We start from the raw sequence: 52,949 nt of genomic DNA, 5'->3' as shown, positions 1-52,949 counted from the left end.
TCGCGACCGTGGCCGAGAGGCGCTCGACCGTCTCGTTGATCGCGCCCTGCAGATCGGCGAAGCGGCCGCGATAGCCGCCCTCGACCTGCCGCGTCAGGTCGCCGCCGGCCACCGCCTGCAGAACCCCGGCGAACTCCGTCGTCGCTCCGTCGACCACGCTGTTGATCTCGTTGATGCCGGCGACCAGCCGCTGCATCTGCTCGTCGGCATCGTCGATCTGGAGCCGGGCCGAGAAATCGCCGGCCGCCGCCGCCGCGACCACCTCGCCGACATCCGACACCACAGCCTCCATCGACTGCGCCCGCGCCAGCCGCGCCGCCGCCGCGGCACGCTCTTGCTCCTGCAGCAGCGCGACCTGCTCGGTGCTCTGGCGCAGCACGGACACTGCGCGGGCCATGGCGCCGATCTCGTCGGGACGGCCCGTGTGAGGGACATCGACGCTGGTATCGCCGGCGGTGAGCGTCTCCATGACCTTGCTGAGGTCGAGAATCGGGCGGGTGATCGAGCGCTGGGCGAAGACCAGCGCGAAGCCGATGGAGACCACCAGCGTCGCCAGCAGCATCAGCGGCAAGAGCCATTGGATCTGGCGGGTGAAGGCCGTCGCCTCGTCGCCGACGACGATGCCGGCCTGTTCGACGCGCTGGCTGAAGCTGATCAGCAGATCGTTCAAGGCCTTGCGATTGGCGCGATTGGCTTCGTTGTTGCCCTGGGCATTGGCGGCCTCCGCCGAAACCTGGCGTCCGAGCCGGGCGGTTTCGGTGCGGAAGGCGATGAACTCCTCGACGGATTTGGCGATCTGCGCGACCGTGCCCCGCTCTTCGACAGGAGCGATCTTCTCCAGATCGGCGACGAATTTGCGCAGCGTCGGGATGCGGTCGTCGATCCCCTTGGCGTAGGTATCGGCCTCCTGCGGCGTCTTCGACATGTAGACGCCGCGCGATTCCATCACCACGGCGGTGACGACGCCGTTGATCCGCTGCGTCAGCAGCGCGACATTGCCCTGGATTTCGGCACGCGTATTGAGGTCATCCGCCTTGTGCAGACCGTAGAGACTGATGATCGCAGAAAAAATGGCCCCGCCGACAACGATAGCGAGCATGGCGAGAATTTTCAGGCGGATTGATTTCATGATGATGGCCCCGGGGCAGCTTCCCGAACGAGGAAACCGCTTCAACAAGCCGACCATCCGTCGCCAACGATAAAAAACTGATTAAGAGATAGATGCACTGCTGACCTAGAATACTGACACGATTATCCCTGAATGCCGAAGAGTCATCCTGCTGGGAATAGGAAATTCGCACAGAGATCGGCAGGTTTACACTTGAACTATTCGACAGGCCGCGACCTTCGGGGAATCGCGGACCCTTCGGTCTCGACGCTCGCCGCCTGACCTCGTTGGCGCACGGGCTCTGCGCCCTGCCGAAAAGCGCCCCCTCTTGATAGTGTGGCTCTGCCTGAACATGTTGCGTCTTCCGCAGCCCCATCTCCGGTCACAGTTCCTCATGTCCGAATCCAGCAATGCTCCCGTCATGCACGCCACCACCATCCTGATGGTGCGCAAGGGCGGCCGCGTCGTCATCGGCGGCGATGGCCAGGTCTCGCTCGGCCAGACCATCATGAAGGGCAATGCGAAGAAAGTTCGCCGCCTCGCCAAGGGCCAGGTGATCGCCGGCTTCGCCGGCGCCACCGCCGATGCCTTCACCCTGTTCGAGCGGCTGGAGAGCAAGCTCGAGCAATATCCGACGCAATTGCTGCGCGCCTGCGTCGAGCTCGCCAAGGATTGGCGTACCGACCGCTATCTGCGCCGGCTCGAGGCGATGCTGCTCGTCGCCGACAAGGAGGTCTCGCTGCTGATCTCCGGCACGGGCGACGTGCTCGAGCCCGAGGCGAGCGAGCACGGTGCGGTGATGGCGATCGGCTCCGGCGGCAACTATGCGCTCTCGGCCGCGCGCGCCCTGATCGATATCGAGCCCGATGCCGAGACGATCGTGCGCAAGGCGATGAAGATCGCCGGCGATATCTGCGTCTACACCAACCATTCCCTCGTCATCGAGACGCTCGAAGCAGCCTGATATGCGCCGATAACGCGCATCTCGGGTCAATTCATCCGGATACAACACCGCAATGACCAGCTTTTCCCCCCGTGAGATCGTCTCGGAGCTCGACCGCTTCATCGTCGGCCAGAAGGATGCCAAGCGCGCCGTCGCGATTGCGCTGCGCAACCGCTGGCGCCGCCAGCAGCTCGAAGGGCCGCTGCGCGAGGAGGTCTCGCCGAAGAACATCCTGATGATCGGGCCGACCGGCTGCGGCAAGACCGAGATCGCCCGCCGCCTCGCCAAGCTCGCCAATGCGCCCTTCCTCAAGGTCGAGGCAACCAAGTTCACCGAGGTCGGCTATGTCGGCCGCGACGTCGAATCGATCGTGCGCGACCTGCTCGAGATCGCGATCGCGCTGGTGCGCGAGAGCCGGCGCAAGGATGTCCAGGCCAAGGCCCATGTCGCGGCGGAGGAACGCGTGCTCGACGCGCTCGTCGGGGCGACCTCCAGCCAGGCGACGCGCGATTCCTTCCGCCGCAAGCTGCGCGACAACGAGCTCGACGACAAGGAGATCGAGGTCGAGGTTGCGGCGGGCGCCGGTTCCGCCACGCCGATGTTCGAATTGCCAGGCATGCCCGGCGCCTCGATCGGCGCGATCAATCTCTCCGACATGTTCGGCAAGGCTTTCGGCCAGAAGGGCAAGCCAAGGCGCATGCTGGTCAAGGACGCCTATGGCCCGCTGCTGGCCGAGGAGAGCGACAAGCTGATCGACCAGGAGGCCATCGTCCAGGCGGCGATCCGCGAGGTCGAGAACAACGGCATCGTCTTCCTCGACGAGATCGACAAGATCTGCGCCCGCGAGGGCAAGGGCGGCGCCGATGTCTCGCGCGAGGGCGTGCAGCGCGACCTGCTGCCGCTGATCGAGGGCACGACTGTCGCGACCAAGCACGGCGCGGTGAAGAGCGACCACATCCTCTTCATCGCCTCCGGCGCCTTCCATGTCTCGCGCCCCTCCGATCTGCTGCCGGAGCTGCAAGGCCGCCTGCCGATTCGCGTCGAGCTCAACCCGCTCGACGTCGAGGACTTCAAGCGCATCCTGACCGAGACCGAGGCGAGCCTGATCAAGCAATCGGTGGCGCTGATGGCGACCGAGGAGGTCGCGATCGAGTTCACGCCGGATGCGATCGACGCCATCGCCCGCATCGCCGTCGATGTGAATTCCACGGTCGAGAACATCGGCGCCCGCCGGCTCCAGACCGTGATCGAGCGCATCCTCGACGAGATCTCCTTCACCGCCCCGGACCGCTCGGGCGAGGCGGTGACGATCGACGCGGCCTATGTCGAGGCGCGCATCGGGGATCTCGCGAAGAATGCCGATCTGAGCCGGTTCATTCTCTGATGGCGGATCCGGGGGCGCCGGCGTCGAAACCGCCCTCCCGCCTCGCCCGCGATTCGGCCGTCGTCGGCGCGGCGACCGTCGCATCGCGCCTGCTCGGCTTCGCCCGCGACGTGCTGATCGCGCGCCTGCTCGGCGGCGGACCGGTGGCGGATGCCTATCTGGCGGCGCTGCGCCTGCCCAATCTGGTCCGCCGCGTGCTCGGCGAAGGCGGGCTCAACGCACCCTTCGTGCCGCTTTATCTCGGTATCGCGCGCGAGCGCGGCCCGCAGGAGGCGCGCCGCTTCGCGTCCGAAGCCACCGGCAATCTCGCTTTCCTGCTCCTGGTTCTGGTCGCGGTGGGAGAACTCTTCGCGCCCTGGCTGGTGCTCGGTCTCGCCGGCGGCTTTGCCGAGGAGCCGGCGACGCTGGCCTTTGCCGCCCATTACACCCGGCTGATGCTGCCCTTTCTGCTGCTGACCACGTTGGCGGCGCTGCTGGCGGCGCTGCTCAACGCCGAAAAGCGTTTCACCGTCGCGGCACTGGCACCGGCGCTGATGAACGCGATTCTGCTTGGGTTGCTGCTGGTGCTGCATGTCTACGGCACGGCGCCGGAGCGCGCGGCGCAGTGGCTCGCCATCGGCGTCAGCCTCACCGGTCTGGCGCATCTGGCCATGATCCTGCTCGCGTCGCGCGGGCTTGGCTTGCCGCGCCCGGCGCTGCGCTGGTCCTCGGATATGACGCGCCTGCTGCGCACCGGCGGCGCGACCCTGCTCGCGGCCTCGGCGGCACAGCTCGTGCTGCTGGTCGCGACGCAGATCGCCTCGATCGAGCCCGGCGCCGTCGCAGCGCTCTACTATGCCGATCGCGTTTTCCAGTTGCCGCTGGGCTTCGTCGGCGTGGCGATGGGGACGGTTGTCCTCTCCGATATGGCGGATGCCGCCGGGCGGGACGGGCCGGATGCGATGCTGGGACAGTCCCTGGCGCTGGGCCTGGCGCTGGCGCTGCCCGCTGGCGCCGCGCTGGTCGCGCTGGCCGATCCGATCGTCTCGGTGCTGTTCGAGCATGGCCGCTTCGAGGCCGCCGACCGCGCGCGGACGGCCGGCGCGCTCGCTGCCTTCGGCTACGGCCTGCCCTTCGCCATCGCGGCGAAGGTCTTCGGCCAGGTCTATTTCGCCCGTCGCCGGCCGCGTCTGCCGCTGCTGTCGGGCTGCCTTGCGGTGCTGGTGGCGGCGCTCGTCGGCCTCGGACTGGCCGATGGCGACAACGCGGCCCGGATGGCGGCTTTCGCCGCGACGCTCGCCTTCGCCGTGCAGGCCGTGATGCTGGGAGCCACGCTGATCCGGGACGGCATCTGGCGGCCGAGCGCGAGCAATCTGCGGCCCATCGCCGCCAGCCTCGCCGCGAGCGCGATCATGCTGGGAGCCCTGCCGCTGCTGCTGAAGGCGCTCGCGGCGCCGCTCGCCCTCGACCAGCCCATCCTGTACCGCGCCGGGGCGCTGGTGCTGCTCTGCCTCGGCGGGGTCGTCGTCTATGGCGCGGTCGGCGGGCTGCTGGGTGCCTTCGGCGCTCTCCCCTTGCGCAAGCGGCGGGCTTGAGCCAGAAGCGCCGCTTCCTCCCTCCATCGTGACGACGGAGTGCCCCATGTCGGGTTTTCACCAGCGCGTATTCTCAGGCATGCAGCCGACCTCGACGCTGCATCTCGGCAATTATTTGGGCGCGCTGACCAACTGGGTGGCGATGCAGGAGACGCATGAGTGCATCTATTGCGTCGTCGACATGCACGCGATCACCCAGGGGCTCGACGTCTGGGGTGGCCCTAAGGTACTGACCGGCGCGATTCGCGAGGTGGCCGCCGCCTATATCGCCGCCGGCGTCGACCCGAAGAAGAGCATCATCTTCAACCAGAGCCAGGTCTCGGGCCATGCCGAGCTCGCCTGGGTGTTCAATACAGTGGCTCGCCTCGGCTGGCTCAACCGCATGACCCAGTTCAAGGAGAAGGCCGGCAAGGACCGCGAGAACGCCTCCGTCGGACTCTATGACTACCCGGTGCTGATGGCGGCCGACATCCTGCTCTACAAGGCGACGCATGTGCCCGTCGGCGAGGATCAGAAGCAGCATCTGGAGCTCACCCGCGACATCGCGCAGAAGTTCAACAACGACTTCGCCGAGCGCATCGCGGAACTGGGGCTCGGTACCGGCGATCAAGGCTATTTTCCGATGCCGGAGCCGATCATCATGGGCCCCGCCCAGCGGGTGATGAGCCTGCGCGACGGCACCAAGAAGATGTCGAAATCGGACGCTTCCGACTATTCGCGCATCAACCTGACCGATGATGCCGACGCCATCGCCCAGAAGATCCGCAAGGCGAAGACTGACCCCGAGCCGCTTCCCTCCGAGGAGAAGGGGCTGGAGGGTCGCGCGGAAGCCGAGAACCTCGTCGGCATCTATGCCGGCCTCTCGGGCGTGGCGAAGGGCGAGGTGCTGAGGGAGTTCGGCGGCAGCCAGTTCTCCGGCTTCAAGGCGGCGCTGGTCGACCTCGCGGTCGAGAAGCTCAGCCCGATCGCCGGCGAGATGCGCCGCCTGCTCGCGGATCCCAGGCATATCGACGCCATCCTCGGCGAGGGCGCCAAGCGGGCCGACGCCATCGCGGCGCCGATCCTGCGCGAGGTCAAGGACATCATCGGCTTCGTCCGGAGCTGAGCGCCGTCCGGAAAGCCCGGTTCCGGGTGAGGGGCTTGCGCCGGGCTGCCGGCGCGGGCCACCATGCCGCCTCCTGAGGCGGCGACAGGGATATCCATGGTCAAGAGACGCCGGTCCTACGAGACGGGCCATCGCCCGAAATTCCTCGCCGTGGTCGACGACACCGAGGAGTGCGCCAAGGCGCTGCGTTTCGCGGCGCGCCGCTGCGCCCGCGTCGGCGCGTCCATCGTCCTGCTCGGCGTCGCCACGCCGCCCGAGCACGAGACCTGGCTTGGTGTCGGCGAGGCGATGCAGGCGGAGGCCGAGGCCGAGGCCGAGAAGCGTCTCGATACGGCTGCAGCCGCCGTGCGCGCGCTCGCCGGCCTGGAGCCCGAGAAGGTCGTGCGCACCGGCGACAAGGCCGATGAGCTCGTCAAGCTGATCGAGGAGGATGAGGACATTTCCCTTCTCGTGCTGGCTGCCGGCACCGGCCGCGAGGGGCCCGGACCGCTCGTCAGCGCGCTCGCCGGCAAGTCCTCTGCGAGCTTCCCGATCCCCGTCGCCATCGTCCCCGGCCATCTGGAGGACGAGGAGATCGACGCGTTGGCGTGAACCGACGTCGGCATTGACCGACCGGCTGGAATGATTCCATCCATCGGCCTATATCGGAGCCAGGAACGGCGACCTTGAATCGCCGGTACCGGAGGTATCCATGTTCATCCAGACCGAAGCGACGCCGAATCCGGCGACCCTTAAATTCCTGCCCGGCCGCATCGTCATGGGCGCCGGCACGCTCGATATGCGCGAACCGGCCGAGGCCGAGCGCTCGCCGCTGGCACAGCGCCTGTTCGGCGTGTCCGGCGTGTCGGGCGTGTTCCTCGGCTCCGATTTCATCACCGTCACCAAATCGGACGGCGAGTGGCCGCATCTGAAGCCCGCGATTCTCGGCGCCATCATGGAGCATTTCATGTCGGGCGCCCCGGTGCTGTCGGAGGGCTCGGCCGCCGATGTGATCGAGGAGGGCGAGTTTTTCGCCGAAGAAGACGCGCAGACGGTCGAGACGATCAAGGACCTGCTTGAGACGCGCATCCGCCCGGCGGTGGCCGGCGATGGCGGCGACATCACCTTCCGCGGCTATCGCGACGGCACGGTCTATCTCGTCATGAAGGGCGCCTGCTCGGGCTGCCCCTCATCGACCGCGACGCTGAAGCACGGCATCCAGAACCTGCTGCACCACTTCCTGCCGGAAGTGCGCGGGGTCGAGGCGGTTTGATATCGGAGCGCAACGCGTGGTCGTGCGAAGCCTGGTCGTGAACGAAGAAGCGCGGGATCGCCTCCCCGGATCGAGGCCCTGATGCGCATCCTCGCGATCGACACGGCGCTCGGCGCCTGCTCGGCTTGCGTGCTCGACGCCGGTGAGGCGCAGCCGCTGGCCAGCGAGCAGCTCGCCATGGATCGTGGCCATGCCGAGGCGCTGATGCCGCTGGTCGAGCGGGTGATGAACGCGGTGGAGGGGGGCTTCTCCTCGCTCGACCGTGTCGCCGTCACCGTTGGCCCCGGCAGCTATACCGGCCTGCGGGTCGGCGTCAGCGCCGCGCGTGCCATCGCCTTCGCGGCCGGCATCCCGTCAGTGGGCGTCACCACCGTCGCGGCCTGCGCGGCGCCATTGATCGGCCGCGAGCCCGGCCGCGTCATCGCCGCCGCGCTCGATGCCAGGCACGGGCAGGTCTGGTTTCAGGCGCTGAGCGCGGAAGGCAAGCCGCTGGTCTCGCTGCGGCAGGTCAGCTATCGCGATGCGGCGCGCGCCATCGGCGCCGGCCCGGTCAGCCTGGTCGGTTCCTCGGCGCTGGCGGTGGCGAACGAGGCCTGGGCGATCGGCCTCGACGCCGTCGTGGTCGACAGCGCCAGGGCGCCCGATATCGCCTGGGTGGCGCGGCTCGGCCTGATCGCCGATCCCGAGACGGCTCCGCCGCGCCCGCTCTATCTTAAGGCGCCGGAAACGACCCCGCAGGACAAGGCGCGGCTGCCGCGCCGGTGAGGCCATTCGCCAGATCGGGGTTGACCTTGGGGCAGGCTGTGCGAACAAGCGGCATGGATTGGTTGCGCAGGCTCCTTCATCCCGGTTCGGCTCCCGCGCGGACGGGGCGCCTCGATGTCGCCCATGCGCGGCAGGTCGCGTCGCTGCATCATCTGGGCGGCTTCGCCCGCGGCTGGGAGCCTTCCGAATGCGCCGCGCTGATTGCCGATTCGGGTGTCGTGGCCGATGGCGTCTTCAGCGGCGGCGGCCATAGCCCGGATGGTTTCGTGATGTCGCGCAAGGCGGCGGACGAGGCCGAGATCCTCAGCATCGTCGTTTCTCCGGCACGGCGACGGGACGGGCTCGGCCGCACCCTGCTCGCCGTCCATCTCGCCCATCTGGCGAGCGAGGGCATCACGCAGGTTTTCCTCGAGGTCGAGGAGGGCAACGAGCCGGCGGAGCGGCTCTATCGCCATTTCGGCTTCCGCGAGGTCGGCCGCCGCAAGGGCTACTACCCCAAGCCCGACGGCTCGCGCGCCACCGCGATCGCGATGCGGCTCGATCTCGCGTGACATCCGCCCGCAATCGGGCGATGAGGAGCCCTTGCATCCCATCAGGACCGACCCGACGCCGATGACCGGAACCGCTCGCGCATGAACGGACTATCCGCAGGCGCCCTGCTTCGCCTTGCGCTGCTCGGGCTCGGCACGCTCGCCTTGGTGCCATTGCAGCTCGTGGTCCTCCGCGCATGGCCGGCGCAGGCTGGCGTCCTGCCGCTGCGCTTCCATCGGCTCGTCTGCTTCTGCCTCGGCGTGCGCCGCCGGGTCAGGGGCACGCCGCCATCGCCCGGAGCGGGCGCGCTGATCGTCGCCAACCATGTTTCCTGGCTCGATATCTGCGTGCTCGGGGCCGAGCAGAAGCTCGCCTTCGTCGCCAAGAGCGAGGTCGCGAGCTGGCCCGTCATCGGCTTCCTGGCGAAGCTCCAGCATACGGTCTTCATCGACCGCCAGCGCCGCAGCGCCACGGCCGGCGTCGCCGCGGCGATGGGCGCGCGCATCGCGGCGGGGGAGGACATCGTCCTCTTCGCCGAGGGCACGACCGGGGATGGAACACGCATCCTGCCCTTCCGCTCCTCGCTGCTCGGCGCCGCCCATCAGGCGATGGGTGACACGGAAAGCGACGTGACGGTCTATCCGCTGGCCGTCACCTATACCGGCTGGCAGGGCCTGCCCGGCGGGCGCATCGAGCGCGGCGCGCTCGCCTGGTATGGCGATACCGAGCTCGTGCCGCATCTCAGGCATGTGCTCGCCTGCGGAAAGGTCGATGTTGAACTGGTCTGGGGCGCGCCGATCGTGATGGGCCGGGCGACCTCGCGCAAGGAGGCGACGCGGCTGGCGGAGGCGACGGTGCGCGCCGCCCGCCGCGAAGCCGTGACCGGCCGTCCCGCCGGGTAAGGAAGCGCTGGCCCGCTGCTTGCTTTCCGTCCGTTGCGGCATGGCGGTGATTTTCAAGCCGCGCGAACCGGAGTAAGGAGACGGTTTGGAGATCCCGACCGCGACGATGAAGAAAGTCCACATCAAGTCCTTCGGCTGCCAGATGAACGTCTATGACGGGCAGCGCATGGCCGATATCCTGGGCGAGCAGGGCTATGAGGAGACGGCGACGCCGGAAGGCGCGGATCTGATCCTGCTCAACACCTGCCATATCCGCGACCGTGCCGTGCAGAAGGTCTATACCGAGCTCGGCAAGCTGCGCGATATCAAGACTGCCCAGAAGGCAGAGGGCCAGGAGACGAAGATCGTCGTCGCCGGCTGCGTCGCCCAGGCCGAGGGCGGCGAGATCCAGCGCCGCCAGCCGGCGGTCGACCTCGTCGTCGGCCCGCAGGCCTATCACCGCCTGCCCGAGCTTCTGGCCGAGGCGGCGGGCAAGCGCGTCGTCGATACCGATCTCCCCATCGAGGACAAGTTCGGCTTCCTGCCGGCGCCCAAGCCTCAGGTCATTCGCGCGCGCGGAGTGTCCGCTTTCGTCACGGTGCAGGAAGGCTGCGACAAGTTCTGCGCTTTCTGCGTCGTGCCCTATACGCGCGGCGCCGAGTTCTCGCGGCCGGTGGCACAGGTGGTGGCAGAGGTCGAGCGGCTGGCGGAAGCCGGCGTGCGCGACGTCACTTTGATCGGCCAGAACGTCAACGCCTATCACGGCGAAGGCCCGGACGGCGCCGTCTGGGGCCTCGCGCGATTGATGCATCGCGTCGCCGAGGTGCCGGGCATCGCCCGCATCCGCTATACCACCAGCCACCCCCGGGACATGGACGACGATCTCATCGCCGCCCATCGCGACCTGCCCCAGGTGATGCCTTTCCTGCACCTGCCGGTGCAGGCGGGCTCGGACCGCATCCTCGCGGCGATGAACCGCAAGCACACCGGCGACGAGTATCGCCGCCTGATCGAGCGCATCCGCACGGCACGCCCGGACATCGCGCTCTCCTCCGACTTCATCGTCGGCTTTCCCGGTGAGACCGATGCCGATTTCGAGGACACGATCCGCCTCGTCGACGAGATCGGCTTCGCCTCGAGCTATTCCTTCAAATATTCGTCGCGCCCCGGCACGCCTGCCGCCGATCTCGACGGGCAGATTCCGCGCGCCGTCATGGACGAGCGGCTCTATCGATTGCAGGAACGCATCGAGCATCATCGCCAGGCCTTCAACGCCGCGATGGTCGGACGGGCTGTGGATGTGTTGCTGGAACGCGCCGGGCGCCACCCGGGACAGCTTGCCGGCAAGTCGCCCTATCTGCAGGCTGTGCAGATCGACAGCGAGACGAATCAGATCGGGGATATCGTGCGGGTGGTGATCGAGCGCACCAGCACCAATTCGCTCTTCGGCCACAAATTTGAGGCCGGGGCAGGTTCGCGAAAGGAAATGGCCGCTTGAGCGCGCGCCCTCTCGCCCCCATCTGCGGGTTGAGCACACCCTGTCATCAGGCTGAAATTGTTGCGTTCGGATATGCTGTGAGACGACCGGGCCGGTCGTTCCTGTCCGGCCGGAATAACCGTCAGGGAGATGACGCATTTGGCACAGGCTGATTCGATGACGCCGAAACCCGACCGGACCCCGCGGCGCGAGATCGCGCCGGCGCGCGGGGAGAGCCTCGCCCGCGAGGGCCTGCCGGCGACCGAGGTGACGTTGAGTTTCGAAGACAATCGCCTCGCCAGCCTGGTCTTCGGCCAGTACGACCAGAACCTCGCTCATCTCGAGCGGCGGCTCGGCGTCGTCGTCAATCCCAATGGCAACCATGTCACGGCGAAGGGACCGCGTGAGACGGCCGAGCAGGCTGTCCGCGTGCTGAAGACGCTCTATGCCCGCGCCAAGGCCGGCGCGGCGGTGACGCTCGGCGATGTCGACGGTGCGATCGAGGAGAGCAACGTCCAGCGCTCGCTCTTCCCGACGGCGGACACCGGCAAGGCCTCCTTCGACGCGATCGTTACCAGGAAGCGGGGCCCTGTAAGAGCCCGCAACGCGGCGCAGGACGCCTATCTGCGCCAGCTCAAGCGCCATGAGCTCGTTCTCGCCGAAGGTCCGGCCGGCACCGGCAAGACTTGGCTCGCGGTCGGGCATGCCGTCTCGCTGATCGAGCAGGGCGTGGTCGAGCGGATGATCCTGTCGCGCCCGGCCGTCGAGGCGGGCGAGCGCCTCGGCTTCCTGCCCGGCGACATGCGCGAGAAGGTCGATCCCTATCTGCGGCCGATCTACGACGCGCTCAACGACTTCATGGAGGCGCGCCATGTCGAGCGCGGCCTGCAGACCGGCATGATCGAGATCGCGCCGCTCGCCTTCATGCGCGGCCGGACCCTGACCAACGCCGTCGTGCTGCTCGACGAGGCGCAGAACGCCACCTCGATGCAGATGAAGATGTTCCTCACCCGCCTGGGCGAGGGCTCGCGCATGATCATCACCGGCGATCCCTCGCAGATCGATTTGCCGCCCGGCCAACGCTCCGGCCTCGTCGAGGCGGCGAAGCTGCTCAAGGACGTCGAGGGCATCGGCTATGCCCGCTTCGAGGAGGGCGATGTCGTCCGCCACGATCTGGTGCGCCGCATCGTGATGGCCTATGAGGCGTCGGCGAGGCGCGAACGCGAGGAGCGCGAGGAGGCGATGCGCAATTCCGCAGCGGCTCCCGAGGCGCATCGCGAGGGCGACAGTGAGGGATTGAAGCGGATGTTGGCGCGGGAGCGGCCGCGATGAAGGATCGACCTCGCGCGCGGCGTTCGGCGCCGCCCGCGGAGAGCCTTCCGGCTCTGGTTCTCGATATCCGTGCCGAGTCGCGCCGCTGGCGTGAGCTGGGCAATCTCGCAGCCTTGCGCGCCATCGCCGGTGAGGCGCTTCGTGCGGGGCTGGCCGTTGCGCCGCGCCGGCCCGTGGACGGTGCCGAGCTCAGCCTGCTCCTGACCGATGACCGGCGCATCCGCCTCGTCAACCGCGACTGGCGCGGCTTTGACAAGGCGACCAACGTGCTCTCCTTCCCGGCCGCGCCGCCGGAGCGCATCGCGACCAGCCCGCTGCTCGGCGACATCGTCGTCGCCTACGAGACCGTGGCGCGCGAGGCCGAAGCCGAGGGCAAGAGCTTTCCCGACCATTTCCGCCATCTCGTCATCCACGGGCTGCTGCACCTGCTCGGCGAGGATCACGAGACCGAGGCCGAGGCGCGCCGCATGGAAGCGCTCGAGGTCGAGGCGCTCGCGCGTCTCGGCATTGCCGACCCTTACGCCGATGCCGAGCTCGTGACCGAGCCGGCCCCGTCTTTCTCAGAACATTCACGGCCATGAGCGACGACAGTCGACAATCCCAGAACGAAACCGCCGGCCGGGGCCTCGGCCACTGGCTCGGCCAGTTCCTCGACCGGCTCGGTCTACGCGGCGGCGGCACGGCGCGGGAGGAGATCGTCGAGGCGCTGGCTGAGGCGAATGGCGAATTGGCCGACCTCTCGGCGCAGGAGCGCGCCATGCTCACCAATGTGCTGGGCCTGCGCGAGCGCCGCGTCAGCGATGTCATGATACCCCGGGCCGACATCGTCGCGGTGCCGGCGGATGTCACGCTCGACCAGCTCCTCGCCCATTTCCGCACGGCCGGCCATTCGCGCCTGCCGGTCTTCGACGATTCGCTCGATGATCCCCGCGGCATGGTCCATATCCGCGATTTCCTCGAATACATCGCCGAGAAGGCCCATCCCGCGGGCATGGCCGGCAGCGATACCGAGGAGGCGCAGACGGCTCCGCATGATCTGGCGGCGGTCGATCTGTCCACCCCGCTCGCGGCGACGAAGCTGCTGCGCCCCGTCCTCTACGTTCCGCCGTCGATGCCGGCGGTGGACCTGCTCGTCCGCATGCAGGCGACCCGCACCCATATCGCCCTCGTGATCGACGAATATGGCGGCACGGACGGGCTCGTCTCGATCGAGGACCTGATCGAGATCGTCGTCGGCGATATCGAGGACGAGCACGACATGGAGGAGGCGCCGATCACGCCGGCCGGCGACGACTGCTTCACGGCCGATGCACGCGCCACCCTCGACGAACTCAAGCAGGCGACCGGGGTCGATCTCTCCGGCAACGAGGTCGCCGACGACATCGACACGCTGGGCGGGCTGATCGTCACGCTCGCCGGCCGCGTTCCGGCGCAGGGCGAGATCGTCGACGGACCCGAGGGCCTGTCCTTCGAGGTCCTCGATTCCGATCAGCGCCGCGTGAAGCGCCTGACAATCCGTCGCCGCGACCGGACGGCGCCTGAAGAAGCGGCGATGGAGCCCGGCTGATGCCGATCACTGGGGTCGCGGAGGCCGTCATCCTGGCCTGGGGATGGCGCAGGCGGCTCATCGCCTTTGCCGCTGGCGCCAGCGGCGCGCTCGCCTTGCCGCCGCTGGATCTGTGGCCGCTCGTCGTCCTGCCGATGACCTTTGCCATCTGGCTGATGGACGGCGCGGTCGGGACGACGCGCTGGCAACGCTTCCGCTCCGCCTTCGTGGCCGGCTGGTGGTGGGGTTTCGGCTTCTTCGTCGCCGGGTTGTGGTGGCTCGGCGCCGCCTTTCTGGTCGAGGCCGACAAGTTTGCCTGGGCGATGCCGCTCGGCGTCGTCGCGCTGCCGGCTTTCCTCGCGGTATTTCCGGCTTTCGCCTTCGGCGCGGCGCGGCTGTTCTGGCCGAAGGGCGCGGGCCGCATCCTTGTCCTCGCCGCGATGCTGGGGATCAGCGAGTGGCTGCGCGGCCATGTGCTGACCGGTTTCCCCTGGAACGTCTACGGCATGATGCTGGCCGGCGAGATTCATCTCGCGCAGGTCGCTTCGCTCTTCGGGCTCTATGGGCTCACGCTCTTCGCCGTGGCAATCGGCGCGGCACCCGCGACGCTGGGCACCGCGGCGGGCCCGTCCGGGCGCTGGGCGCCGTCGCTATTGGCGTTGGCCGCTCTCGCGGCCTTCTTCGCCTATGGCGTCTGGCGCGTGCCGTCCGGCCCCTCGCCGCTGGTCGCCGGCGTCAAATTGCGGCTGATGCAGCCGAACCTCCCGCAGGACGCCAAGTTCAACGGCAATAACGGCGCGGCGATCCTCGACCACTATCTCGAGCTCAGCGACCGGGCGACGAGTCCGCAGACGCCGGGCCTCCAGAACGTCACCCATGTGATCTGGCCCGAATCCGCCTTCCCCTTCCTGCTCGGGCGCACCCCGCAAGCGCTCGCGCGCATCGCGGCCGCCCTGCCGCCGGACGTGACGCTGATCACCGGCGCCGCAAGGGCCGGCGAGATTCTGCCGGGCGAGGGCCGGCCGCCGATCTACAACTCCATTCAGGTCGTGAACGACGAGGGCGCCATCGTCGCGAGCTACGACAAGGTCCATCTCGTGCCCTTCGGCGAATATCTGCCGCCGATCCTCGGCACGCTGATCCGCGCCGTCGGCCTGTCGCAGTTCGTCTCGGTTCCCGGAGGATTTTCGGCGGGAAGCACGCATTTGCCTCTGGCGATCAAGGGGCTGCCGACCGCGGCGCCATTGATCTGCTACGAGGCCGTCTTTCCCGGCGCGGTTGTGCCGCGGGGGCCGCGCCCGGCCTTTTTCCTGAACCTCACCAATGATGGCTGGTTCGGCCAGACCAGCGGTCCCTATCAGCACTTCGCCCAGGCGCGGCTGCGCAGCATCGAGGAAGGCCTGCCGCTCGTCCGCGTCGCCAACACCGGCATTTCCGGGGTCGTCGACGCCTATGGCCGCGTCGTCGCCAGCCTGCCGCTCGGCAGCGAAGGCGTTCTGGATGCTGGCCTGCCGCGCTCAGGCGCCCCGCCATTCTATGCGCGATGGGGCGATCTGGTCTTCGCCGGACTCTTGGCCCTTTTCCTCGCTCTGGCCCGGATTTTGCGGGTCTGAGGGCCTAACATTAACTTTTTCGAGACCAGTGGACCGGATCGCTGGCTTGTAATACATCACGACCTCCGCGCCGACCAGGATTGCGGCTCCTGGCCAAGACAATGATGCTAGGACAGGTTGAATGATGATCAAGAAGGTACCCAATCCGATCGACCGCCATGTGGGCAGCCGAGTTCGGATGCGACGCATGCTTGCCGGGATCAGCCAGGAGAGGCTGGGCGAGGCCTTGGGGCTGACGTTCCAGCAGGTCCAGAAATACGAGAAGGGCTCGAATCGCATCAGCGCGAGCCGCCTGCAGCAGATCGCCAAGATGCTCGATGTGCCGGTAGCCTTCTTCTTCGACGGAGCGCCGAGCGGCGATATGCCGGCCGGCGGTTTTTCCGATTCCGCGGCGACGACCTATATTTCGGATTTCCTGTCGACCAGCGAAGGCGTGCAGCTCACCAAGGCCTTCACCCGCATCAAGAATAGTCGGGTCCGCCGCCGTGTCATCGATCTGGTCGAGGCCCTGGCCGAGGAAGACAGCGAAAAGGTCTAGTTTTCGCGTCGTTTTGTTCGACCTGTCGAACGATCTTCCCGATAAACGAATTATAGCGCTTGACGGCGAACGCGTCCGGCTGCATTGACGGGGCGTTTTCCATGCTGGCGTATGCCGCGCCAGGCGCTTTCATCGTGCCCAGATTCAAGGGAAGCCGCGACCGTGTCACGCCAGAATTACCTGTTCACCAGCGAATCGGTCTCGGAAGGCCACCCCGACAAGGTCTGCGACCGCATCTCGGACGAGATCGTCGATCTGTTCTTCAAGGAGGCGGTGAAGGCCGGCTATGAGCCGTCCAAGGTCCGCGTCGCGGCCGAGACGCTGGCGACGACGAACCGTGTCGTCATCGCCGGCGAGGTCCGCACCCATCTCGACGAGAAGCAGATCAAGTCGAAGGTGAAGTCGGCGGCCCGCAAGGCGATCCGCAACATCGGCTACGAGCAGGCCGGCTTCCACTGGAAGACCTGCAAGATCGACGTGCTGCTGCACCCGCAATCGGCCGACATCGCCCAGGGCGTGGACGAGTCCGGCAATAAGGATGTCGGCGCCGGCGACCAGGGCATCATGTTCGGCTATGCCAGCCGCGAGACGCCCGAACTGCTGCCCGCGCCGATCTACTACGCCCACAAGATCCTGGAGACGCTGACGCTCGCCCGCAAGAAGGGCGAGGGCGACGCCGCCAAGCTCGGCCCCGACGCCAAGAGCCAGGTCACCGTCAAGTACGAGAACGGCAAGCCGGTCGGCGTCACCCAGATCGTGCTCTCGACCCAGCATCTCGATGAAAGCCTGTCCTCAGCCGATGTCCGCAAGATCGTCGAGCCCTATATCCGTCAGGCGCTGCCGGATGGCTGGATCTCGAAGGACACGGTCTGGCACATCAACCCGACCGGCAAGTTCGTCATCGGCGGCCCGGACGGCGACGCCGGCCTGACCGGCCGCAAGATCATCGTCGACACCTATGGCGGCGCGGCTCCCCATGGCGGCGGCGCCTTCTCGGGCAAGGACCCGACCAAGGTCGACCGCTCGGCGGCCTATGCGGCGCGCTATCTCGCCAAGAACGTCGTCGCGGCCAAGCTGGCCGACCGCGCCACGATCCAGCTCTCCTACGCCATCGGCGTCGCCAAGCCGCTGTCGATCTATGTCGACCTGCACGGCACCGGCAAGGTCGACGAAGCCAAGCTCGAGGACGTGCTCGGCAAGCTGGTCGACCTGTCGCCGAACGGCATCCGCAACCATCTCGGCCTCAACAAGCCAATCTATGCCAAGACCTCGGCCTATGGCCATTTCGGCCGCAAGGCCGGCCGCGACGGCAGCTTCTCCTGGGAGAAGACCGATCTCGTCGACGCACTGAAGAAGGCCGTCGCCTGAGATTGACCCCCGGGTCAGGAATGGAAAGGCCGGGGTTCACCCGGCCTTTTTTCTTTGACTTGACGGATAAGGTCGCTGAAACACCCCCGTCATCCCGGGCCCGACCCGGGCTCCATCGTAAGGCTCCGCAGCTCTGTGATGGATTCCGGATCTCCGCTTCGCTGCGTCCGGAATGACGACTCCATCGGACAAAGCGATACGAAGACGATCATGACCTACGACTCCGATCATGACGAACGCGCCTTCTACGGCCGCCGCAAGGGCAAGGCCTTGCGCGACGGCCAGAGCTTGCTGATCGAAGAGACGTTGCCGCGTCTGCGCCTGCCGGAGGGTGAGATCGCCGACCTCAAGGCGCTGTTCCCGCAGCCCGTCGAGGCGGTGCGGCTCGAGATCGGCTTCGGCGGGGGCGAGCATCTGCTGATGCGGATGCGCGAGAGCCCGCAGATCGGCTTCATCGGCGTCGAGCCCTTCATCAACGGCATGGCCAAGTTCCTGGCGGTCGCCGAGCGCGAGGGCCTGACCAATATCCGCGTCTGGGACGACGATGCCGCGTTGCTGCTGCCGCGCTTCCCGGCCGGTAGCCTCGACGCCATAGACCTGCTCTATCCCGATCCCTGGCCGAAGCGCCGCCAGCGCAAGCGCCGCTTCGTCTCGGAGCACACGCTTGGCTTGTTCGCTCGCGCACTTAAGGCCGGCGGTCGTTTCCGCTTCGCCAGCGATATCGACGACTATGTCGGCTGGACGCTGACGCGCCTGCTCGCCTCGCCGGATTTCGACTGGACGGACGAGCGCGCCGAGGATTGGCGCCGGCCTTATCCCGGCTGGATCCGCACGCGCTACGAGGCGAAGGCGGTCAGGGAAGGCCGCGTTTCCAGCTATCTCACGGCCTTGCGTCGCGCATCCTGAGGAAGCCGAGCACGCGCTGGGCCGTGCTCTGGGCGAGGTTGCGGAAGCTGTCGCGGGCCCGCTCGATGGCGGCTTCCGACTTGCCGAGATCCTTGCGCAGCGAGATCAGCGCCGCCGTCGTCTCCCAGGACCAGCCGAGCCCACGTGCGACGAGCAGCACGGCCTCGCGGTCGGAGCCGAGGATGATCTGCTCGGCCGCCGGCAGACTGAGCTGCGCCAGGACGGCGAGCGCGCAGGTCGCATGCTCGGTCGCCCCGCTCTGGGCCAGGGCGCGCACCTTGGCCTCGTCGAGCTGGCCGGCCTCGTTCAGCTCCTTGATCTCCGTCAGGGCGGCGCTGATCGGGCCGAGCTCGCTAGGCATCTGACCGTCGGCGACGAGCGCTTCGGCGCCCCGCTCCACGGCGTCGTCGATCTCGTCGACCAGCGCCAGGGCGAGGCTCTCGTTGAGGCGCTTGCGGGCGGAGTTCTTGGCCGCCCGGATCAGTTGCTCGGACAATTCGGCGGGGATGTCGCGGCGCATGCCCAGCGTCGCCTGCAAGGCGTCGTCCTGCACCGCCCGCATCACCAGCACGCCCATGCCGTGCCGCGAGAAGCGCGCTGTCTGGTTGGAGGCGACGGCATGCGTTACCACGCGGCCGCCGCGCAGGATCAGGAAATCGGTGACGGGCTCGCCGAGATTGGGCCGTTCGGTGATGGCGAGCATATGGTCCCGGCCCTTCGCCGCCGAGATCGCGACCAGATCCTGGTCGCTGAGCCGCGGCGATTGAATGAGGACCGGGCGCGCGACGGCGATTTCGTCGAGGGCGAGCTGGTGGATGACGCCGTTCGGCGCGTTCGGGATCGATGCCAGCCGCTCCGCCAGCTCGATGCGGGCATGGAGCTCGATGACGCGCGACAACCGCCCGATCACCACGTCGAAGACGCCGACCTGCTCTTCGTCCATGTGGATGGCGGTGGCGAGGAACAGATCCGTCAACCGGGCGAGGATCTCGGCACGCTCGTGGCCGGAGCCACGCTGTATCGTCGATTCCAGGTCTCGCAGCATCGTGCCGACCGCACTCATCCCGTGTCCTCGCGCAGGGTTTCACCGTGAAGGTGACACGCAAGGATGACCAACGGGTTAGCGGGAAAGGGCAAATCTCGGCCCTTCTGGCGCGGCGGTGGCCACGCTTGCATCTTGCCGCAAGGCGGACTACATAGCGGCCAACAGCTCTGGTATCGGTTAACGCCGGTGATCAAGAGCGGGCCGGCCGGCCCGCTCTTTTTTATTGGCCGCGACCCGCCAGGCAGACGGGACGGCCCGGGGCATGAACGAACCGACAAGCGAACCGACAGCATCATCCGCTCAGGAGCCGCGCCTCGTCGTCGAGAGCGGCGTGGCGGCGCGCGTTGCCATGATCATCGAGCCGGCGATCGTCGATCTCGGTTACCGGCTGGTGCGTGTGCGCGTGACCGCGCAGAATGGCTGCACCGTCCAGATCATGGCCGAGCGGCCGGATGGCTCGATGACGGTCGAGGGCTGCGAGGAAATCAGCCAGGCCGTCTCGCCGGTGCTGGATGTCGACGATCCCATCCAGGCGGCGTATTATCTCGAGGTCTCCTCGCCGGGGATCGACCGCCCGCTGGTGCGCGCGAGCGATTTCGAGCGCTGGGCCGGGCACCTCGCCAAGATCGACACGAGCGAGTTGGTCGCCAACCGCAAGCGTTTCCGCGGCATCCTGCGCGGGGTTTCCGGCACGGATGCGCTGCTGGCCCGCGACGATGCCAGGAGTGACGAGGAGCGCGACGTCGCCATCCCGATGCGATTGATCGCGGATGCGCGCCTCGTGCTGACCGACGCTTTGGTCACCGAGTCGCTGCGTCGCGGCAAATCGGGCCTGCCGCCCGAGATGCCGGCACCCGACGAAGTCGCCGGCCCGAAGAAGGGCCATGGAAAATCGCTCGGCCCGCGTCCGGGCAAGAAGCGCGGACCGGCTCCGCACGAAACAGATACGGAAGAGGAGTGAGCGCCATGGTGGTCGCCGCCAACAGGCTCGAATGGCTGCAGATCGCGGATGCGGTCGCCCGCGAGAAATCGATCGACCGGCAGATCGTGCTCGACGCGATGGAGGACGCGATCGCCCGTGCGGCCCGCTCGCGCTACGGCGCCGAGACCGACGTCCATGCCGAGATCAACACCAAGACCGGCGAACTGCGCCTCGCCCGCCATCTCCAGGTCGTCGAGACCGTCGAGAACCCGGCGATCGAGATCACCGTCGACGAGGCCAAGCGCCACAACCCGGCCGCCCAGGTCGGCGACGTCATCGCCGATCCGCTGCCGCCCTTCGATTTCGGCCGCATCGCCGCCCAGTCGGCCAAGCAGGTCATCGTCCAGAAGGTCCGCGAGGCCGAGCGCGACCGCCAGTACGACGAGTACAAGGATCGCATCGGCGAGATCGTCAACGGCGCGGTCAAGCGCGTCGAATACGGCAACGTCTTCGTCGATCTCGGCCGCGGCGAGGCGATCATCCGCCGTGACGAGATGATCCCGCGCGAGACCTTCAAGGTCGGCGACCGTGCCCGCGCCTATGTCTACGACGTGCGCCGCGAGCCGCGTGGCCCGCAGATCTTCCTGTCGCGCACCCATCCGCAGTTCATGGCCAAGCTCTTCGGCCAGGAAGTGCCGGAGATCTATGACGGCATCGTCGAGGTCAAGGCCGTCGCCCGCGATCCGGGCTCGCGCGCCAAGATCGCCGTGATCAGCCGCGATTCCTCGATCGACCCGGTCGGCGCCTGCGTCGGTATGCGCGGCTCGCGCGTCCAGGCCGTCGTCGGCGAACTCCAGGGCGAGAAGATCGACATCATCCCGTGGTCGCCGGATGTCGCGACCTTCGTCGTCAACGCGCTGCAGCCGGCGGAAGTCGCCAAGGTCGTGCTCGACGAGGAAGCCGACAAGATCGAGGTGGTGGTGCCCGACGAGCAGCTCTCGCTCGCCATCGGCCGCCGCGGCCAGAACGTCCGCCTCGCCTCGCAGCTCACCGGCTGGGACATCGACATCCTCACTGAAGCCGAGGAGTCGGAGCGTCGCCAGAAGGAATTCGTGCAGCGCACCGAGATCTTCATGAACGCGCTGAACGTCGACGAGACGGTCGGCCAGCTCCTGGCGTCCGAAGGCTTCCGCAATGTCGAGGAGCTCGCCTATGTCGAGCTCTCCGAGCTCGCCTCGATCGAGGGCTTCGACGAGGACACCGCCTCCGAGATTCAGAACCGGGCCTTGGAGCACCTCGCCGCCGTCGAGGCTGAATTCGACGAGAAGCGCCGTGCGCTTGGCGTCGAGGACGCCTTGCGCGAGGTCGAGGGCATCACCACCTCCATGATGGTGGCGCTCGGCGAGAACGACGTGAAGACCGTCGAGGATCTCGCGGGCTGCGCCACGGACGATCTCACCGGCTGGACCGAGCGCAAGGACGGTGAATCGACCCGTCATGCCGGCTATCTCGACGGCTTCGATCTCTCCCGGCAGGATGCGGAGGCCATCATCATGGCCGCACGCGTTCATGCGGGTTGGGTCGAGGCTCCGGCGGAGGAGCCCGAGGCGGAAGCCGACGAGGCTGCCGAGGCCTGAGCGGAGCGCCCGCGATGAAGGCGGCGACGCTGAAGGAAGGATCGGAGCGCAGTTGCGTCCTCACCCGTGCGGTGAAGGCGCCCGACGATCTGATCCGCTTCGTCGCCGGCCCTGACGGGACGTTGGTGCCGGATTTGCGGCGCAAGCTGCCCGGGCGCGGTGTCTGGGCGAGCCTCAGTCGCAAGGCCGTGACCGAGGCGATCCGGCGCAAGGCGTTCGAGCGCTCGTTGAAGACGAAGGTCGCGGTTCCCGCAGACCTTCCGGAGATGATCGACGCGCTGATGCTGCGAGACGTGCAGCAGGCGTTGTCGATGGCGAACAAGGCGGGCCTCGTGGTCGCCGGCTTCGGCAAGGTCGAGGCGCTGATCGAAACCGGGCGCTGCCTCGCCGTCATCGCGGCGAGCGATGGCGCCGAGGATGGCAAGCGCAAGATCGGCCAGGCCATCCGGCGGGCCGAGGCGGCCCGCGAGAGCGAGGGCCTCAAGGTCCGCAGATTGCCCGTCGTCACGATTTTCGCGGCGGCGGATTTGGAATTGGCGTTGGGGCGGGCACATGTGATACATGCCGCGCTTGCTCCGGGTCCGGCGGCGGAGGGTGTCCTCTCCCGCTGGCGTCGGCTCGTCCGGTACCGGACGGACGATACCGCCGCATCCGACCAGAATGAACCCGAAGACACGACCGAACCGGCAGGACCGAACGCGGAATGACCGATAGCAAGACCCCGGGCGACAAGACTCTCAGCGTCAACCCGCCCAAGACCCTGTCGTTGAAGCGACCTGTCGAGCAGAGCACTGTTCGGCAGAGCTTCTCGCATGGGCGCACGAAGCAGGTGGTCGTGGAGGTCAAGCGCCGCGTCCCGGGGCACGAGGTCAAGGAGCCCGTCCCGCCGCGTCCGCCGCAGCCGGCGCCGGCCCAGTCCGCTCCGCGCCCCGCCCCTCAGGCGCCCGCGCCGCAGCGTCCGGCCGGCAGCATGCTGCTGCGCACCCTCTCCGACGAGGAGAAGGATGCCCGCCAGCGCGCTCTGGCCGAGGCCCGCAGCTCTGAAGCGGAAGCTCGTCGCGCCGCCGAAGAGGAAGCCCGCCAGCGCGCCCAGGCCGCCGAGCGCGAACGCCAGGAACGCGAGGCTGCCCAGGCCCGTCAGCGCCAGGAAGAGGAGCGCCGCCGTCACGAGGACGAGCAGAAGCGCCGCGCCGAGACCGTCGTGCGCCAGCGCGACGAGCAGGTCGCCCGCCCGGCTTCGCCGCCCCCCGCGCAGCAGCCGCGTGAGTCCGCCCCGTCGCCGGACCAGGCTCCGGCCCCCCAGCCGACCCAGTATTTTGGCCGCCCGGCCCCGTCCGGTCCGCGCGAGTTCACGCCGCGTCCGCCGATGCGCGACACCGGCGCGCGCCCGCCGCGGCTGGATTCGCGTCCGCCGCGTTCCGATGCGCCCCGTGCGCCGCGCATGGATGCTTCGGCTCCGGCCGAGCCCGCGGTCGCCCGCCCCGTGCGCCAGGCTCCCTCGGCCAACACCACGCGCAATCGTTCGGACGACGTCGACGTCAAGGCCGCGTTCCGCCGTCCCGGCCTGGGTGCCGGGCCTGGCCGCGGTCCCGCTCCGGCGGCGCCCAAGACGCCCAAGGTCAGCAATGAGCGGCCGCGCGGCCGCCTGACGCTGTCGACCGCGACCGGGAGCGAGGACGAGCGGACACGCTCGGTCGCCTCGTTCCGTCGCCGCGTGCAGCGCATGACCGGCCACCGCGCCTCCGACGCTCAGAAAGAGCGCGTGATGCGCGAGGTGATCATCCCCGAGACGATCACCATCCAGGAACTCGCGAACCGCATGACGGAACGCGGCGTCGACGTCATCCGCCTGCTGATGAAGCAGGGCGCGATGCACAAGATCACCGACGTGATCGACGCTGACACCGCTCAGCTCATCGCCGAGGAGATGGGCCACACGGTCAAGCGCGTCGCCGAATCCGACGTCGAGGAAGGCCTGTTCGATACGCCGGACACCGACGAGGCCCTGGAGGCCCGCCCGGCTGTCGTGACGATCATGGGCCATGTCGACCACGGCAAGACCTCGCTGCTCGACGCGATCCGCAAGACCAAGGTCGTCACCGGCGAGGCCGGCGGCATTACCCAGCATATCGGCGCCTATCAGGTGACGACGCCGCTGGGCAGCCAGGTCACCTTCATCGACACCCCCGGCCACGCCGCCTTCACGGCGATGCGCGCCCGCGGCGCCAAGGTGACGGATATCGTCGTGCTGGTCGTCGCGGCCGATGACGGCGTCATGCCGCAGACGGCCGAGGCCATCCATCACGCCAAGGCGGCCGGCGTGCCGCTGATCGTGGCGATCAACAAGGTCGACAAGGCCGACGCCAACCCCGATCGTGTCCGGGCCGAATTGCTGCAATACGAGATCCAGGTCGAGACGCTCGGCGGCGAGACGCTTGAGGTCGAGGTTTCCGCCAAGACCGGCCACAACCTCGACAAGCTGCTCGAGGCGATCGCGCTGCAGGCCGAGGTGCTCGATCTCAAGGCCAATCCCGACCGCGCTGCAGAAGGCACGGTCATCGAGGCCAAGCTCGACCGCGGCCGCGGCCCGGTCGCGACCGTCCTCGTTCAGCGCGGCACGCTGCGCACCGGCGACATCATCGTGGCGGGTGCCGAATGGGGCCGCGTTCGCGCCCTGATCGCCGACACCGGCGCGCAGGTGAAGGAGGCTCCGCCCTCCATGCCGGTCGAGGTGCTCGGCTTCAACGGCACGCCCGAGGCCGGCGACCGCGTCGCGGTGGTCGAGTCGGAAGCGCGTGCCCGCGAAGTCACCGAGTACCGCGAGCGTCAGCGCCGCGATCGTCTCGCCGCCCGTGGCGCCGCCTCCGGTGCCGGCCGTTCGCTCGCCGACATGATGCGCGATCTGAAGGAAGGCGCCGGCCGCAAGGAGTTCCCGCTCGTCGTCAAGGGCGACGTGCAGGGCTCGGTCGAGGCCATCGTCGGAGCGCTCGAGAAGGTCGGCAACGACGAGGTGCGGGCTCGCGTCCTGTCCTCGGGCGTCGGCGCCATCACCGAGTCGGACGTCACGCTCGCCCAGGCTTCGGGCGCGGTCGTGGTCGGCTTCAACGTCCGTGCGCATAAGGAAGCGCGCGAGGCGGCGGAGCGGGCCGGCGTCGAAATCCGCTACTACAACATCATCTATAATCTCATGGATGATGTGAAGGATGCGATGTCGGGCCTGCTGGCGCCGACCCTGCGCGAGACCATGCTCGGCAATGCGACGATCCTCGAGATCTTCAACGTCTCGAAGGTCGGCAAGATCGCCGGCTGCCGCGTCACCGACGGCACGATCGAGCGCGGCGCCAATGTCCGCCTGATCCGCGACAACGTCGTGGTCCACGAGGGCAAGCTCGCCCAGCTCAAGCGCTTCAAGGACGACGCCAAGGAAGTCGTGGCCGGCCAGGAATGCGGCATGTCCTTCGAGAACTACCAGGACATGCGCCCTGGCGACGTGATCGAGTGCTACCGCGTCGAGGAAATCAAGCGCACCCTCTGAGGCGGCGCTTCCTGAAACAGCGCGTCATGGCCGGGCTTGGTCCGGCCATCTCGTGACGAGAAGAGCGCGTCCAGCGCCTCATCTTTGAAGAGACGGTCGGGTGAGACCCGGCTGTGACGTTTGATCCGGTCCGATCCCGGAGAACGAGAACCATGGCCAAACCTGCAAAACCCTCCGGTCCGTCGCAGCGGCAACTGCGCGTCGGCGAACTTATTCGCCATGCGCTGGCTGAGATGCTCGCGCGTGGCGACATCCATGACGATGTACTGGCGAAACACGTCATCACCGTTCCCGAAGTCCGTCTCTCGCCGGATCTCAAGCTCGCCACGGCCTACATCATGCCGCTCGGCGGGCAGGACGTTAAGCCGGTGCTCAAGGCGCTCGAAGCCAATAAGCGCTATATGCGCGGCGAGATCGCCCATCGCGTGAACCTGAAATACGCGCCGGATATCCGCTTCCGCGCCGATGAGAGCTTCGCCGAGGCCGAGCGCATCGACGCGCTGCTCGATACCGAGCAGGTGCGCCGCGACACGCTGGTGGAGCGCCTGAAGATCGACCAGGACCACGAAGACCAAGCCCCCGAAAACGACCGCCGTGACGATGACCGCTGAGAACCCATCCGAGATCGCCCCGGGCCAGGACGCCGCCCCGGCACCGCGCCCGAAGAAGCGCGACGTCCATGGCTGGGTGGTGCTCGACAAGCCGGTCGGCATGACCTCGACCCATGCGGTCAGCGTCGTGAAGCGCGCCTTTTCGGCGAAGAAGGCCGGCCATGCCGGCACGCTCGATCCGCTCGCCTCGGGTCTGCTGCCGATCGCGCTGGGCGAGGCGACCAAGACGGTCCCCTTCGTGATGGATGGCCGCAAGGCCTATCAGTTCACCGTCGCCTGGGGCACGCAGACCAATACCGACGATACCGAGGGCAGCGTCATCGCCACCTCGGACAAGCGGCCGGACGAAGCCGCCATCGCGGCCCTGCTGCCGCGCTTCACCGGCACGATCATGCAGACGCCGCCGAAATTCTCGGCGATCAAGATCGCCGGCGAGCGCGCCTACGACCTCGCCCGCGATGGCGAGGATGTCGAGCTGCAGGCCCGCCCGGTCGAGATCGACGCACTCTCCATCGTCAGCCATGACGGCGCGACCACCACCTTCGAGGCCGAATGCGGCAAGGGCACCTATGTCCGCGCCATCGCTCGCGATCTCGGGCTCGCGCTGGGTTGCCTCGGCCATGTCGCGCATCTGCGCCGCACCCGCGTCGGCCCCTTCGCCGTGGCGGATGCAGCCGCTGTCGAGACCCTGCGCGAGAGCCCGGAGAGCGCAGCCGCGGCGCTGAAGCCGGTCAAGGCCGCGCTGACGCTCATTCCCGAGGTCGTGATCCATCGCGACGCCGCGACCCGCCTCAAGCGCGGCCAGAGCGCCCTGCTGCGTGGCGCCGGAGCGCCGATCGCGGCCGAGGCGGCCTATGCGACCTGCGCCGGCACGCTGATCGCGACCGGCTCGATCGACAACGGCGAGTTCGTCCCCCACCGCGTCTTCAATCTCTGAAGGCGGATGGGCGAAAGCCGCAGGAAGCAACGGTTCGGGGGCCTTGCCCAGGATGGCAGGCTCCTGTTCTGGCGCATCGGCTGCGTTTTCGGGGTCGTTGCCGTCATTCTCGCGACGGCCTGCTATTTCACCTACAGCCATAACCAGAAGCTGCTGGCGCGTGCCGAGCGCGCCTCAGGAACCGTAGTCGAACTCCGGCACGGCGGTGGGAACTCGACCTACCGCCCGGTCGTGAGCTTTCAGACGGCGCAGGGACAGGCCGTCACCTTCGTGACCTCATGGGGCACGAGCCCACCGGCCTATCGCAGGGGCGATCAGGTGATCGTGCTCTACGACGCAGCAACGCCGGACAAGGCCGAGATCGAGGGTTTTCTGTCCCTGTGGCTGGGAACCCTGATCCTTGCTGGCCTCGCCACGGTCTTCGGGTTGCTCTCGGCGACCCTGATGATCGTGGCCAAGCGCGGCTGACCGGCCTCAGGCCGCGCGCTTCAGCCCATCCCGCGCCCAGATCGCACCGAGCGCCGCCACCAGCGCATCGATATCGGCGTCGGAATGGAAGGGCGAGGGCGTGATCCTGAGCCGCTCCGTGCCGCGCGGCACGGTCGGATAGTTGATCGGCTGGACATAGATGTCGAAGCGCGCCAGCAATTCGTCGCTGATCGCCTTGCAGGCCTTCGCCTCGCCGACCATCACCGGGACGATATGGCTGGGGTTCTCCAGATGCGGGATGCCGGCTGCGTCGAGCTTGCGCCGCAGTGCCTGCACCCGGTCCTGCTGGCGCTCGCGCTCGGCCGGGCTCTCCTTGAGATGCGCGATCGCGGCGATCGCGCCGGCCGCCACCGCCGGCGGCAGCGAACTCGAGAAGATGAAGCCGGAGGCGAAGCTGCGGATGAAGTCGCACAGCGCCGCGGAGCCGGCGACATAGCCGCCGATCACGCCATAGGCTTTCGCCAGCGTGCCCTGGATCAGGGTGAGCCGGTCGGTCAGCCCCTCGCGCTCCGAGACGCCGCCGCCGCGCGGCCCGTAGAGCCCGACAGCATGGACCTCGTCGCAATAGGTCATGGCGCCGAACTCCTCGGCGATGTCGCAGAATTCCGCGATCGGCGCGATGTCGCCATCCATCGAATAGACCGACTCGAAGGCGATCAGCTTCGGCCTGCTCGGATCGAGCGCGGCGAGCTTGCGGCGCAGATCGGCCGGGTCGTTATGGGCGAAGATGTGCTTCTCGACGCGCGAATGCCGGATGCCCTCGATCATCGAGGCATGGTTCAGCGCGTCGGTCAGGACGATGCAGCCGGGGATGCGCGCGGCCAGCGTCGAGAGCGCGGCCCAGTTCGCCATGTAGCCGGAATTGAAGATCAGCGCCGCTTCCTTGCCGTGGAGATCGGCGAGCTCGCGCTCCAGCAGGACATGGTAGTGGTTGGTGCCGCCGATATTGCGCGTGCCGCCGGCGCCGGCGCCCGAGCCGTCGAGCGCCTGGTGCATCGCGGCGAGCACCTTCGGATGCTGGCCCATGCCGAGATAGTCGTTCGAGCACCAGACGGTGACGTCGCGCGGGCCGCTCTCGCCGTGATAGGTCGCGGTCGGAAAACGTCCGACCTGACGCTCCAGATCGGCGAAGACCCGGTAGCGGCCCTCGCGTCGCAGCCCGTCGAGCTCGCTGCGGAAGAAACTCTCGAAATCCATGGCCAGCCTCCTGCGGCGCGCCTCTCCTAGGCCTTTTGGGGGCGCGGCGGAATGGCGCGCGGTGTCGCGGCTGGAATCCTTCTATTTCGAACGTTCGGCCAGTTCCAGCAGCGTTTCGAGCAGGACCTTGATGGCGGTGCCGGCATCGGCCTCGGTCATGTTCTCGCGCGGCGAGTGGCTGATGCCCTTCTCATTGCGCACGAACAGCATGGCGACCGGAGCGATCGCCGCCATCGCCATCGCGTCATGTCCCGCGCCGGAGGGCAGTCGCCGGGCGGAGAGGTTGCTGCCGGCCCGCGCCATGCCGGCGGCGAAAGCGTCCTGCAGCTGCGGGTCCATCGGGACGGCCTCGGCTTTCGCATAGGGCACGATCTCCAGCCCGACGCCGCGCCGCGCCGCGATGGCGCCGAAGCGGTTGCGGATCGCCGCCTCCATCGCGGCCAGCGTCTCGTTCCGGGGCGCACGGTAGTCGATGGTGAATTCGGCGGCGCCGGGCACGACATTGGTCGCGCCGGGCTCGGGGCTGAGCACGCCGACCGTGCCGACGGCGAGCTCATGCGCCGCGGCGATCTCTTCCAGCGCCAGCGCCATCTCGGCGGCGGCGGTCAGCGCGTCCTTGCGCAGGGCCATCGGCACGGTGCCGGCATGCCCTGCCTCGCCGGTGACGCGCACGCGCGCCCGGCTCTGGGCGTTGATGGCGGTGACGATGCCGACGGGCTCGTTCTCGGCCTCCAGCACCGGCCCCTGCTCGATATGCACTTCGAGATAGGCCCGGATCGAGCCGGGCTTGCGGGTTAGCGAAGCGATGCCGGCCGGGTTGCCGCCGAAGGCGACGAGCGCGTCGGAGAGCCTTACGCCCTCGCTGTCGCGCGCCTCGAGCCAGGCCGGATCGTAATGGCCGGCCAGCGCCTCCGAGGTGGAGAGATGCGTCGGAAAGCGGACATTCTCCTCATCGCCGAAGGCGACGACCTCGATCGGGAAGGGCAGGCCGATCCCGGCATCGCGCAGCGCCTGCGCCGCGAGGATGCCGGCGACGACGCCGAGATTGCCGTCGAAGCGCCCGCCATCCTTCACCGTATCGATATGGGAGCCGATCAGCACGGCGGGCGCGCCCGGCACAGTGCCCTCGCGCCGGCCCTGCACCGAGCCGGCCGCGTCGATGAAGGCGGAAAGCCCCGCCACCTCCATCGCACCCTTGACCCATTCGGCCGCCTGCCTGTGCGCCGGCGAGAGATAGAGCCGCGTCAGCTTGCCCGGCTCGTCGGAGAAGCGGTTCAGGCCGGAAAGCGCGGCGAAGGCACGGGCGCCGAGGACGGCGGCGGAGGGAAGCGTCTGCGTCATGGGCGCCAGGTCATAAGTCCGTCGATCGTGAGCCCAGACCCTAGAGCAGGAGGCCGGGAAGCGGGAACCGCTTTTTGGCAAAGCTGCTTCTCCGATCCGGCGTCTCGGTGCTGGGCTGCGTCATCAAGCTGGGTCGTGCGGTCTTGAGACGAAAACTACGCCGTCATTCCGGGCTTGATGATGGATTCCGGATCGGCGCCGCTAACGCGGCTTGTCCGAAATGACGGCGTTTTTCGATGGGGAATCGTGAATCCTAATACGTCGCCCGTCCGCCGGAGAGGTCGAAGACGCCGGCCGTGGTGAAGCTGTTCTCGGCCGAGGCGAGGAAGGCGACCATGGAGGCGACCTCCTCCGGCAGCAGGAAGCGTCCGCGCGGAATCTTCGCGAGCATGTAGCCGATATGCTCGTCGCTCATCTGGTCGAAGATGCGGGTGCGCGCCGCCGCAGGCGTGATGCAGTTCACGGCGATGTCCTTGTCGGCGAGTTCCTTGCCGAGCGACTTGGTCAGCGCGATCACCGCCGCCTTCGATGCCGAATAGGCCGAGGCGTTGGGGTTGCCTTCCTTGCCTGCGATCGAAGCGACGAGGACGATGCGCCCGTAATTGCGCTTGATCATGCCCGGGATCACGGAACGGCAGCAATGCAGCGTGCCGTCGAGGTTGAGCCGCATCACCCGCGCCCAGTCCTCGAGCGGATAATCCCAGGTCTTGTGGTTCGGCCCGGCGATCCCGGCGCTGGTGACGAGGATGTCGACGCTGCCATGTCTGGCTTCGAGCGCATCGCTTGCGGCCTGGACGGCGTCGGCGTCGGTGACATCGACCGCGCTGCCCGTCGCGCCATGGCCGATTTCGGCAGCGGTCTTCGCGGCGAGGCCGCCATCGACATCCCAGATTGCCACAGTCGCACCGCTTGCCGCGAAGCGTTCGGCCACGGCGCGGCCGATCCCCTGCGCGCCTCCCGTCACGATGGCGACGCGCTTCCTTAAATCGATTTGGTTCATTCGCTCAGCCTCCCCGGATTCGTTGCCAGCCAGCCTAGCGAGCGAGGGAGCGGCGAGCCAGAGCCAAGCTGCAGGCTTGCAGCCGTCGCGTGGCCGCTATGCAATCTGTTAATCACTCACCTCGTTTTGCCGCAGTTGAAACCGCCCGTCCGACGTTCCGAAACGGTACGACAGGGGTCTGTTCGTCCCACCCTGCAACAGATGCGGCCGGCGCCGACGCAACGGAAGCGACGGTCTTGTAGGCTTTCGTTTCGGTTCGGAACAAGTCATTGGTTTTGCTGCGGGATCGCCGTTGGTTCTTTCTCCTGGATTGCGTGAAGGCGGCGTTCACCTTTCGCTTGACTTCGCCTTGACCTGAGTGCTGGTTCCGCCTTCACATCCCGTCATCATGAGCCTGCCTCAGTTCTCAGGATCGAAAACGACCGTGCCTGCAGCGCTTTCTATGCCCCTCGCGAACGAGGCCGAGCCCCGCCGGCGCCAAGGCTATGGCAAGCGCGATATCGGCGGCATCGGCATCGCCGTGGTGACCCGCGATACCGCGATCGCCGAGCTGCGCGAGGCCATCGTCGAAGGCGGCCATGTCAAGCTCGCCTTCTGCAACGCCAATCTCGTCAATGTCGCAGCCGGCGACCTGGCTCTGCAGCGTAGCCTTTCGACCTTTCTCGTCCTCGCGGACGGCATCGGCGTCGATCTCGGGAGCTCGCTGCTCTACGGCAAGCCTTTCCCGGCCAATCTGAACGGCACGGATTTCCTCCCGGCCTTCTTCGGTGCGCAGTTGCGGCCGCTTCGCGTGTCCTTGCTCGGCGGCCGCCCCGGCGTGGCCGACCGCGCGGTCGAGAATCTGGCCCGGCGCTATCCGCAGCATCGCTTCAAGGTGGTCTCGCATGGCTACTACGCCCCGGAGGAGGAAGCGCGGCTGCTCGACGGGCTCAAGGCCGAGCGGCCCGATCTGCTGCTGGTCGCGATGGGCAACCCGATGCAGGAGCGTTTCATCGCCGAGAAGCTGAGCACCCAGCATTGCGCGGTCGCCGCCGGCGTGGGGGCTCTGTTCGATTTCTTCGCCGGCGAGGTGCAGCGTGCCCCGGAGGCGATCCGCAAGGCGCGCCTCGAATGGATCTATCGGCTCTGGCTCGAGCCGAGCCGGCTCTGGCGCCGCTATGTGCTCGGCAATCCGGCCTTCCTGATGCGGGTGGCGCGGCAATATCTCGCTAGCGGCCGGCAGGCCGGCTGACGCCCGTGACCTTCAGCTATGCCCTGGCGACGCCGAGCTACAGGGGCGACGTCGATCGTTGCCGCCTGCTCTGCGCCAGCATCGATCGCTTCGTCACCGGCCATGGCGTGCACTACCTCCTGGTCGAGGATCGCGACGTTCCGCTGTTTCGCGACCTCGAAGGGCCGAAACGGCGCATCCTCCCTGAATCGCAGCTCCTGCCGTCCTGGCTGAAGCCCAGGCCGGATCCGTTGAGCCTCGGCCGGCGTCGGGTCTGGACCGGCATGCGCGCGTTGGCGCGGGGCCTCCCGCCGCTGCGCGGCTGGCACGCCCAGCAACTGCGCAAATTCGCGGTCGCCACGGTCGCCGGGGAGGACGTCATCCTCTTCGCCGATTCCGACATGCTGTTCCTGCGGCCCTTCGATCTCGCGGATCTGGAGCGGGACGGCGCCGTCAGGCTCTATCGCAAGCCGGAGGCGATCGCGGCCGACATGGCGCGCCATCGGCCGTGGTGCGAGAACGCCTCGTCCCTGCTCGGGCTCGGCGCGCCGTCCTATCCGGGGCCGGACTACATCAACAACATGGTGAGCTGGCGCCGCGACCACGTGCTCGGGCTGCTCGCGCATATCGAGACGGTGAGCGGCCGCGACTGGGTCTCCGCCATCGCGCGGGACCGGCAATTCTCCGAATACATGATCTACGGCTACTACGTCGAACGCGTCCTCGGGCTCGAGGCCGCGCGGCACTGGCCCGATCCACGCGAGCTCTGCAAGGTCTACTGGTTCCCCGAGGATGTCGCCGGTCTCGACCTGCTGAAGACCTTCGAGGAGGTGCTGGAGCCCTGGCAGGTCGCGGTCGGCGTGCAGTCCTTCATCGGCCAGCCGCTCGACAAAGTCCGGGCGCTGTTCGAGAGACAGGCCTCGGCCTGACCCTCAGCGCTGTTTGTAGCCGCCGCGCGCCAGCAGCCGGTAGGTGAAGCTCGCGGAGACCAGATAGACCAGCCCGAAGACGAGGTTCATCCAGCTCGCCCAGGCCTCGCCTGCGGCGAAGCGGGTCATCACCAGCGAGATCAGCCCTGCCTTCAGCGCCGTCAGCAGGCACAGCAGCACGATCCGCGAACCGGTGCGCTCGCGCGCATAGAGCAGTTCGGCATGGTATTCGACGAGGTTGCGGAAGGCCGGCACCAGCAGCATCGGCGCGAAGAGATAGGCGGCTTCCGAGACATTGCGGCCGAGCAGCCCCGGAAAAGGCTTCAGCGCGATGATGACGGCGACGAGGCCGGCGGTCGAGACCAGCGCGATGCCGATCTCGAAGGCGGCGAGGCGCCGCCCCCCGCCGAGCCCGCGATCCTGCATGATCTTCTGCACCAGCATCTGGTTGAAGCTGCGCACCGGCATGGCGGTGAGGTCGATCACCCTGAGCGCGATGGCATAGAGGCCTGCGGTCCGCTCGCCCGCCAGGCCGAGCACCAGCAGCTTGTCCAGCTCCGACTGGACGTAAAAGACGATATCGGCCGCACCGGCGAAGACGGCATCCGCCATGCGCCGCGGATAGAGCGCCCGCACGAAGCGCCAGCGCGCCGGCGGCAGGAAGGCGGCGAGCGCGACGACGAGGCTCAGGAAGGTTGCGGCGAGATAGGCGCCGGCCCAGATCTCGAGGCTGCGATGGCCGAAGGCGATGAAGAGCAGCGCGGCCAGCGTCCGCAGCGACGAGCCGATGATCACGAGCAGCGCCGCCTGCCGGAAGCGCCTGAGCCCGTTATTGACGATGGCGACGACCTCGACCGGCCGCCAGCACAGCACCTCCGCCACGATGATCAGGGCGAAGGGCAGCGCTGCCAGCCGCTCGGCGAAGAGCAGCCAGTAGGCGCCGGCCGAGATGGCGGCGATCAGCGGCAGCGAGGCGAGGCTCAAGCCCGCGAAGCCCGCCAGATAGGCGCCGAGCAGGCGCGGCTTGACGGTCGCCACCCGATAGAGCGGCGAGACGAAACCGAAGGCGAGCAGGCGCGAGAGGATGAGCCCGGTCGAGGAGGCCGTGGCGAAAAGGCCGAACTCGCCCAAGGTCAACGTATTCGCAACGATAAGGAAGTAGACAAGGGAGATGACGAGCCGGCCGGCTGAGCCGCTCAGGATGGTGAGATAGGAGAGGGTGGTGGCACGGCTCGGTAACATGGACGGTACTCGGGGACGCTGGCCCGGCCCATGCCTGCCATCGCGCGGATGATGGAATTCACTTAGCCGAGAGGCGTTGAGCGACCCTAAACGAAACGGAAGCGCACCAACTTCATGCAGGAAGCCGAACCGGACCGGGACGACCTCGCGCTCACGCGCCGCGCTGCGCTGCGTGCGGGAGCCGTTTCCGCGGCCGTCGCCATGCTCGGCTCCGCCCCGGGGCAGGCGGCCGCGCGCCCGATTGCCATGGGTTCGGCCGCGGAGATCGGCGCTTTCCGGAGCGATCCGCGCTATCGCGAGGCGCTGAAGCGCTATTGCGACGTCGTCGTGCCCATGAACGACCTGAAATGGGAGGCGCTGCGCCATGACCGCGCGCGCTTCGATTTTTCCGGTGCCGACGAGCTCGTCGCCTTCGCCGAGGCCAACCGCAAGGCGCTGCGCGGCCACACGCTGCTCTGGGGCGAGGCCCTGCCCCCCTGGGTAAAGGAGATGAAGACCCGCGCCGAGGCCGAGCGCGAGCTCGTCAACCACATCGAGGTGGTCGTCGATCGCTACAAGGGCCGCATCGCCACCTGGGACGTGGTGAACGAGGTCATCAAATACGACCCCACCTCCGGTGGCCCTTGGCGCGACACGATCTGGCAGCGCCTGCTCGGGCCGGAGCATGTCGAGATCGCCTTCCGCACGGCCGCCCGCACCGATCCGAAGGCGCGCCTCGTGCTCAACGATTTCCATTTCGAGGAGCCGGACCCCGTCGCCGCCGCCCGCCGCAAGGTCGCGCTCGACATCTGCCGGCGCCTCAGGGACAAGGGCATCCCGATCCATGGCGTCGGCATGCAGGCGCATCTCTATGCCGAGAAGCAGGTCGATACCGACGGGTTGCAGCGCTTCATGCGCGATCTCGACGAGCTCGGCCTCGATGTCGAGATCACCGAACTCGACGTGATCGATTGGAAGATGCCGGCCGATGCCGCGCTCCGCGACAAGCATTCCGCCGCGCTGGTCTCGACCTTCCTGAATGCCGTCGTTTCCGCGAAGCGGCCGAAGGCGATCGTCACCTGGGGTTTGACCGACCGCTATTCCTGGGTGGGCGAGACCTTCCCGCGCAAGGACGACGCCAAGGCGAGGCCCCTGCCGCTCGATGCGGATTACCGGCCGAAACCGATGATGGCAGTGCTCGAGCGCTATCGGCGCGGCACGGGGTGAGTTCGGAAAGTGAAGCGTAGCGTCATGTTCACCACCGAAACGGCCGACAAGGATCGACTGGAAGGGGCCGATCGAGGCGCTCCGCCGGAAACGGCGCGCCCGGTCGAGATCGGCCGCCTCGCCGATCCGCTCTGGATCGTGGCGACGCTCTGGCGCCGCAAGGGGCTGATCCTGCTCTGCGCGCTCGTCGGCTTCGGCCTCGCCGTTCTGGCGAGCCTGCTGATCGCGCCGAAATACACCTCGACCGCGCAGCTCTTCATCGACCCGCGCGATCTGCGCGTGCTCCAGAACGACGTCTCCCCGAACACTGTCGGCAGCGACCCGACCTCGATTCTCAGCTATCTCGAAAGCCAGGCACGCGTCATCGCGTCGGACAGCATCAAGTCGCGGGTGATCGAGAAGCTCGGGCTCGACAAGGATCCCGATTATGGCGGCCCGGCCCGTGGTGGCCTCCTCTCCGGCCTGTTCGGCCCCGACAAGGCGACGACCGATCGCAACGCCATGCTCTATGCCCTGGCCGCGCTCGACAAGAGCGTCGCCGTGCGTCGCGGCGAGCGCACCTTCGTCATCGACATCTCCGCCACGGCCGGCGACCCGGACAAGGCCGCGCAGATCGCCAACGCCCTCGCGGAAGCCTATCTGGAGGACCAGGCGCAGGTCCGCGTCGATGCAGCCCGGCGCGCCACGTCTGCCCTGACCGCGCGGCTCGAGGAATTGCGCGGCCGCCTGCGCATCGCCGAGGACAAGGCCGAGGCCTACAAGGAAGCCCACAACATCGTCGGGCTCGGCAGCAACAAGTCGCTCAGCGAGGAACAGCTCTCGCTCAACGCCACCCAGCTCGTCGCCGCCCGCCAGCGCACCACCGAGGCCAAGGCGAAATACGACCAGATCGCCGCGACCCGCGCGTCCAGCGTCGAGGCCGGCGCGATCCCGGAGGCCGTCGCCTCCAACACGATGACGGCGCTGCGCGCCCAGCTCGGCGCGGCACTCAGCAAGGAGGCCGATCTCGTCGCCTCGCTCGGCGCGCGCCATCCGGCCCTGACGGCCGCCCGCGCCCAGGTGACCGATTCCCGCCGCCAGATCGCCGACGAGCTCAGCCGCATCGCCCGCGCTGCCAAGGCGGAATATGACCGCGCCGCCGAGGCCGAGCGCCAGCTCTCGCGCCGCGTCGACCAGCTCACCACGGCGCAATACGCCGCCGGCCGCGCCTCGGTCGAATTGCGCGAGCTCGAACGCGAGGTCGAATCCTCCCGCGCGATCTACGACGCCTTCCTGAAGCGAGCCCGCGAAACCGGGGAGCTTGGCGGCATCGACACGACCAATGCCCGCGTCATCAGCCCGGCCATGCCGCCGCTGGAGAAGAGCGGCGTCAGCCGCCGCAGCATTGCGCTACTCGGCGCTTTCGGCGGCGGCGGCGCGGGAGCGTTGCTGGCGCTGGCTCTCGCATTGTTCGCGGTGCCCCGCCCGGTGCCGGAGGAGAAGGCCCCGTCGGCCCGCAGATCCCTCTGGCGGCGCAAGCCGCGCCCGGTCGAGCCTGAAGCCGAGGAGCCGGCACCGCCTGCCACGGCCCAACCGGCATCGCCGCCCGAAACCGTAATTCTGACGCCGCCACCTCCTCCGCCACCACAGCCGCAGCCGGTCGCGCCACCCGTGCCCGAGCAGCCCGAACCCGTTCCGCCGCCGGTGAGCCCCGCCGCTGTCCAGACGCCTCCTCCGGCCGGCGACAAGGCGGGCTGGCGCCGCCTCATCGCGATTCCGGGCGGTCAGCTGGACAGGAAGCCGGAAAAGCCGTCGCCGCCGCTGGTCCTGACGCCGCTCGGCAAGATTCCGTCGGTGCGTAACCGGCGCTGGCGCCGCGAGCTCGAGGCCGCGCGCTCGGTCTTCCAGGCCAAGGCGCATCTCGTCGATGTCATCGACAAGCCGCAGGCGAGCTTCGCTATGGCCGTCGCGGCTGTCAGGGCCGAGCTGGTTCATGGCGCCGGCGACAATCCGCGCCGGCGCATCCTGGTGCTCGGCCTGCAGCCGCAGGTGGGGGCGACGACGCTCGCCCTCAATCTCGCGCTCGATGCCGCCCTGGCCGGCCAGCCGGCGCTGCTCGTCGATGCCGCCGACGGCGCTCTCGCCCTGACGCGGATCTTCGCGCCCGATGCGTCGGCCGGTCTGGAAGAGGTGATCGGCGGCAGCCGCACGCTTGCCCGCGCGATCCTGAAGGATGAAGGCAGCGATCTCGCCTTCCTGCCGCGCTCGAACCGGCCGGGCCTGCCCGCGACGGGCTCGCTGGAAAACGGCCTGTTCGGCGCAGCGCAGCGGTTCGGACCGGTCATCGTCGATGCCACGGCCGGCAGCGCGCTGGCGCGGCGCTTTGCCGAGGTGGTGGACGACATCCTCGTGGTCTCACGCCAGGCCAAGCTGTCGGATGCCGATATCGAGCGCCTGAAGGCGCAGCTTGGCGTCAACGCCAACAAGCTGCGCGGCCTCGTCGTGAACGAGAGCTGAGGCGGCACCTGCTGGCGGCCCGGAGCCGGTCCGGACTCCCCAAGCCCTCATCCTAAGAGCGTGCTGATTTTGTACGGAACCACGCGGTCGTCCCGGGCCTGACCCGGGATCCATGCCGGAACGTACCCGACAAGGTTCAGGCATGGATCCCGGCTCTCCGCTTCGCTGCGGTCGGGATGACCCGCATTTCCTTGAAAGCGCGGCTGACTCCAGAAACGCGCCTTCGGTATTCCTCAGGATGAGGGCTTGACCCCGCTCGACCGGCCTCAGTTCTTCTCCGGCTTGCGATACTGCTCGTTGGCGACGCCGAATTCTGACATCAGCCGGCCGAGCGCGACCTGGGTGTGGTAGAGCCCGATCGTTCCCGAGCGGCTCTTCAAGCCGAGTGCGATGCCGCGTGGTACGGAAGCGGCGAGCAGCGCGAGCGATTTCGCCAGCACCTTGAGCCGGCCCGCGGCGCCCGGATTCTGCCGCCGCGCGATCGTGGCCGAGATCGCGCCGTTGCGCAGGCCGCGCGCGGCGATCCAGCCGAATTCGGTGCGGCGCTGCGGCATCGTCTCGCGCTGCGCCGCCTCCTGCACCCACCAGAAGCGGAATCCGGCGGCCCTGGCGCGGGTGAAGAAATCCGTGTCGCCGCCGCCGGTGAAGTCGAAGCTCTCGTCGAGGAAGGGGAAACCCAGCCGTTCCAGCACCTCCCGCCGGATCAGGTAGTTCGCGCTCGAATAGAGCATCGGCACCGGGCCGGAGGCCGCATAATGCGAGCGGAAGACCGGATGCGCCGCGAGCCAGGCCCGCGAGCGGTCGGCGAAGACCGGTGTCACCGAGCCGCCGAAGAGCTCGGTCGGGGCGGTCGCCGCCGCCTTGAGGAAGGCGTCGAGCCAGCCGGGCTCGGCCTCCTCGTCGTCGTCGATCCCCAGCACCTGCTGCAGGGCCGGAAAGCGTGTCAGCGCGCAGCGCCAGGCGGCGTTATAGGCCTTGCAGTTGCCCTGGCGCGGCTCGACGATGACGAGGCCCTTGAACAGCCCGGCTTCGAGCAGCGTCTTCGCGCGCTGCGCGCCGGCCTGTTCCTGGCCCTCGTTCTCGACGACGATCACCGCGAAATCATGCCCGCCGGTTTGCGCCGCCAGCGAGCGCAGCGTCGCCTCCAGCATGTCGGGGCGCCTGAAGGTCGGCACGCAGACGACGCTCGCGACGCCGGCCAGCATCTCCGGCGGCGATTGCGCCACCACGCCGAAGCTCTCGGGCGTCGCGAAGCGCAGCGGCGAGGCATCGCCCCGCGCGCCGGCATCGGTCTGTTTCGTCGATTCAGCCGCAACCATGGCAGACCTCATAGACCCGGCCGGCTTAAAGTTCGGTGTTCGCAAAGCGCGACCCACCGGCCTTTTCCGGCAAAACCTCGTTGAGCATAGCAGACGGGGCGGCTTGACCTGCCGCGGCAATCGGCCGACTGAAAGACATCTTGCCGCGGACCCGCTTTCCTTGCGCCTCGCCTTTCTGACTTCGCTCATTCCGGTTGCCCGGCCGGATACGGGTTTCGAGATCGCCAATGCCGCGATCCTCTCGTCGCTGCGCGCGGCCGGCCATGAGGTGACGGCGATCGGCTTCATGCGCCATGGCGAAATGCCGGCCGACCCGGATCAGGCCGTCGTCGTGGCCGAGATCGACATCGAGAATGCGGTCGCCTCGACGGGGCGGCAATTGCGCTGGATCGCGGCGGCTTTCCGCTTCGGCCTGCCGGTCGCCTGCGCCAAGCTCAGGCTCGCGGGCGCCGGCCGGCTGGTCGAGGCGGTGCGGGCGCAGGGACCCTTCGATGCGCTCATCCTCAACTCGGTGATGCTGCCCGGCGCTTTCCCGGAACTGCTGGAGATCGCGCCCTGCGTGCTGGTCGAGCACAATATCGAGCACGCCTCGGCCCGGCAGAATGCCGAAAACGCCGGCAATGTCCTGCTCCGCCGGCTCTTCGCCCGCGAGGCCCGGCTGCTGGAGGCCATCGAACGCCGGCTCTGGCGGCAGTCGCGCTTCGTCTGGACCCTTGCCGAGGAGGATCGGCGGGCGATGGGCGCCGAGGCCCGGGACAAGTCCGCCGTGTTGCCTCTGGTCTCCGGCACGGCGCCGCCCGCGATCGTGGCGGGGCAGGACGCGCCTGCGAGCTTCGATATCGGGCTGATCGGCACCTGGACCTGGCTGCCGAACCGGGTCGGCCTCGAATGGTTCCTGCAGGAGGTCTGCCCGCTGCTGCCGGACGATCTGCGGATCGCTGTCGCCGGCCGCGTCCCCTCCGAGCTGCGCATGCCGCTCAATGTCACGCTGGTCGGCCGCGTCCCGGCCGCCGACGCGTTCCTGCGCTCCTGCCGCATCGTGGCGCTGTCGAGCCGGGCCGGCACGGGCGTGCAGCTCAAGACCATCGAGGCGATGCAGCTCGGCCTGCCGGCCGTCGCGACCTCGCTGTCCTGCCGCGGCTTCACCGAATTGCCGGCTAACTTCACGCTCGCCGACAGCGCGCCGGACTTCGCCCGCGCGCTCGCGGAGCGGCTGGCCGTGATCAGGGCCGGCGACGCGCAGCGCATCGATGGCGAGGCTTTCCTGACGCGCCAGCGGGCGGCGCTCGCCGCCGGCCTCGCACAGGGCCTCGCCGCGGCGGCGCGCTGAGGCCCATCCGCCGATTTGCCTCCAGCGGCCGTCCGGGGCTATGAATCGGCGCACGCCTGCCAGCGTGCGCGGACCATCGCCCAGCCCGAGGCCGGCCCATGCGCATCGAAAACGATCCCAAGCTCGACTTCCGCGACGTGCTGATCCGTCCCAAGCGCTCGACGCTGGGCAGCCGCGCCCATGTCGATGTCGAACGCAGCTTCCGCTTCCCGCACACAGGCGCGGAATGGAAGGGCTTCCCGCTGATCGCGGCCAATATGGACGTGGTCGGCACCATGGCGATGGCGCGGGCGCTGCGGAAGCATGGCGCCATGGTCGCCCTGCACAAGCACTACGACGCCGAGGCCCTGATCGCCTTCTTCCGCGAGCCGGAATCGGCCAACGCCTTCTATTCGCTCGGCACCACCGAGGCCGATCACGACAAGCTCAAGGCCGTCCACGCCCGGTCGCCGATCTCCAAGATCTGCCTGGACGTCGCCAATGGCTACACCGAGAAATTCGTCGATACGGTCAAGGCGACGCGTGCCGCTTTTCCCGACGCGGCGATCATGGCCGGCAACGTCGTCACCGGCGACATGACCGAGGCGCTGATCCTGGCCGGCGCCGACATCGTCAAGGTCGGCATCGGGCCGGGCTCGGTCTGCACCACCCGCAAGATGACCGGCGTCGGCTATCCGCAGCTCTCGGCCATCATCGAATGCGCCGATGCGGCCCATGGGCTGAAAGGCCTGGTCTGCGGCGATGGCGGCCTGACCGTGCCGGGCGATGTCGCCAAGGCTTATGGCGGCGGCGCCGATTTCGTGATGATGGGCGGCATGCTCGCCGGCCATGACGAATGCGAGGGCGAGATCCGCTACGAGGAGCGCGACGGCGAGAAGGTGCCGGTCGCGATGGTCTTCTACGGCATGTCCTCCGACACGGCGATGCACAAATATTCCGGCGGCGTCGCCAAATACCGGGCTTCCGAGGGCAAGACCGTCGAGGTGGCCTATCGTGGCCCGGTCGAGGGCACGATGCAGGAGATCATGGGTGGGGTGCGCTCGGCGATGACCTATATCGGCGCGGTCTATCTGAAGGAGATGTCGAAGCGCACCACCTTCATCATGGTCGGCGCCCAGCTCAACACGGTGTTCGGCAACTGACTGACGCCTCCCGGCAGGAATGTTCACTTCGTCGGGTACCGCTTGCGGCCCATCTGTTGCATAGTCCCGGCCTCAATGCAGAAAGCCGCTCACGGCTTCGGGGAGACGATATGACGATCAGGATTTTGGGCGCGGCAGCCTTTCTCGCCGCCGGGGTTTCGCTGGCGAGCGCTCAGCAGCTCGCGCCGAGCCCCACACTCGATGCCGTGAAGGCGCGCGGCAATCTCGAATGCGGCGTGCATCTCGGCCTGCCGGGCTTCTCGTTCGCCAATGACAAGGGCGAGTGGACCGGCCTCGACGTGGATTATTGCCGCTCGCTCGCGGCCGCCATCCTGGGCGACGCGACCAAGGTCAAGTTCACGCCGACCTCGGTGCAGCAGCGCTGGCCGATCCTGCAATCGGGCCAGGTCGACGTGCTCGCGCGCAACTCGACCATCACCTTCTCGCGCAACGCCACGCTCGGCCTGAATTTCCAGGGCATCAATTTCTATGAGGGCCAGACCTTCATCGTCCGCAAATCGGCGAATGTGAAGGAGGCCGAGGGCCTCGACGGCGCCTCGGTCTGCGTCGCCGCCGGCTCGACCGAGGAGAAGAACGCCGCCGATTGGTTCCGCGAGCGCAACCTCAAGGTCACCATCACCAATTTCCAGAAGAACGACGACGCCATCGCCGCCTATGACGCCGGGCGCTGCGACGCCTACACCGCCGGCGTCGGCGCGCTCGCCGGCCAGCGCATCAAGCTCAAGGTCCCCGACGATCACATCATCCTGACCAAGCCGATCTCGAACGACCCGCAGGGGCCGGTGACGCGCTGGGGCGACGAGCGCTGGCAGCTCATCGTGCGCTGGGTGCTGAACGGCACCATCGCGGCCGAAGCGCTCGGCGTCACCTCCAAGAACGTCGACGAGATGAAGGCGAGCTCGAAGAATTCCGAGGTCCGCCGCCTGCTCGGCGCCGAGGGCGGCTTCGGCGAGATGATGGGGCTCCCGAACGACTGGATGTACAACGCCATCAAGCAGGTCGGGAATTACGGCGAGAGCTATGAGCGCACCGTCGGCATGGGGTCGCCGCTGAAGCTTGAGCGCGGCCAGAACCAGCTCTGGACCAAGGGCGGCCTGCTGTTCACCCCGCCCTTCCAGTGAGAGCGGTCTGAAGAACGTCATGGTCGGGCCTTGACCCGACCATCTCGGAAACCAGCCTGAGCGTCACGAGATTCCCGGGTCTGCGCTTCGCACCGCCCGGGAATGACGCCCGCGACTCCTGATCGAGGCCGGCGTGAGCAGCTTCCTCTCCTTCATCAACGACAAGCGCGTCCGCGACTGGCTCTATCAGATCGCCGTCGTGGTCCTGCTCGTGGGCCTGACCATCTTCTTCGTGCGCAACGCCTCGGAGAACATGGTCAAGGCCGGCATCGCCTCGGGCTTCGGCTTCCTCTGGCGTACTTCCGGCATCGAGGTGCCCTTCGTCCTCACCGGCTATACCCAGGCCGACAACATCCTAGGCCTGTTCTGGGTCGGCGTCGCCAACACCATGCTGGTGACGGTGATCGCGATCATTCTCGCCACCGCGCTCGGCTTCGTCGTCGGCATCGCCCGGCTCTCCTCGCACTGGCTGCTCTCGACCATCGCCGGCGCCTATATCGAGTTCGTCCGCAACATCCCGCTGCTGTTCTTCGTGCTGTTCTGGTATTTCGGCGTCATCGCCGCCCTGCCGGCGCCGCGCCAGAGCATCGGACTGTTCGGGGTCGCCTTCCTCAACAATCGCGGCCTGACGATTCCCCTGCCGGACGGCATGGACAACCTGCGCATCGCCGGCCTGATCATCCTCGCCTGCGTCCTCGCTTACGCCGCTTTCCATGTCTGGGCCCGCAAGCGCCAGGAGCGGACCGGGCTCCACGCGCCGACGCTGCGCGTCGGGCTCGTCCTGCTGCTCGCGGTGCCGGTGCTGGCCTTGACCTGGGCCGTGCTGGCGACGCGCTGGGACGTGCCGGTGCTGCGCGGCTTCAATTATCGCGGTGGCTTCGCAGTCATCCCTGAATTCGTCGCGCTGCTGGCGGCGCTCGTCACCTACACGGCGGGTTTCATCGCCGAGATCGTGCGCGGCGGCATCCAGTCGGTCTCGCATGGCCAGACCGAGGCGGGTTCGGCGCTCGGCCTGCGCTCCGGCCAGATCCTGCGGCTCGTCACCATCCCGCAGGCGCTGCGGGTGATGATCCCGCCCTTGACCAACCAGTATCTCAACGTGCTGAAGAACTCCTCCTTCGGCGCGGCCATCGCCTATCCCGATCTGGTCAGCCTGTTCATGGGCTCGGCGCTGAACAACACCGGCCAGGCGATCGAGATCATCGCGATGACGCTCGCGGTCTATCTCGTCATCGGGCTTGCGGTTTCGGCGATCATGAACTGGTACAACGCCCGCATCGCTCTGGTGACGCGATGAGCGGCCTGGCTTCCCCCCGGAGCGCCTCGTCGCTCTCGCTCTGGCGCGAGCGCCTGTTCGGCACGCCCTTCACCGCCTTCGTCACGGTGGTGCTGGCGCTCGCTATCGCCTGGGTCGCGGTGCCGCTGATCCGCTGGGCGCTGATCGATGCGAGCTGGCGCGGCACGACCCGCGCCGACTGTACCGCAGGCGGGGCCTGCTGGGTCTTCATCCGCGCCCGCTTCGGCCAGTTCATGTATGGGCTCTATCCCGCCGACCAGCGCTGGCGCGTCGATATCGCCGGTATCGCCTTCGTGCTCGGCGTCGCGGCGGTCGTCTTCGCGCCGCAGCGGCTCAAGCTGAAGCTCGGCGTCGCCATGCTCGTCCTGCTGCCGCCGCTCGGCATCTGGCTGCTCTCCGGCGGCTTCGGCCTGCGCCATGTCGAGACGCGCGACTGGGGCGGGCTGATGCTCACCCTGTTCATCTCGGTCTATGCGAGTCTGATCGCGATCCCGCTCGGCATCCTCTTCGCGCTCGGGCGGCAATCGGGGCTGCGCGTCATCCGGTTGATCAGCATCATCTTCATCGAGTTCTGGCGCGGCGTGCCGATCATCGCGGTGATCTTCCTGGCTTCGCTGCTGCTGCCGCTGATCATGCCGGGCGGCATCGACATCGACCGGCTGGCGCGCGCCGTGATCGGACTCGGCTTCGTCATTGCCGCCTATATGGCCGAGGCCGTGCGTGGTGGCCTGCAGGCGCTGCCCAAGGGCCAGCGCGAAGCCGCGACGGCGCTCGGACTGACCTATTGGAAGGCGACGGGGCTGATCGTCCTGCCGCAGGCGCTGCGCATCTCGCTGCCGGCGATGACCAACGAGTTCATCGCCCTGATCAAGAACACGACGCTGGTGCTGGTCGTCTCGATCCTCGACCTGCTCGGCATCGCCCAGGCCTCGCTCGCCGATCCCAACTGGGTCGGCATGAACATGGAGGCCTATGCCTTCTCGGGCGCGATCTACTGGCTGATCTGCTTCGCCCTCTCGCGCTGGAGCCGCTCGCTGGAGAAGCGGCGCAGGTTGTGAGGAGGCCGCTTGCCGTCATTCTCGGATCTACGCTTTGCTTCGCCCGAGCATGACGCAAGCTTTCGACCAGCCAACAAAAAACCGGCCTTTCGGCCGGTTTTCTGATTTCAAAGCCATCAGCCTGATCAGGCTCGCACCTTGCTCCGGTCGCGCCGGCGGTCGGCGGCGGGCTGGTAGGCGATGCGCGCGTGGTGGCTGCAATAGGGCATGCCGGTCTGCGAGCGCGCGCCGCAGAAGCGGAATTCCGGTGTCGTCGGATCACCCATCGGCCAGCGGCACATATATTCGCGCAGTTCCATGATGGTGACCCGCTCCGAGAACGGGATCACCACGTCCTCGGAAGGCCGCGGCGCCTGCTCGGCCTCGATATCGGCCTCGGGCTGCGTCGCGAAATGCGGAGCGAGCGCATGGGTGCCGCGGGTGGCGCCGGCGGCGTTGTTCATCGGATGGCTCGGCGCCCGTGCCGGGGCCTTGCGCGGGGCGGCATTGCGCGGCGTGGCCGGCGCAGCGGCGCTCTTGGCACGGCCCGACAGGCCGAGCCGGTGCACCTTGCCGATCACCGCATTGCGCGTGACGTTTCCGAGCTCGGCGGCGATCTGGCTTGCGCTCAGACCGTCGCTCCAGAGCTTTTTGAGCAGTTCGACCCGCTCGTCGGTCCATGCTCCGGCTTCGTTCATCCGCATCACCTGTCTTGTCCGGCCGGCCCCTCGCGGTGCCGCCCTTAAGGGTGCTTCGTGGCGGAATCCGGAACCGGCGGCTTCTGTCGCTGAGACAAAAACCGTTGCTTCCGCAACAGACGGGACTGGGGACGCCGCACGAAATGTCGTATCTGACGAATGAGACCATACAAGGGGCGGTGACTCGCGGACAAGAGTCGCCGAATCCGAATTGGGCTTTTCCCCAGGCGATTCGCGATTGGCGGGTCAAGCGAATCTTTTCGGCAACACTGTCGTCACGGCAGAGCCGGCAAGGGAATCGGCGGCATGGAATTGACAGTGCCGGCTGCCTTAAGCATATTTATCCACAAGGTGACGCCGCCCGCTCGGGCGGCGCTTATGTTTTGCGGATCAAGGCCCCGAACGATGCGGATGACGGCGCGACGAGAGGTCAGGAACTGGCTGCGACGATAACGTCGTCGCCGGGTCGCAACTTGGCCGCATGCTGCGGCATCTCACCCGGATCGCGTTCTCGACCCCAGCGCCAATCCGTTCTCATCCGTCCCCCTCGCGAGGATTTTGCCTCATGGCTCCCGCCCCCGTTTCCGCCAGCCAGTCCGTGCTCGTGCCGACCTATGCCCGCGCTCCCGTCGCCTTCGAGCGCGGTGAGGGGCCTTGGGCGATCACCGCCGACGGCACGCGCTATCTCGATTTCGGCGCCGGTATCGCCGTCAATGCGCTCGGCCACGCCCATCCGCATCTGGTCAAGACGCTGACCGAGCAGGCCGGCAAGATCTGGCACACCTCGAACCTCTATGCGGCGCCGGAAGGCGAGCGCCTCGCCCGCCGGCTCTGCGAGGCAACCTTCGCCGAGCGGGTGTTCTTCACCAATTCGGGGGCCGAGGCCAATGAGTGCGCCATCAAGATGGCGCGGAAATACCATGCCGCGAAGGGCCATCCCGAGCGCTACCACATCGTCACCTTCGAGGGCGCCTTCCATGGCCGGACGCTGGCGACCATCGCCGCCGGCGGCCAGCAGAAATACATCGACGGCTTCGGCCCCAAGGTCGACGGCTTCGACCAGGTGCCCTTCGACGACGAGAAGGCGCTGCGCGCCGCGATCACGTCCGAGACCGCCGCGCTGATGATCGAGCCGATCCAGGGCGAAGGCGGCTTGCGCTCGGTGCCCTCGCGCTTCCTCAAGCTGCTGCGCCAGATCTGCGACGAACAGGGCCTGTTGCTGATCTTCGACGAGATCCAGACTGGCGTCGGCCGCACCGGCAAGTTCTTCGCCCATGAGCATTACGGCGTGACGCCGGACATCATGTCGATCGCCAAGGGCATCGGCGGCGGCTTCCCGATGGGCGCCTGCCTCGCGACCGAAGAGGCGGCCTCGGGCATGACGCTGGGCACGCACGGCACCACCTTCGGCGGCAACCCGCTCGCCATGGCGGTCGGCAATGCCGTGCTCGACGTGGTGCTGGCGCCGGGCTTCATCGAGAATGTCGGCCAGATCGCGCTTCGGCTGAAGCAGTCGCTGGCCGAGCTCAAGGACAGGCATCCCGACATCATCGCCGAGATCCGCGGCGAGGGGCTGATGCTCGGCCTCAAGCTCCACACGCTCAACACCGACTTCGTCAACGAGGCCCGTGCCCAAGGTCTCCTTGTCGTCGGCGCCGGTGACAATGTCGTGCGCCTGCTGCCGCCGCTGATCATCACCGAGGCGGATGTCACTGAGGCGGTCTCGCGGCTCGACAAGGCGGCGAGCGCCGTCGAGGCGACGCTGAAGCGCCCTGCGGCAGAGTAAGTTCAACCGATCCCATCCAGCGAAGCGAAGGAAGCGCCCGTGACGCGCCATTTCCTCGACCTTTCCGATTTCTCCGGCAGCGAGCTGCGCTCGATCCTGCGCGCCGGCGAGGAGATCAAGGCGCGACGCCGCACCCCTGCCGCCGCGGGGGACCGCCTGCTCGAAGGCAAGGTCATCGCCATGATCTTCGAGCAGCCCTCGCTGCGGACCCGCGTCTCCTTCGATGTTGGCATCCGGGAACTCGGCGGCTCGCCGATGATGGTGACCGGCCGGGAGATCGAACTCGGAGAGCGCGAGACCATCGCCGACACCGCCCGCGTGCTGTCGCGCTATGTCGATGCGATCATGATCCGCATGCTCGACCATGATGCCGTGGTCGAGATGGCGAAATACGCCTCGGTCCCGGTCATCAACGGCCTGACCAAGCGCCAGCATCCCTGCCAGGTCATGGCCGATGTCATGACCTTCGAGGAGCGCAAGGGCTCGATCAAGGGCAAGCGCATCGCCTGGACCGGCGACACCAACAACGTGCTGACCTCCTGGATCCATGCCGCCGGCCGGCTCGATTTCGAGCTCGCCATCGCCACGCCCGAGGAGCTGGCGCCCCCACCGGCCCTGGTCGCCTGGGCGAAGAAGCAGGGTGCGAAGCTCTCGCTGACCACCCATCCCGAGGCGGCGGTCGAGGGCGCCGATTGCGTCATTACCGATTGCTGGGTCTCGATGGGCGACGAGGAAGGCACCCGCCACAACCTTCTGCGGCCCTACCAGGTCGATGACAGGCTGATGGAGCGCGCCGAGAAGGAGGCGATCTTCATGCATTGCCTGCCGGCCTCGCGCGGCGAGGAGGTCACCGACCAGATCATGGACGGCCCGCAATCGGCCGTCTTCGACGAGGCCGAGAACCGGCTGCATGCGCAGAAAGGCATCCTCGCCTGGTGCTTCGGCGGGGTCGCGGCCTGATGGCCGCCGACGTCACGGCCGGGTTCGACGACAGCGTCCTGCCCTTCGCCGTCCCCGATCTCGACGTGCGCGGCCGCGTCGTGCGGCTGGGCGCGTCGATCGACACCGTCCTCGCGCGCCACGATTATCCCGAGCCCGTCTCCCGCGTGCTCGGCGAGGCGGCGGCGCTCACCGTGCTGCTGGGCACGGCGCTGAAGTTCGAGGGGCGCTTCCAGCTCCAGACCAAGAGCGATGGCGCCATCCCGATGATGGTGGTCGACTTCACCGCCCCCGACAATTTCCGCGCCGTCGCCCATATCGACGAGGCGAAGCTCGTCGAGGCGGTCGCGCTGGACCAGCTCTCGACCGGTGACCTGCTCGGCGAAGGTCATCTTGCGATGACCATCGACCAGGGCTCGGCGACGACGCGCTATCAGGGCATCGTGCCCCTGACGCGGCAGAGCCTGGAAGAGGCGGCGCACCAGTATTTCCGCCAGTCGGAGCAGATCCCGACGCGGGTTCGGCTCGCCGTCGGCACCGTCACGACCGGAGGGCGGCCGCATTGGCGCGCCGGCGGCATCCTCGTCCAGTTCATGCCGCATTCGCCCGAACGCCTGCGCGCGGCCGACATCCATCCCGGCGACGTGCCCGAGGGCCACGAGATCCTGGCCGGCAACGACCCCGACGGCGTCAGTGACGATGCCTGGATGGAGGCGCGCTCGCTGGTCGAGACGGTCGAGGACCACGAACTGCTGGACCCAACGCTGGCGAGCGAGCGCTTGCTCTATCGCCTGTTCCATGAGCGCGGCGCCCGCGTCTTCGAGCCGGTTGTCGTGCACGAGGCCTGCCGCTGCTCGCGCGAGCGCGTGCTCTCGATGCTGCGCGGCTTCTCGCCTGAGGATCGCAAGGCGATGATCGCCGATGACGGCAAGCTCGGCGTCACCTGCGAGTTCTGCTCGCGGCGTTATTCCTTCGAGCCGTCGGAGGTCGAGCAGGGGGTGACGTCGGGACTTTGAAGGCCGTCGTCATTCCCGGGCGCCGCGAGGCGGCGACCCGGGAATCTCTTGCCGAATGAGACGGCAAAGCCCTCGCGTCACGAGATGCTCGGGGCAAGCCCGAGCATGACGCCCGCGATTACCCCGCTTTGCACTCTGCCATCAGCTTGCGCATGAAGGCCTCGCCGGCCTGGAGCTGCTCCAGCGTGATGTACTCGTCCGGCTGATGCGCCTGGTCGATCGAGCCGGGACCGCAGACCACGGTCGGCAGGCCAGCGCGCTGGAAATGCCCCGCTTCGGTCGCATAGGCGACGGCGATGGTGTGGTTGCGGCCGGAGAGGCGCATGGCGAGCCGTTCCGCTTCCGAGCCGGGATCGGGTGCGAGGCCCGGCACATCCGAGGTCATCACCGTCTCGATGGTCGAGGACGGCGCCGTCTTCCGCATCCGCGCCAGCACCGTTTCCGACAGGCGGCCGAAGCGCGCCGGTCCGGCCTCCGGGTCGGAGCCCGGCAGAGTGCGGATTTCCCAGGACAGCTCCGCCTTGTCGGCCAGGATGTTGCGGGCGATGCCGCCATGGAACTTGCCGACATGGACGGTGTCATAGGGCGGGTCGAAGCGGCCGCTCCCGTCGGGCTGCTCTTTGGCCTCCTCCTGCATCCGGTCGAGCTCGGCTGCCAGCAAGGCGCCGGCATGGACGGCGCTGGCGCCGAGCTGCGGCTTGGAGGAATGCGCCGCGAAGCCTGCGATCGACGTCAGGAAGGTGCGGATGCCTTTATGCGCGTCGGCGATGTCGAGCGATGTCGGCTCGCCGACGATGACCGCGAGCGGCCGGGGCAACGTCCTGCCCATCGCGGCGATGCCGTCGATGACGCCGAGGCAGGTCACCTCCTCGTCATAGGAGAAGAACAGGTGGATCGGCGTCCTGAGCCCGGCCGCCAGAAAATCCGGCGCCAGCGCGAGCGCGAGCGCGACGAAACCCTTCATGTCGACGGCGCCGCGCCCATAGGCGCGCCCGCCTTCCACATGCAGCGTGAAGGGATCGCGGCTCCAGGCCTGCCCCTCGACCGGCACGACATCGGTATGGCCCGAGAGTACGATGCCGCCCCGGTCCTGCGGCCCGAGCGTGGCGAAGAGCGCCGCCTTGTCGCCGGCGGCGTTGGGGAAGCGTGTGGAGGCGACGCCCCAGCCGGCGAGATAGTCCTCGACGAAATCGATCAGCGGCAGATTGGATTTATGGCTCACCGTATCGAAGGCGACGAGGCGGGCGAGCATCTCGAGCGGCGTGTAGCGCTGCCCGGCGGGCGGATGGGCGGTCAATGCAGAACCTTCTTCACATGGGGGGAATCGAGCGGAAACAGCGGCACCTCGACATCGAAGATCTCGCCGTTCTCGCCGAGCATGGCGTAGAAACCGCGCATCGAGCCATCCGGCGTCGCCAAGGGACAGCCCGAGGTATAGCTGAAGCTTTCGCCCGGCCGCAGCACCGGCTGCCGGCCGACGACGCCGTCGCCGCGCACCTCATGGACTTCGCCATGCCCGTCGGTGATGAGCCAGTGGCGCGTCAGCAATTGCACGGTCTGTGTCGAGAGATTGGCGATCTCGATCGAATAGGCCCAGAAATAGCGGCCTTGCGGCGGCGATGATTCCGCCTCCATGAATTTCGGCACCGCGGTCACACGCACGCCATGCGTCTGCGCCTGATACATTGCCAGGACTCCGAACCAAAATGACTCCGAACTTCAAAGACGCCGGACTTCGAGAACGCCGCGCCTCCAAACCCGCGCCTCCAAACCCGCGGGCCTAGCTGCCGCCGTGCTGTTATGAACCGGCTGGCGGCAGCGTCAATGCCGCCGGCATGCATGCAGGCGTGGACAACGCGGCGAAAGCTGCGCATTCGGCTTGGCCTGCGCCCGCGCCTTCGCTAGCCCTAACCGATTATCCTCGCGGACCTCGCATGCTGCCCTTCAAGCCCGGAATCCAGCCCGACAGCTCCATCCGCGCCTTCATCGAGCAGGGCGTGATCCGGCTCGCCCATCCGCCGGCCGAAGGGCAGGTGCAGCCGGCAAGCCTCGACCTGCGCCTGGGCGAGCGCGCCTATCGCGTGCGCGCCAGCTTCCTGCCCGGCCCGGACCGCACGGTGCGCGGCCGCATCGACGAACTCTCCCTGCACGAGATCGACCTGACGCGCGGCGCTGTGCTGGAGACCGACTGTGTCTACATCGCCGAGCTGATGGAGGGTTTGCGGCTGCCGAAGGGCCTGCGCGCCGCTGCCAACCCCAAGAGCTCGACCGGCCGGCTCGACGTCTTCACCCGCGTCATCACCGACAGGGCCCGCGAGTTCGACCTCGTCGAGGACGGCTATGAGGGCCCGCTCTTCATCGAGATCTCGCCGCGCACCTTCCCCGTGCTGGTGCGCTCGGGCTCGCGGCTCTCGCAGATCCGCTTCCGGACTGGCGAGGCCCGCCTCGACGACCGGGCGCTGCAGGAGGTCCATGCCCGCGAGACGCTGGTCAGCGCCGCCGAGCCGTCCTTCCAGGGCGGCGTCGCCGTCAGCGTCGACCTCTCCGGCTTCGATGGCCTGCTCGGCTATCGCGGCAAGCACTACACCGCGTTGATCGATGTCGACCGGGTAGGGGCCTATCGCGCCGCCGATTTCTGGGAGCCGATCCCCGATGACGGCTCGCGCAGCCTGATCCTCGATCCCGGCCAGTTCTATATCCTCGCCTCGAAGGAGGCGGTGCATGTCCCACCTGATTACGCGGCCGAGATGACCCCCTTCGACGCGCTGGTGGGCGAGTTTCGCGTCCACTATGCGGGCTTCTTCGACCCCGGCTTCGGCCACAGCGCCGCTGGCGGGCAAGGCGCGCGGGCGGTGCTCGAGGTGCGTTCCCGCGACGTGCCTTTCATCATCGAGGACGGCCAGATCGTCGGCCGGCTGGTCTACGAGACGATGGCGGCCCGACCGGCCGCGCTTTACGGCGCCAGGTTGAGCTCGAACTATCAGGGCCAGGCCCTCAAGCTCTCGAAGCATTTCAAGGGCTGAGCTTCTCCCGGAAATTCCCGGATGACACCTGCTCGCGGAGCCGCTATGAAACTGCGCCTGCCACGGCGCTGCTTTGCAGTCCGCGCGGCACGCGGGCGTA

Annotated in this window: 47 protein-coding genes and 1 tRNA gene (1 of these 48 running past the window's edge); 38 read left to right on the top strand and 10 right to left on the bottom strand. The window is 67.9% G+C overall.

Annotated elements, in window-relative coordinates; translation table 11 throughout:
* Positions 1-1,129 (bottom strand): HAMP domain-containing protein (locus IED13_RS07485; RefSeq protein WP_191123804.1); only part of this gene is annotated, 1,129 nt, incomplete at its 3' end.
* A 373-nt stretch (positions 1,130-1,502) separates the two neighbouring features.
* Between IED13_RS07485 and hslV the strand changes: the two genes are divergently transcribed.
* From hslV to trmB, 17 genes are all read left to right on the top strand, one after another.
* On the top strand, positions 1,503-2,072 hold the full coding sequence (gene hslV, locus IED13_RS07480; RefSeq protein WP_282568291.1) for an ATP-dependent protease subunit HslV: 570 nt from the start codon (positions 1,503-1,505) through the stop codon (positions 2,070-2,072).
* Between the two features lie 52 nt (positions 2,073-2,124).
* Entirely contained in the window at positions 2,125-3,435 is a 1,311-nt protein-coding gene (hslU, locus tag IED13_RS07475; protein ID WP_142023428.1) for an ATP-dependent protease ATPase subunit HslU, read from the top strand.
* Complete coding sequence (murJ, locus tag IED13_RS07470; RefSeq protein ID WP_191123803.1) at positions 3,435-5,009, top strand: murein biosynthesis integral membrane protein MurJ; 1,575 nt, start codon at positions 3,435-3,437, stop codon at positions 5,007-5,009. The genes hslU and murJ overlap by 1 nt, the downstream gene beginning before the upstream one ends.
* Positions 5,010-5,055: 46 nt before the next feature.
* Positions 5,056-6,114, top strand: coding sequence for a tryptophan--tRNA ligase (gene trpS, locus IED13_RS07465; protein WP_191123802.1), 1,059 nt, complete (start codon positions 5,056-5,058; stop codon positions 6,112-6,114).
* 96 nt (positions 6,115-6,210) lie between these two features.
* The gene (locus tag IED13_RS07460) at positions 6,211-6,705 is read left to right on the top strand and encodes a universal stress protein (protein WP_038365098.1); all 495 of its coding nucleotides are present in this window, start codon (positions 6,211-6,213) and stop codon (positions 6,703-6,705) included.
* A gap of 100 nt (positions 6,706-6,805) precedes the next feature.
* On the top strand, positions 6,806-7,366 hold the full coding sequence (locus IED13_RS07455) for a NifU family protein (protein WP_038365097.1): 561 nt from the start codon (positions 6,806-6,808) through the stop codon (positions 7,364-7,366).
* Between the two features lie 81 nt (positions 7,367-7,447).
* Positions 7,448-8,131 (top strand): tRNA (adenosine(37)-N6)-threonylcarbamoyltransferase complex dimerization subunit type 1 TsaB, encoded by a 684-nt coding sequence (gene tsaB, locus IED13_RS07450; RefSeq protein ID WP_038365095.1) that lies wholly within the window; start codon positions 7,448-7,450, stop codon positions 8,129-8,131.
* Between the two features lie 53 nt (positions 8,132-8,184).
* Complete coding sequence (locus IED13_RS07445) at positions 8,185-8,682, top strand: GNAT family N-acetyltransferase (protein ID WP_038365093.1); 498 nt, start codon at positions 8,185-8,187, stop codon at positions 8,680-8,682.
* An 81-nt stretch (positions 8,683-8,763) separates the two neighbouring features.
* Entirely contained in the window at positions 8,764-9,564 is an 801-nt protein-coding gene (locus tag IED13_RS07440) for a lysophospholipid acyltransferase family protein (RefSeq protein ID WP_038365090.1), read from the top strand.
* A 106-nt stretch (positions 9,565-9,670) separates the two neighbouring features.
* Positions 9,671-11,041, top strand: coding sequence for a tRNA (N6-isopentenyl adenosine(37)-C2)-methylthiotransferase MiaB (gene miaB / locus IED13_RS07435; protein ID WP_191123801.1), 1,371 nt, complete (start codon positions 9,671-9,673; stop codon positions 11,039-11,041).
* A 156-nt stretch (positions 11,042-11,197) separates the two neighbouring features.
* Positions 11,198-12,352: a PhoH family protein gene (locus IED13_RS07430; RefSeq protein ID WP_081925517.1), complete on the top strand. Its 1,155-nt coding sequence runs from the start codon at positions 11,198-11,200 to the stop codon at positions 12,350-12,352.
* On the top strand, positions 12,349-12,933 hold the full coding sequence (ybeY, locus tag IED13_RS07425; protein ID WP_191123800.1) for an rRNA maturation RNase YbeY: 585 nt from the start codon (positions 12,349-12,351) through the stop codon (positions 12,931-12,933). The genes IED13_RS07430 and ybeY overlap by 4 nt, the downstream gene beginning before the upstream one ends.
* Positions 12,930-13,919: a hemolysin family protein gene (locus tag IED13_RS07420; protein WP_112765297.1), complete on the top strand. Its 990-nt coding sequence runs from the start codon at positions 12,930-12,932 to the stop codon at positions 13,917-13,919. Before ybeY ends, IED13_RS07420 begins: the two co-directional genes overlap by 4 nt.
* Positions 13,919-15,511: an apolipoprotein N-acyltransferase gene (gene lnt / locus IED13_RS07415; RefSeq protein ID WP_191123799.1), complete on the top strand. Its 1,593-nt coding sequence runs from the start codon at positions 13,919-13,921 to the stop codon at positions 15,509-15,511. The genes IED13_RS07420 and lnt overlap by 1 nt, the downstream gene beginning before the upstream one ends.
* A gap of 124 nt (positions 15,512-15,635) precedes the next feature.
* Complete coding sequence (locus tag IED13_RS07410) at positions 15,636-16,049, top strand: helix-turn-helix domain-containing protein (protein ID WP_038365350.1); 414 nt, start codon at positions 15,636-15,638, stop codon at positions 16,047-16,049.
* Positions 16,050-16,160: 111 nt separating this feature from the next.
* On the top strand, positions 16,161-17,417 hold the full coding sequence (gene metK / locus IED13_RS07405) for a methionine adenosyltransferase (RefSeq protein ID WP_210323529.1): 1,257 nt from the start codon (positions 16,161-16,163) through the stop codon (positions 17,415-17,417).
* Positions 17,418-17,627: 210 nt separating this feature from the next.
* A complete protein-coding gene (gene trmB, locus IED13_RS07400; RefSeq protein WP_113252836.1) occupies positions 17,628-18,323 on the top strand; it encodes a tRNA (guanine(46)-N(7))-methyltransferase TrmB in 696 nt (231 codons plus the stop codon).
* Here trmB and IED13_RS07395 read toward each other — a convergent pair.
* Positions 18,298-19,386 carry a DUF2336 domain-containing protein gene (locus tag IED13_RS07395; protein WP_112762389.1) on the bottom strand — a complete coding sequence of 363 codons (1,089 nt, stop codon included), beginning with the start codon at positions 19,384-19,386 and terminating at the stop codon, positions 18,298-18,300. The genes trmB and IED13_RS07395 overlap by 26 nt on opposite strands.
* Positions 19,387-19,630: 244 nt before the next feature.
* Between IED13_RS07395 and rimP the strand changes: the two genes are divergently transcribed.
* The 7 genes from rimP (at position 19,631) to IED13_RS07360 (ending at position 27,478) form a co-directional block, all read left to right on the top strand.
* Entirely contained in the window at positions 19,631-20,329 is a 699-nt protein-coding gene (gene rimP, locus IED13_RS07390) for a ribosome maturation factor RimP (protein ID WP_051988256.1), read from the top strand.
* Positions 20,330-20,334: 5 nt separating this feature from the next.
* A complete protein-coding gene (gene nusA, locus IED13_RS07385) occupies positions 20,335-21,927 on the top strand; it encodes a transcription termination factor NusA (protein ID WP_038365079.1) in 1,593 nt (530 codons plus the stop codon).
* A gap of 14 nt (positions 21,928-21,941) precedes the next feature.
* Positions 21,942-22,634: an RNA-binding protein gene (locus tag IED13_RS07380; RefSeq protein ID WP_112762391.1), complete on the top strand. Its 693-nt coding sequence runs from the start codon at positions 21,942-21,944 to the stop codon at positions 22,632-22,634.
* Complete coding sequence (gene infB, locus IED13_RS07375; RefSeq protein ID WP_191123798.1) at positions 22,631-25,462, top strand: translation initiation factor IF-2; 2,832 nt, start codon at positions 22,631-22,633, stop codon at positions 25,460-25,462. The genes IED13_RS07380 and infB overlap by 4 nt, the downstream gene beginning before the upstream one ends.
* A 152-nt stretch (positions 25,463-25,614) precedes the next feature.
* Positions 25,615-26,073 carry a 30S ribosome-binding factor RbfA gene (rbfA, locus tag IED13_RS07370; RefSeq protein ID WP_038365076.1) on the top strand — a complete coding sequence of 153 codons (459 nt, stop codon included), beginning with the start codon at positions 25,615-25,617 and terminating at the stop codon, positions 26,071-26,073.
* Positions 26,063-27,010: a tRNA pseudouridine(55) synthase TruB gene (gene truB / locus IED13_RS07365; protein WP_112762392.1), complete on the top strand. Its 948-nt coding sequence runs from the start codon at positions 26,063-26,065 to the stop codon at positions 27,008-27,010. The genes rbfA and truB overlap by 11 nt, the downstream gene beginning before the upstream one ends.
* 6 nt (positions 27,011-27,016) lie before the next feature.
* Positions 27,017-27,478, top strand: a complete 462-nt coding sequence (locus IED13_RS07360) for a DUF3592 domain-containing protein (RefSeq protein ID WP_051988254.1) — start codon at positions 27,017-27,019, stop codon at positions 27,476-27,478.
* A gap of 6 nt (positions 27,479-27,484) precedes the next feature.
* On the opposite strand, the gene hemA is transcribed toward IED13_RS07360, so the two are convergent.
* The 3 genes from hemA to IED13_RS07345 form a co-directional block, all read right to left on the bottom strand.
* Positions 27,485-28,696 carry a 5-aminolevulinate synthase gene (hemA, locus tag IED13_RS07355; RefSeq protein WP_191123797.1) on the bottom strand — a complete coding sequence of 404 codons (1,212 nt, stop codon included), beginning with the start codon at positions 28,694-28,696 and terminating at the stop codon, positions 27,485-27,487.
* A gap of 81 nt (positions 28,697-28,777) precedes the next feature.
* Positions 28,778-30,037 carry an allantoate amidohydrolase gene (locus IED13_RS07350; protein WP_191123796.1) on the bottom strand — a complete coding sequence of 420 codons (1,260 nt, stop codon included), beginning with the start codon at positions 30,035-30,037 and terminating at the stop codon, positions 28,778-28,780.
* A 253-nt stretch (positions 30,038-30,290) separates the two neighbouring features.
* The gene (locus IED13_RS07345; RefSeq protein ID WP_038365070.1) at positions 30,291-31,037 is read right to left on the bottom strand and encodes an SDR family NAD(P)-dependent oxidoreductase; all 747 of its coding nucleotides are present in this window, start codon (positions 31,035-31,037) and stop codon (positions 30,291-30,293) included.
* Between the two features lie 442 nt (positions 31,038-31,479).
* Between IED13_RS07345 and IED13_RS07340 the strand changes: the two genes are divergently transcribed.
* Positions 31,480-32,268, top strand: a complete 789-nt coding sequence (locus IED13_RS07340) for a WecB/TagA/CpsF family glycosyltransferase (RefSeq protein WP_051988253.1) — start codon at positions 31,480-31,482, stop codon at positions 32,266-32,268.
* Between the two features lie 5 nt (positions 32,269-32,273).
* Positions 32,274-33,176: a DUF6492 family protein gene (locus IED13_RS07335; protein ID WP_142023417.1), complete on the top strand. Its 903-nt coding sequence runs from the start codon at positions 32,274-32,276 to the stop codon at positions 33,174-33,176.
* A 3-nt stretch (positions 33,177-33,179) separates the two neighbouring features.
* Here IED13_RS07335 and IED13_RS07330 read toward each other — a convergent pair whose 3' ends face one another.
* Positions 33,180-34,418, bottom strand: a complete 1,239-nt coding sequence (locus tag IED13_RS07330; RefSeq protein WP_142023416.1) for a lipopolysaccharide biosynthesis protein — start codon at positions 34,416-34,418, stop codon at positions 33,180-33,182.
* A gap of 114 nt (positions 34,419-34,532) precedes the next feature.
* Here IED13_RS07330 and IED13_RS07325 point away from each other — a divergent pair, with 114 nt between their 5' ends.
* Together IED13_RS07325 and IED13_RS07320 are read left to right on the top strand one after the other, a co-directional pair.
* A complete protein-coding gene (locus tag IED13_RS07325) occupies positions 34,533-35,624 on the top strand; it encodes an endo-1,4-beta-xylanase (protein WP_142023415.1) in 1,092 nt (363 codons plus the stop codon).
* Positions 35,625-35,648: 24 nt separating this feature from the next.
* Entirely contained in the window at positions 35,649-38,120 is a 2,472-nt protein-coding gene (locus tag IED13_RS07320) for an exopolysaccharide transport family protein (protein ID WP_191123795.1), read from the top strand.
* Between the two features lie 266 nt (positions 38,121-38,386).
* Here IED13_RS07320 and IED13_RS07315 read toward each other — a convergent pair whose 3' ends face one another.
* Positions 38,387-39,439, bottom strand: coding sequence for a glycosyltransferase family 2 protein (locus IED13_RS07315; protein WP_191123794.1), 1,053 nt, complete (start codon positions 39,437-39,439; stop codon positions 38,387-38,389).
* 160 nt (positions 39,440-39,599) lie between these two features.
* On the opposite strand from IED13_RS07315, the gene IED13_RS07310 reads away from it, so the two are divergent.
* The 5 genes from IED13_RS07310 (at position 39,600) to IED13_RS07290 (ending at position 45,408) form a co-directional block, all read left to right on the top strand.
* Positions 39,600-40,769: a glycosyltransferase gene (locus IED13_RS07310; protein WP_191123793.1), complete on the top strand. Its 1,170-nt coding sequence runs from the start codon at positions 39,600-39,602 to the stop codon at positions 40,767-40,769.
* A gap of 98 nt (positions 40,770-40,867) precedes the next feature.
* Positions 40,868-41,911, top strand: a complete 1,044-nt coding sequence (locus IED13_RS07305; RefSeq protein ID WP_191123792.1) for a GMP reductase — start codon at positions 40,868-40,870, stop codon at positions 41,909-41,911.
* Between the two features lie 110 nt (positions 41,912-42,021).
* Positions 42,022-43,053, top strand: coding sequence for an amino acid ABC transporter substrate-binding protein (locus IED13_RS07300; protein ID WP_038365060.1), 1,032 nt, complete (start codon positions 42,022-42,024; stop codon positions 43,051-43,053).
* A 133-nt stretch (positions 43,054-43,186) separates the two neighbouring features.
* Positions 43,187-44,350 carry an amino acid ABC transporter permease gene (locus tag IED13_RS07295; RefSeq protein ID WP_260368382.1) on the top strand — a complete coding sequence of 388 codons (1,164 nt, stop codon included), beginning with the start codon at positions 43,187-43,189 and terminating at the stop codon, positions 44,348-44,350.
* Positions 44,347-45,408 (top strand): amino acid ABC transporter permease, encoded by a 1,062-nt coding sequence (locus IED13_RS07290; RefSeq protein WP_191123791.1) that lies wholly within the window; start codon positions 44,347-44,349, stop codon positions 45,406-45,408. Before IED13_RS07295 ends, IED13_RS07290 begins: the two co-directional genes overlap by 4 nt.
* A gap of 125 nt (positions 45,409-45,533) precedes the next feature.
* Here IED13_RS07290 and IED13_RS07285 read toward each other — a convergent pair whose 3' ends face one another.
* Positions 45,534-46,085 carry a GcrA family cell cycle regulator gene (locus IED13_RS07285; RefSeq protein ID WP_038365055.1) on the bottom strand — a complete coding sequence of 184 codons (552 nt, stop codon included), beginning with the start codon at positions 46,083-46,085 and terminating at the stop codon, positions 45,534-45,536.
* 565 nt (positions 46,086-46,650) lie between these two features.
* Here IED13_RS07285 and IED13_RS07280 point away from each other — a divergent pair.
* Genes IED13_RS07280 through IED13_RS07270 form a run of 3 tightly spaced genes read left to right on the top strand, consistent with a single transcriptional unit; the run spans position 46,651 to position 49,826 of the window.
* Positions 46,651-47,871, top strand: coding sequence for an aspartate aminotransferase family protein (locus tag IED13_RS07280; RefSeq protein ID WP_191123790.1), 1,221 nt, complete (start codon positions 46,651-46,653; stop codon positions 47,869-47,871).
* Positions 47,872-47,910: 39 nt separating this feature from the next.
* Positions 47,911-48,831 (top strand): ornithine carbamoyltransferase, encoded by a 921-nt coding sequence (gene argF, locus IED13_RS07275; RefSeq protein ID WP_038365051.1) that lies wholly within the window; start codon positions 47,911-47,913, stop codon positions 48,829-48,831.
* Positions 48,831-49,826: an Hsp33 family molecular chaperone gene (locus IED13_RS07270; RefSeq protein ID WP_191123789.1), complete on the top strand. Its 996-nt coding sequence runs from the start codon at positions 48,831-48,833 to the stop codon at positions 49,824-49,826. The genes argF and IED13_RS07270 overlap by 1 nt, the downstream gene beginning before the upstream one ends.
* Before the next feature lie 118 nt (positions 49,827-49,944).
* On the opposite strand, the gene argE is transcribed toward IED13_RS07270, so the two are convergent.
* Positions 49,945-51,078, bottom strand: coding sequence for an acetylornithine deacetylase (gene argE / locus IED13_RS07265; RefSeq protein ID WP_142023433.1), 1,134 nt, complete (start codon positions 51,076-51,078; stop codon positions 49,945-49,947).
* Positions 51,079-51,119: 41 nt separating this feature from the next.
* On the bottom strand, positions 51,120-51,512 hold the full coding sequence (gene apaG / locus IED13_RS07260) for a Co2+/Mg2+ efflux protein ApaG (protein ID WP_191123788.1): 393 nt from the start codon (positions 51,510-51,512) through the stop codon (positions 51,120-51,122).
* 248 nt (positions 51,513-51,760) lie between these two features.
* Between apaG and IED13_RS07255 the strand changes: the two genes are divergently transcribed.
* Both IED13_RS07255 and IED13_RS07250 read left to right on the top strand, forming a co-directional pair.
* Complete coding sequence (locus IED13_RS07255; protein ID WP_191123787.1) at positions 51,761-52,849, top strand: 2'-deoxycytidine 5'-triphosphate deaminase; 1,089 nt, start codon at positions 51,761-51,763, stop codon at positions 52,847-52,849.
* Positions 52,850-52,940: 91 nt separating this feature from the next.
* A tRNA-Gly gene (locus IED13_RS07250) sits at positions 52,941-52,949 on the top strand; it runs 66 nt beyond the window's last position.

This window comes from Allobosea spartocytisi, assembly GCF_014764685.1.
GTDB lineage: Bacteria > Pseudomonadota > Alphaproteobacteria > Rhizobiales > Beijerinckiaceae > Allobosea > Allobosea spartocytisi.
Note: the sequence above shows the minus strand (reverse complement) of the source record. Positions and strands in the feature narration are given on the sequence as shown.

What these genes read in the sequence shown, in the direction of transcription:
- IED13_RS07255 (WP_191123787.1), top strand. Translation starts at nt 51,761, where the DNA reads ATGCTGCCCTTCAAGCCCGGAATCCAGCCCGACAGCTCCATCCGCGCC.
- IED13_RS07345 (WP_038365070.1), bottom strand. Translation starts at nt 31,037, where the DNA reads ATGAACCAAATCGATTTAAGGAAGCGCGTCGCCATCGTGACGGGAGGC.
- IED13_RS07410 (WP_038365350.1), top strand. Translation starts at nt 15,636, where the DNA reads ATGATCAAGAAGGTACCCAATCCGATCGACCGCCATGTGGGCAGCCGA.
- hemA (WP_191123797.1), bottom strand. Translation starts at nt 28,696, where the DNA reads ATGGATTTCGAGAGTTTCTTCCGCAGCGAGCTCGACGGGCTGCGACGC.
- IED13_RS07430 (WP_081925517.1), top strand. Translation starts at nt 11,198, where the DNA reads ATGACGCCGAAACCCGACCGGACCCCGCGGCGCGAGATCGCGCCGGCG.
- IED13_RS07270 (WP_191123789.1), top strand. Translation starts at nt 48,831, where the DNA reads ATGGCCGCCGACGTCACGGCCGGGTTCGACGACAGCGTCCTGCCCTTC.
- IED13_RS07300 (WP_038365060.1), top strand. Translation starts at nt 42,022, where the DNA reads ATGACGATCAGGATTTTGGGCGCGGCAGCCTTTCTCGCCGCCGGGGTT.
- IED13_RS07440 (WP_038365090.1), top strand. Translation starts at nt 8,764, where the DNA reads ATGAACGGACTATCCGCAGGCGCCCTGCTTCGCCTTGCGCTGCTCGGG.
- IED13_RS07380 (WP_112762391.1), top strand. Translation starts at nt 21,942, where the DNA reads ATGAAGGCGGCGACGCTGAAGGAAGGATCGGAGCGCAGTTGCGTCCTC.
- IED13_RS07285 (WP_038365055.1), bottom strand. Translation starts at nt 46,085, where the DNA reads ATGAACGAAGCCGGAGCATGGACCGACGAGCGGGTCGAACTGCTCAAA.
- rbfA (WP_038365076.1), top strand. Translation starts at nt 25,615, where the DNA reads ATGGCCAAACCTGCAAAACCCTCCGGTCCGTCGCAGCGGCAACTGCGC.
- murJ (WP_191123803.1), top strand. Translation starts at nt 3,435, where the DNA reads ATGGCGGATCCGGGGGCGCCGGCGTCGAAACCGCCCTCCCGCCTCGCC.
- infB (WP_191123798.1), top strand. Translation starts at nt 22,631, where the DNA reads ATGACCGATAGCAAGACCCCGGGCGACAAGACTCTCAGCGTCAACCCG.
- IED13_RS07420 (WP_112765297.1), top strand. Translation starts at nt 12,930, where the DNA reads ATGAGCGACGACAGTCGACAATCCCAGAACGAAACCGCCGGCCGGGGC.
- IED13_RS07460 (WP_038365098.1), top strand. Translation starts at nt 6,211, where the DNA reads ATGGTCAAGAGACGCCGGTCCTACGAGACGGGCCATCGCCCGAAATTC.
- IED13_RS07445 (WP_038365093.1), top strand. Translation starts at nt 8,185, where the DNA reads ATGGATTGGTTGCGCAGGCTCCTTCATCCCGGTTCGGCTCCCGCGCGG.
- tsaB (WP_038365095.1), top strand. Translation starts at nt 7,448, where the DNA reads ATGCGCATCCTCGCGATCGACACGGCGCTCGGCGCCTGCTCGGCTTGC.
- IED13_RS07330 (WP_142023416.1), bottom strand. Translation starts at nt 34,418, where the DNA reads ATGTTACCGAGCCGTGCCACCACCCTCTCCTATCTCACCATCCTGAGC.
- apaG (WP_191123788.1), bottom strand. Translation starts at nt 51,512, where the DNA reads ATGTATCAGGCGCAGACGCATGGCGTGCGTGTGACCGCGGTGCCGAAA.
- lnt (WP_191123799.1), top strand. Translation starts at nt 13,919, where the DNA reads ATGCCGATCACTGGGGTCGCGGAGGCCGTCATCCTGGCCTGGGGATGG.
- argE (WP_142023433.1), bottom strand. Translation starts at nt 51,078, where the DNA reads ATGCTCGCCCGCCTCGTCGCCTTCGATACGGTGAGCCATAAATCCAAT.
- IED13_RS07315 (WP_191123794.1), bottom strand. Translation starts at nt 39,439, where the DNA reads ATGGTTGCGGCTGAATCGACGAAACAGACCGATGCCGGCGCGCGGGGC.
- IED13_RS07325 (WP_142023415.1), top strand. Translation starts at nt 34,533, where the DNA reads ATGCAGGAAGCCGAACCGGACCGGGACGACCTCGCGCTCACGCGCCGC.
- rimP (WP_051988256.1), top strand. Translation starts at nt 19,631, where the DNA reads ATGAACGAACCGACAAGCGAACCGACAGCATCATCCGCTCAGGAGCCG.
- IED13_RS07350 (WP_191123796.1), bottom strand. Translation starts at nt 30,037, where the DNA reads ATGACGCAGACGCTTCCCTCCGCCGCCGTCCTCGGCGCCCGTGCCTTC.
- IED13_RS07320 (WP_191123795.1), top strand. Translation starts at nt 35,649, where the DNA reads ATGTTCACCACCGAAACGGCCGACAAGGATCGACTGGAAGGGGCCGAT.
- IED13_RS07280 (WP_191123790.1), top strand. Translation starts at nt 46,651, where the DNA reads ATGGCTCCCGCCCCCGTTTCCGCCAGCCAGTCCGTGCTCGTGCCGACC.
- hslU (WP_142023428.1), top strand. Translation starts at nt 2,125, where the DNA reads ATGACCAGCTTTTCCCCCCGTGAGATCGTCTCGGAGCTCGACCGCTTC.
- IED13_RS07305 (WP_191123792.1), top strand. Translation starts at nt 40,868, where the DNA reads ATGCGCATCGAAAACGATCCCAAGCTCGACTTCCGCGACGTGCTGATC.
- IED13_RS07290 (WP_191123791.1), top strand. Translation starts at nt 44,347, where the DNA reads ATGAGCGGCCTGGCTTCCCCCCGGAGCGCCTCGTCGCTCTCGCTCTGG.
- trpS (WP_191123802.1), top strand. Translation starts at nt 5,056, where the DNA reads ATGTCGGGTTTTCACCAGCGCGTATTCTCAGGCATGCAGCCGACCTCG.
- miaB (WP_191123801.1), top strand. Translation starts at nt 9,671, where the DNA reads ATGAAGAAAGTCCACATCAAGTCCTTCGGCTGCCAGATGAACGTCTAT.
- truB (WP_112762392.1), top strand. Translation starts at nt 26,063, where the DNA reads ATGACCGCTGAGAACCCATCCGAGATCGCCCCGGGCCAGGACGCCGCC.
- ybeY (WP_191123800.1), top strand. Translation starts at nt 12,349, where the DNA reads ATGAAGGATCGACCTCGCGCGCGGCGTTCGGCGCCGCCCGCGGAGAGC.
- IED13_RS07360 (WP_051988254.1), top strand. Translation starts at nt 27,017, where the DNA reads ATGGGCGAAAGCCGCAGGAAGCAACGGTTCGGGGGCCTTGCCCAGGAT.
- IED13_RS07395 (WP_112762389.1), bottom strand. Translation starts at nt 19,386, where the DNA reads ATGAGTGCGGTCGGCACGATGCTGCGAGACCTGGAATCGACGATACAG.
- IED13_RS07455 (WP_038365097.1), top strand. Translation starts at nt 6,806, where the DNA reads ATGTTCATCCAGACCGAAGCGACGCCGAATCCGGCGACCCTTAAATTC.
- nusA (WP_038365079.1), top strand. Translation starts at nt 20,335, where the DNA reads ATGGTGGTCGCCGCCAACAGGCTCGAATGGCTGCAGATCGCGGATGCG.
- metK (WP_210323529.1), top strand. Translation starts at nt 16,161, where the DNA reads ATGCCGCGCCAGGCGCTTTCATCGTGCCCAGATTCAAGGGAAGCCGCG.
- trmB (WP_113252836.1), top strand. Translation starts at nt 17,628, where the DNA reads ATGACCTACGACTCCGATCATGACGAACGCGCCTTCTACGGCCGCCGC.
- IED13_RS07340 (WP_051988253.1), top strand. Translation starts at nt 31,480, where the DNA reads ATGCCCCTCGCGAACGAGGCCGAGCCCCGCCGGCGCCAAGGCTATGGC.
- hslV (WP_282568291.1), top strand. Translation starts at nt 1,503, where the DNA reads ATGTCCGAATCCAGCAATGCTCCCGTCATGCACGCCACCACCATCCTG.